General features: G+C 61.7%; 54 protein-coding genes (1 of these 54 cut by a window edge). 39 read left to right on the forward strand and 15 right to left on the reverse strand.

The genetic code is table 11. From position 1 onward, the window contains the following. The 3 genes from HOC_RS11080 to HOC_RS11090 form a co-directional block, all read right to left on the reverse strand. Positions 1-404, reverse strand: partial view of a bifunctional diaminohydroxyphosphoribosylaminopyrimidine deaminase/5-amino-6-(5-phosphoribosylamino)uracil reductase RibD gene (locus HOC_RS11080; RefSeq protein WP_035538496.1) — the 5' portion only. It extends 52 nt beyond the left edge of the window; only the first 404 of its 456 coding nucleotides appear in the window; it begins with the start codon at positions 402-404; the stop codon falls past the left edge of the window. Continuing rightward, positions 401-1,114, reverse strand: a complete 714-nt coding sequence (gene gpmA / locus HOC_RS11085) for a 2,3-diphosphoglycerate-dependent phosphoglycerate mutase (RefSeq protein WP_035538498.1) — start codon at positions 1,112-1,114, stop codon at positions 401-403. Before gpmA ends, HOC_RS11080 begins: the two co-directional genes overlap by 4 nt. Positions 1,115-1,184: 70 nt before the next feature. Then, entirely contained in the window at positions 1,185-2,327 is a 1,143-nt protein-coding gene (locus HOC_RS11090; RefSeq protein ID WP_051624782.1) for an AGE family epimerase/isomerase, read from the reverse strand. A gap of 131 nt (positions 2,328-2,458) precedes the next feature. On the opposite strand from HOC_RS11090, the gene HOC_RS11095 reads away from it, so the two are divergent. Further along, the gene (locus HOC_RS11095) at positions 2,459-3,055 is read left to right on the forward strand and encodes a hypothetical protein (RefSeq protein WP_035538500.1); all 597 of its coding nucleotides are present in this window, start codon (positions 2,459-2,461) and stop codon (positions 3,053-3,055) included. On the opposite strand, the gene HOC_RS11100 is transcribed toward HOC_RS11095, so the two are convergent. Then, positions 3,052-4,791 (reverse strand): amidase, encoded by a 1,740-nt coding sequence (locus tag HOC_RS11100; RefSeq protein WP_035538502.1) that lies wholly within the window; start codon positions 4,789-4,791, stop codon positions 3,052-3,054. The two genes, HOC_RS11095 and HOC_RS11100, sit on opposite strands and share 4 nt — an antisense overlap. A 106-nt stretch (positions 4,792-4,897) precedes the next feature. Between HOC_RS11100 and HOC_RS11105 the strand changes: the two genes are divergently transcribed. The 8 genes from HOC_RS11105 (at position 4,898) to HOC_RS11150 (ending at position 13,537) form a co-directional block, all read left to right on the forward strand. Further along, positions 4,898-7,060 carry a prolyl oligopeptidase family serine peptidase gene (locus HOC_RS11105; RefSeq protein ID WP_035538503.1) on the forward strand — a complete coding sequence of 721 codons (2,163 nt, stop codon included), beginning with the start codon at positions 4,898-4,900 and terminating at the stop codon, positions 7,058-7,060. A gap of 105 nt (positions 7,061-7,165) precedes the next feature. Then, positions 7,166-7,756, forward strand: coding sequence for a GNAT family N-acetyltransferase (locus HOC_RS21240; RefSeq protein WP_051624783.1), 591 nt, complete (start codon positions 7,166-7,168; stop codon positions 7,754-7,756). Between the two features lie 188 nt (positions 7,757-7,944). Next, a complete protein-coding gene (gene ffh / locus HOC_RS11120) occupies positions 7,945-9,423 on the forward strand; it encodes a signal recognition particle protein (RefSeq protein WP_035538508.1) in 1,479 nt (492 codons plus the stop codon). Next, a complete protein-coding gene (locus HOC_RS11125) occupies positions 9,424-9,738 on the forward strand; it encodes a chorismate mutase (protein ID WP_034737740.1) in 315 nt (104 codons plus the stop codon). A gap of 33 nt (positions 9,739-9,771) precedes the next feature. Further along, positions 9,772-10,242, forward strand: coding sequence for a 30S ribosomal protein S16 (gene rpsP, locus HOC_RS22875; RefSeq protein ID WP_035538511.1), 471 nt, complete (start codon positions 9,772-9,774; stop codon positions 10,240-10,242). A gap of 161 nt (positions 10,243-10,403) precedes the next feature. Beyond that, on the forward strand, positions 10,404-11,120 hold the full coding sequence (locus tag HOC_RS21245; RefSeq protein ID WP_051624784.1) for a beta/gamma crystallin-related protein: 717 nt from the start codon (positions 10,404-10,406) through the stop codon (positions 11,118-11,120). Positions 11,121-11,162: 42 nt separating this feature from the next. Beyond that, entirely contained in the window at positions 11,163-11,699 is a 537-nt protein-coding gene (gene rimM / locus HOC_RS11145) for a ribosome maturation factor RimM (protein ID WP_035538513.1), read from the forward strand. A 77-nt stretch (positions 11,700-11,776) separates the two neighbouring features. Beyond that, positions 11,777-13,537, forward strand: a complete 1,761-nt coding sequence (locus tag HOC_RS11150) for a beta/gamma crystallin-related protein (RefSeq protein ID WP_035538515.1) — start codon at positions 11,777-11,779, stop codon at positions 13,535-13,537. Between the two features lie 12 nt (positions 13,538-13,549). Here the strand turns inward: HOC_RS11150 and HOC_RS22695 are convergent, their stop codons facing one another. Both HOC_RS22695 and HOC_RS11155 read right to left on the reverse strand, forming a co-directional pair. Continuing rightward, positions 13,550-13,849, reverse strand: a complete 300-nt coding sequence (locus HOC_RS22695) for a hypothetical protein (RefSeq protein ID WP_241766985.1) — start codon at positions 13,847-13,849, stop codon at positions 13,550-13,552. Then, a complete protein-coding gene (locus HOC_RS11155) occupies positions 13,804-14,307 on the reverse strand; it encodes a glycosyltransferase family 2 protein (RefSeq protein ID WP_241766987.1) in 504 nt (167 codons plus the stop codon). The genes HOC_RS22695 and HOC_RS11155 overlap by 46 nt, the downstream gene beginning before the upstream one ends. A 328-nt stretch (positions 14,308-14,635) precedes the next feature. Between HOC_RS11155 and HOC_RS11160 the strand changes: the two genes are divergently transcribed. Further along, on the forward strand, positions 14,636-15,181 hold the full coding sequence (locus HOC_RS11160; protein ID WP_206741562.1) for a hypothetical protein: 546 nt from the start codon (positions 14,636-14,638) through the stop codon (positions 15,179-15,181). 56 nt (positions 15,182-15,237) lie between these two features. Here HOC_RS11160 and HOC_RS22580 read toward each other — a convergent pair whose 3' ends face one another. Next, on the reverse strand, positions 15,238-15,675 hold the full coding sequence (locus HOC_RS22580) for a hypothetical protein (RefSeq protein ID WP_051624785.1): 438 nt from the start codon (positions 15,673-15,675) through the stop codon (positions 15,238-15,240). 214 nt (positions 15,676-15,889) lie between these two features. On the opposite strand from HOC_RS22580, the gene HOC_RS11170 reads away from it, so the two are divergent. Then, entirely contained in the window at positions 15,890-16,648 is a 759-nt protein-coding gene (locus HOC_RS11170; RefSeq protein WP_051624786.1) for a GGDEF domain-containing protein, read from the forward strand. Here HOC_RS11170 and HOC_RS11175 read toward each other — a convergent pair. Continuing rightward, positions 16,645-17,139: a hypothetical protein gene (locus HOC_RS11175; RefSeq protein WP_035538519.1), complete on the reverse strand. Its 495-nt coding sequence runs from the start codon at positions 17,137-17,139 to the stop codon at positions 16,645-16,647. The two genes, HOC_RS11170 and HOC_RS11175, sit on opposite strands and share 4 nt — an antisense overlap. 104 nt (positions 17,140-17,243) lie before the next feature. On the opposite strand from HOC_RS11175, the gene trmD reads away from it, so the two are divergent. The 3 genes from trmD to HOC_RS22185 all read left to right on the forward strand — a co-directional run bounded on the left by trmD (position 17,244) and on the right by HOC_RS22185 (position 18,833). After that, entirely contained in the window at positions 17,244-17,969 is a 726-nt protein-coding gene (trmD, locus tag HOC_RS11180) for a tRNA (guanosine(37)-N1)-methyltransferase TrmD (RefSeq protein ID WP_035538616.1), read from the forward strand. Further along, on the forward strand, positions 17,956-18,543 hold the full coding sequence (gene rplS, locus HOC_RS22955; protein WP_035538521.1) for a 50S ribosomal protein L19: 588 nt from the start codon (positions 17,956-17,958) through the stop codon (positions 18,541-18,543). The genes trmD and rplS overlap by 14 nt, the downstream gene beginning before the upstream one ends. An 80-nt stretch (positions 18,544-18,623) precedes the next feature. After that, positions 18,624-18,833, forward strand: coding sequence for a hypothetical protein (locus HOC_RS22185; RefSeq protein WP_156950467.1), 210 nt, complete (start codon positions 18,624-18,626; stop codon positions 18,831-18,833). Positions 18,834-18,835: 2 nt separating this feature from the next. Here the strand turns inward: HOC_RS22185 and HOC_RS11190 are convergent, their stop codons facing one another. Then, positions 18,836-19,987 (reverse strand): ATP-grasp domain-containing protein, encoded by a 1,152-nt coding sequence (locus HOC_RS11190; RefSeq protein ID WP_035538524.1) that lies wholly within the window; start codon positions 19,985-19,987, stop codon positions 18,836-18,838. Between the two features lie 217 nt (positions 19,988-20,204). Here HOC_RS11190 and leuC point away from each other — a divergent pair, with 217 nt between their 5' ends. The 13 genes from leuC to HOC_RS11250 all read left to right on the forward strand — a co-directional run bounded on the left by leuC (position 20,205) and on the right by HOC_RS11250 (position 28,822). Next, on the forward strand, positions 20,205-21,602 hold the full coding sequence (gene leuC, locus HOC_RS11195) for a 3-isopropylmalate dehydratase large subunit (protein WP_035538526.1): 1,398 nt from the start codon (positions 20,205-20,207) through the stop codon (positions 21,600-21,602). Positions 21,603-21,605: 3 nt separating this feature from the next. Beyond that, positions 21,606-22,307 (forward strand): hypothetical protein, encoded by a 702-nt coding sequence (locus tag HOC_RS11200; protein ID WP_035538528.1) that lies wholly within the window; start codon positions 21,606-21,608, stop codon positions 22,305-22,307. Positions 22,308-22,352: 45 nt separating this feature from the next. After that, positions 22,353-22,988 (forward strand): glutathione S-transferase family protein, encoded by a 636-nt coding sequence (locus tag HOC_RS11205; RefSeq protein WP_051624787.1) that lies wholly within the window; start codon positions 22,353-22,355, stop codon positions 22,986-22,988. After that, entirely contained in the window at positions 22,985-23,833 is an 849-nt protein-coding gene (locus tag HOC_RS11210) for a VOC family protein (protein ID WP_035538530.1), read from the forward strand. Before HOC_RS11205 ends, HOC_RS11210 begins: the two co-directional genes overlap by 4 nt. Before the next feature lie 9 nt (positions 23,834-23,842). After that, on the forward strand, positions 23,843-24,472 hold the full coding sequence (leuD, locus tag HOC_RS11215; protein ID WP_035538533.1) for a 3-isopropylmalate dehydratase small subunit: 630 nt from the start codon (positions 23,843-23,845) through the stop codon (positions 24,470-24,472). 25 nt (positions 24,473-24,497) lie between these two features. Beyond that, positions 24,498-24,665, forward strand: coding sequence for a hypothetical protein (locus HOC_RS22190; RefSeq protein ID WP_156950468.1), 168 nt, complete (start codon positions 24,498-24,500; stop codon positions 24,663-24,665). A 2-nt stretch (positions 24,666-24,667) separates the two neighbouring features. Continuing rightward, positions 24,668-24,958, forward strand: coding sequence for a putative quinol monooxygenase (locus tag HOC_RS11220; protein ID WP_241766989.1), 291 nt, complete (start codon positions 24,668-24,670; stop codon positions 24,956-24,958). A gap of 130 nt (positions 24,959-25,088) precedes the next feature. After that, the gene (leuB, locus tag HOC_RS11225; protein ID WP_035538537.1) at positions 25,089-26,147 is read left to right on the forward strand and encodes a 3-isopropylmalate dehydrogenase; all 1,059 of its coding nucleotides are present in this window, start codon (positions 25,089-25,091) and stop codon (positions 26,145-26,147) included. A gap of 75 nt (positions 26,148-26,222) precedes the next feature. Then, the gene (locus tag HOC_RS11230) at positions 26,223-27,413 is read left to right on the forward strand and encodes an amidohydrolase family protein (RefSeq protein WP_035538540.1); all 1,191 of its coding nucleotides are present in this window, start codon (positions 26,223-26,225) and stop codon (positions 27,411-27,413) included. Positions 27,414-27,481: 68 nt separating this feature from the next. After that, positions 27,482-27,799, forward strand: a complete 318-nt coding sequence (locus HOC_RS11235) for an ArsR/SmtB family transcription factor (RefSeq protein ID WP_035538541.1) — start codon at positions 27,482-27,484, stop codon at positions 27,797-27,799. Next, a complete protein-coding gene (locus HOC_RS11240; RefSeq protein ID WP_035538544.1) occupies positions 27,796-28,203 on the forward strand; it encodes an SRPBCC family protein in 408 nt (135 codons plus the stop codon). The genes HOC_RS11235 and HOC_RS11240 overlap by 4 nt, the downstream gene beginning before the upstream one ends. Further along, on the forward strand, positions 28,200-28,418 hold the full coding sequence (locus HOC_RS11245) for a hypothetical protein (RefSeq protein ID WP_035538549.1): 219 nt from the start codon (positions 28,200-28,202) through the stop codon (positions 28,416-28,418). The genes HOC_RS11240 and HOC_RS11245 overlap by 4 nt, the downstream gene beginning before the upstream one ends. Beyond that, complete coding sequence (locus HOC_RS11250) at positions 28,415-28,822, forward strand: DUF1801 domain-containing protein (protein WP_051624788.1); 408 nt, start codon at positions 28,415-28,417, stop codon at positions 28,820-28,822. Before HOC_RS11245 ends, HOC_RS11250 begins: the two co-directional genes overlap by 4 nt. On the opposite strand, the gene HOC_RS11255 is transcribed toward HOC_RS11250, so the two are convergent. Then, on the reverse strand, positions 28,819-29,190 hold the full coding sequence (locus tag HOC_RS11255) for a nuclear transport factor 2 family protein (RefSeq protein ID WP_034737783.1): 372 nt from the start codon (positions 29,188-29,190) through the stop codon (positions 28,819-28,821). The two genes, HOC_RS11250 and HOC_RS11255, sit on opposite strands and share 4 nt — an antisense overlap. 128 nt (positions 29,191-29,318) lie before the next feature. On the opposite strand from HOC_RS11255, the gene HOC_RS11260 reads away from it, so the two are divergent. Next, positions 29,319-30,362 (forward strand): aspartate-semialdehyde dehydrogenase, encoded by a 1,044-nt coding sequence (locus HOC_RS11260; protein WP_035538553.1) that lies wholly within the window; start codon positions 29,319-29,321, stop codon positions 30,360-30,362. Positions 30,363-30,457: 95 nt separating this feature from the next. Beyond that, complete coding sequence (gene rarD, locus HOC_RS11265; protein WP_035538555.1) at positions 30,458-31,372, forward strand: EamA family transporter RarD; 915 nt, start codon at positions 30,458-30,460, stop codon at positions 31,370-31,372. A gap of 391 nt (positions 31,373-31,763) precedes the next feature. On the opposite strand, the gene HOC_RS11270 is transcribed toward rarD, so the two are convergent. Both HOC_RS11270 and HOC_RS11275 read right to left on the reverse strand, forming a co-directional pair. Beyond that, on the reverse strand, positions 31,764-32,378 hold the full coding sequence (locus HOC_RS11270; RefSeq protein WP_051624789.1) for a LysE family translocator: 615 nt from the start codon (positions 32,376-32,378) through the stop codon (positions 31,764-31,766). Between the two features lies 1 nt (position 32,379). Then, positions 32,380-33,504 carry a serine hydrolase domain-containing protein gene (locus HOC_RS11275; protein ID WP_035538557.1) on the reverse strand — a complete coding sequence of 375 codons (1,125 nt, stop codon included), beginning with the start codon at positions 33,502-33,504 and terminating at the stop codon, positions 32,380-32,382. A gap of 82 nt (positions 33,505-33,586) precedes the next feature. Here HOC_RS11275 and HOC_RS11280 point away from each other — a divergent pair, with 82 nt between their 5' ends. From HOC_RS11280 to ftsY, 8 genes are all read left to right on the forward strand, one after another. Beyond that, positions 33,587-34,474: an HpcH/HpaI aldolase/citrate lyase family protein gene (locus tag HOC_RS11280; protein WP_035538559.1), complete on the forward strand. Its 888-nt coding sequence runs from the start codon at positions 33,587-33,589 to the stop codon at positions 34,472-34,474. After that, complete coding sequence (locus HOC_RS11285) at positions 34,474-34,821, forward strand: ArsC/Spx/MgsR family protein (protein WP_035538560.1); 348 nt, start codon at positions 34,474-34,476, stop codon at positions 34,819-34,821. The genes HOC_RS11280 and HOC_RS11285 overlap by 1 nt, the downstream gene beginning before the upstream one ends. A gap of 72 nt (positions 34,822-34,893) precedes the next feature. Continuing rightward, on the forward strand, positions 34,894-35,175 hold the full coding sequence (locus HOC_RS11290; RefSeq protein ID WP_156950469.1) for a hypothetical protein: 282 nt from the start codon (positions 34,894-34,896) through the stop codon (positions 35,173-35,175). Between the two features lie 43 nt (positions 35,176-35,218). Further along, positions 35,219-36,268 carry a MaoC family dehydratase gene (locus tag HOC_RS11295; RefSeq protein ID WP_035538564.1) on the forward strand — a complete coding sequence of 350 codons (1,050 nt, stop codon included), beginning with the start codon at positions 35,219-35,221 and terminating at the stop codon, positions 36,266-36,268. 46 nt (positions 36,269-36,314) lie between these two features. After that, the gene (locus HOC_RS21250; protein WP_051624790.1) at positions 36,315-36,731 is read left to right on the forward strand and encodes a hypothetical protein; all 417 of its coding nucleotides are present in this window, start codon (positions 36,315-36,317) and stop codon (positions 36,729-36,731) included. A gap of 51 nt (positions 36,732-36,782) precedes the next feature. Beyond that, the gene (gene dapF, locus HOC_RS11305) at positions 36,783-37,592 is read left to right on the forward strand and encodes a diaminopimelate epimerase (protein ID WP_035538566.1); all 810 of its coding nucleotides are present in this window, start codon (positions 36,783-36,785) and stop codon (positions 37,590-37,592) included. Positions 37,593-37,658: 66 nt separating this feature from the next. Beyond that, positions 37,659-38,933 carry a tRNA (N(6)-L-threonylcarbamoyladenosine(37)-C(2))-methylthiotransferase MtaB gene (gene mtaB / locus HOC_RS11310; RefSeq protein ID WP_035538624.1) on the forward strand — a complete coding sequence of 425 codons (1,275 nt, stop codon included), beginning with the start codon at positions 37,659-37,661 and terminating at the stop codon, positions 38,931-38,933. Continuing rightward, a complete protein-coding gene (gene ftsY / locus HOC_RS11315; protein WP_084146271.1) occupies positions 38,930-40,318 on the forward strand; it encodes a signal recognition particle-docking protein FtsY in 1,389 nt (462 codons plus the stop codon). Before mtaB ends, ftsY begins: the two co-directional genes overlap by 4 nt. A 3-nt stretch (positions 40,319-40,321) precedes the next feature. On the opposite strand, the gene HOC_RS11320 is transcribed toward ftsY, so the two are convergent. From HOC_RS11320 to HOC_RS11330, 3 genes are all read right to left on the reverse strand, one after another. Continuing rightward, positions 40,322-40,537 carry a helix-turn-helix transcriptional regulator gene (locus HOC_RS11320; RefSeq protein WP_035538568.1) on the reverse strand — a complete coding sequence of 72 codons (216 nt, stop codon included), beginning with the start codon at positions 40,535-40,537 and terminating at the stop codon, positions 40,322-40,324. A gap of 3 nt (positions 40,538-40,540) precedes the next feature. Next, positions 40,541-40,945, reverse strand: a complete 405-nt coding sequence (locus tag HOC_RS11325) for a hypothetical protein (protein WP_035538569.1) — start codon at positions 40,943-40,945, stop codon at positions 40,541-40,543. Positions 40,946-41,019: 74 nt separating this feature from the next. After that, on the reverse strand, positions 41,020-42,759 hold the full coding sequence (locus HOC_RS11330; RefSeq protein WP_035538571.1) for an N-acyl-D-amino-acid deacylase family protein: 1,740 nt from the start codon (positions 42,757-42,759) through the stop codon (positions 41,020-41,022). A 109-nt stretch (positions 42,760-42,868) separates the two neighbouring features. Between HOC_RS11330 and HOC_RS11335 the strand changes: the two genes are divergently transcribed. Further along, on the forward strand, positions 42,869-43,729 hold the full coding sequence (locus HOC_RS11335) for a DMT family transporter (protein ID WP_035538573.1): 861 nt from the start codon (positions 42,869-42,871) through the stop codon (positions 43,727-43,729). Positions 43,730-43,809: 80 nt separating this feature from the next. Then, on the forward strand, positions 43,810-44,237 hold a 428-nt coding region (locus HOC_RS11340), incomplete at its 3' end, for an inner membrane-spanning protein YciB (protein ID WP_035538574.1).

The raw sequence follows: 44,237 nt of genomic DNA on the forward strand, positions 1-44,237 counted from the left end.
GCGACACGTTCGCCGAGGCCGATCTCGACGCGGATGCCAGCCTGGCGAAGGGCAGTGATTCCGCCTTCGGCGAGCGGGTGAGGATCGGTAATCGCGCAGACCACGCGGGCCACGCCGGCGTCTTTCAGTTTGGTGGAGCAGGACGGACTGCCGCTTGACCGCTCGCGGCAGGGTTCCAGTGTGACATAGGCCGTGCCGCCGAGGGCGCGCGGGCCGGCCTCGTCGAGCGCAATCTCTTCGGCATGGGGACGTCCGCCCAATCCGGTGACGCCATCGCCAATGATGTGGCCGTCGGCGTCAAGGATCACGCAGCCCACCGAAGGGTTCGGTCCGGTCAGGCCCTGGTTCAGGCGCGCGAGGCCGAGGGCCCGGCCCATCATGCGCCGGTCGCGGCGTTTGCTCATGGAAGCTCGGGCAGCGGCGTGGCCCGTGCAGCATCCAGATAGCGAACTGAAATGGGTTTCAGATTGGCGTCGAGATCGATGAGGAGCGGGTTGCCTGTCGGAATCTCGATCCCGGTAATGGACTCATCCGGCACATTGAACAGGTGTTTGACGAGGGCGCGCAGCGAATTGCCGTGGGCCGCGATCACCGTATCTGTTCCCGCGCTCAGGACGGGCGCGATTTCATTGTTCCAATAGGGCAGCACGCGCTCAAGCGTGGTCTTCAGGCTTTCCGTGGCCGGGACATCAATGCCCTTGTAGCGGGGGTCTTTCGCCGGATTGTACTGGCTGTCTTCGTCGATGGGGGGCGGTGGCACATCATAGGAGCGGCGCCATACGTGCACTTGTTCGTCGCCATGCTTGGCGGCGGTTTCGGCCTTGTCGAGACCTGTCAGTCCGCCGTAATGGCGCTCATTGAGCTGCCAGTTCTTCTCGACCGGTACCCAGACGCGGCCCATTTCGGTGAGCGCCATCCAGAGCGTGCGGATGGCGCGGGTCTGGACGCTGGTGAAAGCTGCGCGGAAGTCGGCATCGACGCCCTTGAGCAGTGTGCCGGAATGGCGGGCCTCGGCCTCGCCTTTTTCGGTGAGGTCTGCATCCCACCAGCCGGTGAAGCGGTTCTCAAGATTCCAGGCGGATTGTCCGTGGCGGACAAGGGCGAGTTTGGTCATCGGTCGGCTTTCCTCAAAACGGCATCACTTCAGGCGTCTGGCGCCCTTTTCGGGGTAAAACATCAAAGGTTCAAGCTTTCATGACCCGGATGAGCTCGGCGAAGGCAAGAACGACGTGGTAGGTCGTGGAGGCTGGCATGAATGTCGAGAGGATGTCGCCCTCGGCGCCATAGTGGTCGATCCAGCCGCCATCGGGCGTCAGGAATTCGTCCATGATGACGTCAAAACTGGTGCAGGCGGCTGCGGCGTGACGCTCGTCCCCGGTGGATTCCAGCATGCTGAGATGCGCCTTCAGGGCCTCGGTCTGGGACCATGTGCGACGGGAGCCATCGAAAGGCTGGCCCTCGCGGGTTACTTCCACGCAGGCCCTTCCATCATCATCAAGCGTGGCGCAGGCAAAATCGTAGAGCGTGGCCGCCGCCGGAAGGACCGGCGTATCGGTCGCTGCCGCATAGGCATGGAGCAGCCAGACCCATTCGAACTGGTGGCCCGGCTCGACAATATCGGCGTCGCGGCCTTCTGGCGTGGACCAGTCCGGCGCAAAGCGTTCGCCCAGCAAGCCGCCCGGCCCTGCCGTGAAGCGCGTTTCGAAAAGGGCGATCAGTTCGGCCGCGCGGGCGAGATGATCGCCGTCAGGATCGACCTTGTGAAGGGAAAGACAGGCCTCCAGCAGGTGCATGTGCGGGTTTTGCTCGCGGATGCCGGGGCGGGGCAGGATTTCGGCATATCCGCCATTCAGGCGGTCACGCATCTGCCGGTCGACGGCATCGAGCAGGGCGCCGGCACTCGCGCGGGTTTCGCCCGTGCCGCCAAGCGCATCGGCGGATTCGGCGATGGCAAAGAGTGTGAAGGCAATGTCATAGAGATCGGGCGTTTCATCCAGAACGCCGCTGCCATCAGGCTGGAGCGTGCGGCCGACAAGGCCGTCATCGCGGCGGGCGAGGCCCGTCAGGATACCGAGGCCGAGCTCAACCCGGTTGCATGACACGTCCGGGCGCCAACCGAGCCGCAGGGCTTCTGCGAAGACATAGGTCTGCCGGGCCTGGACGCGGACACGGTTCTCACGGGCATCGGTGATATTATGGTCAAGCTCAAGCCCCTCGCGGAACAAGCCGTAACTGTTCACGCCACGCTCGGCCCAGAGAGGAAAACAGGCATCCGCAAGCCATGTGCGGGCTTCCTTGGCCCGACGCTTCAAGGCTGACCTGGACATTGGGACGGGTCCTCGAAATGCATGTGAAGCCGAGCATACGGCTCGCCAAACCGATTGCGCACCTGCTATCAGCAGATGCTATGATTGGCCAGCGCCCTTGCGCGCATTGCCGGTAGCAAAGGACGCTTCGCATGCGAGACAGGTTATTCTTCCCGGCTGCGCTGGTTGTCGTGGGCCTGATGGTCTTCTTTGCCATCCGTCCGGCTATTGGCGCCTTGCCGACCGGCACGGTGACCGGCGACGGCGCGCATTATGACAAGATCGTCGTCGAGGGAGACTATCTTCACAAGATCTATGCGGGCGGAAATGCCAAGACGGAATTGATCGACGGCCCGGATGGGGAACGCCTGCTACTGATACAGGCGGATACAGGCGCGTTGCGCGATGAGCCGGAACTCGGCCCGCATTTTCGGCTCGCGGCCGATATTGAAATCCAGTTTGCGGGCCAGACCATCCGCACGATCGTGCGTGCGCGCCCGGCCGACGACAAGGGCGCCATGCAACTCGCAGTGAATTATTCAGCCGGACGCGTGGGGGAATCGGGCTGGAAAATATTCGATCTCAAACCCGGCTTCGAGGATTTCAGTTTCGACTATGACGTTCCCATGATCGAGGGCGATCAGGGTGTGGACTATCTGGGTCTTCGGCCCGTTGTTCCCGAGAAGAGCCGCGCAATCGTCATTGAGCGCGTGACATTCGAGCGGGTCGGAAGATGGAAGACTGACTAAAATACAGGTCGCTCGGTGGATACACCCAGCGCCTGTTCAAGCGCGCGCCCGAAAGCCAGCATCGGCCCTTCCCTGAAGAGGGGCGCCCAGAGCGAAATGGCGACCGGTGTGCGGGCCTGCAGTGCGTCGGGGTTCGCCTCTGTATCGAACAGTGTCCTTGGTTTGGTCATCTCAAAGCCGCAGCGCAGGACGAGGCAGGGATGCCCGGTAAAATTGGTTGGCGTGAGCATGCCGCTCGAATAGCTGGGGCCAATCACGACATCCACATCTGCGAAGGCCTCATGCATGGCCTGCATCCAGAGACGGCGCAGGCGGTCCGTCTGGATCAGGTCTACCGCGCTGATGAACCGGGCGCCGCGAAAGCTGTTCGGCCAGGCTTCCGGATCCTGCCACGTCAGTTCGTCATCGCGGCCTGACAGCGTGAGGCTTTCAAAGGCGGCTGCCGCCTCAGCCGTCAATTGCAGCGAGAGCGGTTCGGAGGGCAGGTTCGGCACTGTGAAGGGGACGAGTGTGGCGCCGAGACCTTTTGCCGTCTCGATCGCATTCTTCTCCGTCTCGGTGGCCTCCGTCAGCCAGGCAGGATCAAATCCGAGGCGCAGGCCGGTGATGGGCGTGCGAAAGTCATAGGTGAAGCCGGCGGCGATGGAGCCTGCATCGGCAGGATCGAAACCATTGATCGCCTCCAGAACCAGCGCGCAGTCTTCGACCGAGCGGGCAATCGGCCCGCATTTATCGAGTGACCAGCAAAGCGCCATGCCCCCTGCCCGGCTGACCCGGCCGAAGGTGGGCCGGAGCGCTGTCGTTCCGCAGCGCATCGACGGGGAGACAAGCGAGCCGAGGGTTTCCGTGCCGATCGCAAAGCCGCACAGGCCGGCCGCCGTCGCGCTGGCAGAACCGGCACTGGAGCCGGACGATCCCTCGCGGGTATCGAACGGGTTGCGCGTCACACCGCCAAACCAGACATCGCCATAGGCCAGCGCGCCACATGTCGTTTTTCCAAGCAGGATGGCGCCGGCCTCAGACAGTTTGCGTACGATGGCGCTGTCGCCCTCAGAGGCGCGTGTCTTGTAGGGCGCCGCGCCCCAGGTTGTGGGCGCGCCCTCGGCATCGAACAGGTCTTTCAGGGCGTAGGGAATGCCATGCAGGGGCCCGCGCACCTTGCCGGCCGCGCGCTCGGCATCCATGGCGTCCGCTTCACGCCGGGCCCGTTCAGCCATGACGGTCACAAAGCATTCAAGCCTGGGGGCGATGATCTCAATGCGCTTCAGATAGAGATCCGTCAGCTCCCGGCTGGAGATAGCACCGGCTGACAGCCATGTGCGCAGCTGGGTCAGCGAGGCAAAGGCGACATCTTCTTCGCCCGGCATGGCAGCGCTCACAAAAGGCATGACGCTGACGCTGGAGGTTTCGGTCAGGCCATAGTCCATGCCGGGCAGGCGGGGATCGAACACCGTTGCCGGGGCGAGGCTGTTTGGTTTGTCGACCTCCCGCAATTGCTGGAGGGCGCCGAGGCGCGCTTCGAGATCGGCCACCATCTGGGCGCGTTCGGCATCTGTGTAGGTTATGCCTGTGAGCGCCTCGGCGTCGCGGATCGTTGTGGCGGTGATCCCTTCCGGCACTGGCGCGGGCTCGGGTTTGCGGGAGCAGGCAGCGGCGGCCAGCCCGGCGAGGCCAGCGCCTGCGCCGAGGAGGAGGTTGCGCCGTGACGGTGCGTTCTTATCGAATATCCTGTCCATATGTCGTCCCCAGTTTGCCATCGCACAAGCGCCCTATTATGTCGTGCATTCCCGTCAGGCGACGAGTCAAAACTTGAACGAAGCCGAATTTCCGAGGAGCCGAGCCATGCTGCGCCGTTTTATTCCGCTGCTGACCCTGATGATCGCCGCCTGTACACATACGCCTGAAATGGAGACTGCCTTGCCAGACGCCCCCGCCGAAAGCCCGAAAGCCGCCGAGACCGATCCAAACCTCTGGCTGGAAAACGTCGAAGGCGAGAAGGCGCTGGCATGGGTGCGCGCCCAGAATAAGCGCAGCCTCGCGGAGCTGCAGGCAGACCCGCGCTATGCGAAATATGAAGCCGCAGCGCTGGATGTTCTGACCTCCGATGCACGCATCCCGTATGGCACGGTGCGCGATGGCATGGTGTACAATTTCTGGCAGGATGATGTGAACGTGCGCGGCCTGTGGCGGCGGACGACGCTTGAGAGCTACGCGACAGACGCGCCGGAGTGGGAGACGGTTGTCGATTTTGACAGGCTGGCCGCCGACGAGGATCGCAACTGGGTCTATATGGGCGCCAATTGCCTGCGCCAAAAGGGCAAGCCCGTGCGCCATTGCCTCGTGTCGCTGTCGGATGGCGGCAAGGATGCGGTGATCAATCGCGAGTTCGACCTTGAGACCAAGACGTTCGTCGAGGACGGTTTCGTTACGCCTGAGGCCAAGCAGGGCATCTCATGGGTCGATGCGGACACGCTACTGATCGCTTCGGACTGGGGCGAAGGTACGGTCACGGCATCGGGCTATCCATTTGTCGTAAAGCGCTGGAAGCGGGGAACGCCGCTGTCTGAGGCCGAGGAAGTGATCCGCGGAACGCGGGAGCATGTCGGCGTGTGGCCATCGGTAATGGAGCTTGAAGACGGGCGGGTTCTGCAGGGGGCGGTAAAGTCAGAGACTTTCTTCACCCATTCCTTCTGGTGGTTGCCGGAGGGCGAGGTGGCGCCTGTGCGCTGGCCCATTCCGCTGAAATCCTCGCCGGAAGGCATCTACAAGGGGCAGTTCCTGCTGTCGCTGGAGGAAGATTGGGCGCCGGAGGGACAGGACACGGCGTTCAAGACGGGCGACCTTGTGGCCTTTGACGTGAATGCGTTCCTCGAGACGCGCGCCTTGCCGGGGGTCAGCCTCGTGTTCCGGCCGAATGCGGCGCAGGCGGTGAATGGCGTTGCTGTGGCCAAGGGCGCGGCGCTGCTGTCGATCAATGATAATGTGGCGAGCCGTGTGCTGCGTCTGGAGCCCGGCGCAGATGGCTGGACGACGAACGCGCTGGAGCTGCCGGGTACGGGCCAGGCGGGAATCGTGTTCGCGAGTGAGCATGAAGAGACCGTGTTTCTGACCTATCAGGACTTCCTGACGCCGGATTCCCTGCTCGGCTATGATATTGCCAGCGGCGAGGTCTCGACCGTGAAGAGCCTGCCGGGCAAGTTCGATGCGTCGGGGCTTGAAGTGGAGCAGTTCTTTGCCGTGTCGAAGGACGGAACGAAGGTGCCCTATTTCATCGTGCACAAGGCCGGGATGACGCTGGATGGCAGTACGCCGACCCTGCTTTATGGCTATGGCGGGTTTCAGGTGTCGATGAACCCGTCCTACAGCCCGGTTACGGGCCGGCTCTGGCTGGAACAGGGCGGCGCCTATGTGCTGGCGAATATCAGGGGCGGCGGCGAGTTTGGCCCGGCCTGGCACCAGGCGGGCCTGAAGCTGCAACGCCAGCGCGTCTTTGACGACTTCATCGCGGTCGGTGAGGACCTGATTTCCCGCAAGGTGACCAGCCCGGAGCATCTCGGCATCATGGGCGGCTCCAATGGCGGCCTCTTGATGGGCGTGATGCTGAACCAGCGGCCGGACCTCTGGAATGCTGTGGTGGTTCAGGTGCCGCTGCTCGACATGATGCGCTATCACCTGCTGCTGGCGGGGGCATCCTGGGTCGATGAATATGGCTCGCCGGATGTGCCTGAGGAGCGCGCCTTCCTGGAGACGATCTCGCCCTACCAGAATTTCGATGCGTCCAAGCCCTATCCGGAACCCTTCTTCGTCACCTCGACCAAGGATGACCGGGTGCATCCCGGCCATGCACGCAAGATGGCGAAACTGTTCGAGGAGGCAGGCCTGCCCTTCCTCTATTACGAGAACATTGATGGGGGCCATTCGGCGGCGGCGAACCAGACGGAACGGGCCAAGCGTACCGCTTTGGAATTCACCTATTTGTCGGAGCGTCTGTTTGAGACGAAATAAGTCTTGTTTCGGAACTAATTGACGTGTCGAGTTCCAAATCAGAACGTATAACCATTCTTTCGCCGAGGGGCTTGCCAGTTTCTCAATCCGTGAGACCTTTGGGGCATGCGCCTCGACGAAAAGGACTTTCACAACGACGTGGTCCGGCTGGATCTGCTGGAGGAGAGCGACCGTGCGCGGCTCGAAGCGTCCGGTGCGGTGAAATCCATGTGGGACTGGATGCCCGTTATACCCACGGGCACGAGCTTCCACGCCTATTTCGATTTCATGCTGGCGCTGAAGCAACAGGGAACCATTATTCCCTTTTCTGTTACCCGGCAGTCTGACGGCGCGTTTGCTGGGGTCATTGCGTATCTCGACGTATCGCGCACACATCGACGTGTCGGTGTAGGCTATATATGGCACCCGCCGGATATGCGGGGCACGGTCGTGCCTGTGGCGACACAAATGGCGATGATTGGCCGGGCGTTCGGTGCCCGTATGCGCCGGATTGAGCTCCCGATTGCGGCGGCCAATGAACGCGCGATCAGGGCGCTTGAGCGGCTGGGGGCTCGTAAGGAAGGCGTATTGCGCCGGTATGTGCGCCTCGCGGACGGATCCTGGGGCGATCTGGCGGTGCTTTCCCTCGTGGATGCCGAGATCCGCGGGGCCATCGACCTCCTGAAGGACCGGGTCGCAGAGATGCAGCTGGCTTGACCTAGCGGGCCCCTCATGCTTTAGGCGCCGCTACATCCGCGCAAAATACAGAAGCGCGCTTTGACTGATCCATGAGGTCAGCGAGGCCCCCCGCCCGGCGAAGGTTCGCTCAGCGGGGCTTCATGCTTTGTGCGTTCGGTTTGAGCGCCTATGTCTGTTCCCGCAGACAAATGGTAAAGGAGTGGCACATGTTCGACGCATTGAGCGATCGTCTTGGCGGAATTTTCGACGGTCTGACCGGCCGCGGCGCGCTGTCCGAAAAGGACGTGAATGCTGCGCTGCGCGAAATCCGTGTGGCCCTGCTCGAAGCTGACGTCGCCCTGCCCGTGGTCAAGGACTTCATCGACAGCGTGCGCACCCGCGCCGTTGGCGAAGAAGTCGTCCGCTCGGTGAAGCCTGGCCAGCAAGTGGTCAAGATCGTCTATGACGGTCTGGTCGAAATGCTGGGTGGGACGGAGGCTGAAACCGGCTTGCGCGTCGACAATCCGCCCGCGACAATCATGATGGCTGGTCTTCAGGGCTCGGGTAAGACGACCACGACGGCCAAGATCGCGAAACGCCTGTCGGAAAAACAGCGCAAGCGCGTGTTGCTCGCCTCGCTCGACGTGCGCCGCCCCGCAGCCATGCAGCAGCTGGCGATCCTTGCCGACCAGTGTGGCGAGAATGTTTCCTCCCTGCCGATCATCGAAGGCCAGCTGCCGGCGGATATTGCCCGCCGCGCCGTCCAGGCCGCGAAGATCGGCGGCTATGATGTCCTGATCCTCGATACTGCTGGCCGCACAACGATCGACGAGCAGATGATGAGCGAAGCGGCCGAGATTGCCGACATCGCCAAGCCGTCCGAGACGCTTCTGGTCGCTGACGCCCTGACGGGTCAGGATGCCGTGGAAACCGCACGTCGTTTCCATGAGCGCCTGCCGCTGACCGGCCTTGTGCTGACACGGATGGACGGCGACGGTCGTGGCGGCGCGGCGCTTTCCATGCGCGCGGTTACCGGCCTGCCGATCAAGTTCCTCGGTGTGGGCGAAAAGCTCGACGGGCTCGATGCATTCGATGCGAGCCGCGTGGCAGGCCGCATCCTCGGTCAGGGCGACATTGTCAGCCTTGTCGAAAAAGCCTCCGAGCAGATGGACGCCGAAAAAGCCGAGCGCATGGCCGCGAAGCTCAAGAAAGGCGAATTCGACCTCGAAGACATGGCCGACCAGCTGCGCCAGATGCAGCGTATGGGCGGCCTTGGCGGCATCATGGGCATGATGCCCGGTGCGCGCAAAGCCAAGGAAGCAATGGCCGGGGCCAATCTCGATGACAATGTCCTGAAGCGCCAGGAAGCGATCATTCTGTCGATGACCAAGCAGGAACGCCGCAAGCCGGCGGTTCTCAATGCGTCGCGCCGCAAGCGGATCGCCGCAGGCTCGGGCACATCGGTTCAGGAAGTGAACAAGCTGCTGAAGATGCACCAGCAGATGGCCGGCATGATGAAGAAGATGCGCACCAAAGGCGGCATGAAAGCGATGATGGGCGCGGCCTCTCAGGCTGGCATGTCACCGGCTGATCTTGCGCGCATGGGCGGTGGGCAATTGCCGCCGGGCATGGGCTCAGGCGGCATGCCGGGCGGACTGCCCGGTCTTGGCGGCGGCCTTCCGGGCCTAGGGGGAAAGAAGAAATAGATGACGAACGCAGATAATACGCTTGCCCTGTTCCAGCTGAACCAGCTGCGCGCCAGTATCGACAATATGGACGCGATCCTCGTCCACACGCTGGCCGAGCGTTTCAAGGCGACGAAAGAAGTCGGCAAGCTGAAGGCGCTTCATAATATGCCGCCGGCCGACAAGAGCCGTGAGGCCCAGCAGATCGAGCGCCTTCGGCGCCTCGCCAATGACGCAGGCCTCGACCCGGCCTTCGCCGAGAAATTCCTATCCTTCATCGTGGCGGAAGTGATCCGCCACCATGAGCAAATCCGCAGCGACGAAGCTGAACTTTAATTCCAGAGACGACACTTTACAGGAGTAACCCCAATGTCCCTCAAGATCCGACTCGCCCGTGGCGGGTCCAAGAAACGCCCTTTCTATTCGGTTGTCATCGCTGACGCCCGCGCACCACGCGACGGTCGCTTCATCGAGAAAATCGGCGTCTATGACCCGCGTCTTGCGAAAGATTCCGGTGAGCGCGTCAAGATTGACGGCGTGAAAGCTGCCGAATGGCTCAAGAAGGGCGCCCAGCCGACTGACCGTGTTGGCCGCTTCCTGTCGCAGATCACGCTCGAAGGCGAATCCGCACCGATCTACACATGGACCGCTGGCAGCAACCCGAAAAAAGGCGAGCCAGGCAAGAAAGCCCAGGACCGCGTGAAAGAGCGCGCCGACAAGGCGACGGCTGCGTCTGAAGCGGCTGCTGCCGCTGCTGAAGCCGCTGCGGCTGCGGCTGCAGCGCCTGCTGAGGAAGCACCGGCTGAAGAAGCTGCTGCTGAAGAGACAGCTTCGGAATAGGCTTTCCGCCTGTATCGTATCTGAAGGGGCCAGTGCAGATCGCACTGGCCTTTTCTGTTTGGGCCGGCGCACGTTTGCGGCCTGAACGAGGGGCAACAGGGAACCTTGTCCCGGTTCAGTTCGCTTAGCCTAGACATGAGGCTGACCGAAAGGAGACCGCTATGAACAGGTTGACCCACTACCGAAATGGCGCGCTCGTCGCCGCAACAATTGCTGCCCTTGCCATGCCGGCGCAGGCCTCGCCGCATCGTGACGCTTATCGGGGCGGACACGGCGGCGCAGTTCTTCACGCCGACGGAAACTTCCGGGGCGACGCCATGGAAGTGAATGGCGCTGTGCCAGACCTCTCCCGCGTGCGCTTCAATGACCGTGTCTCGTCGATCAGCATCGGCTCAGGTGTCTGGGAAATCTGCTCTGACGCGAACTTCAAGGGCCGCTGCGCTACAGTCGATACAAGTGTTTCGAGGCTCGCTGACCTGCGCCTGAACGACAATATCTCGTCCATCCGCCCGGCCGGTTATGACCGTGGACGCGGTGATCATGGCCGCCGATGGAATGGAAATTATGGTCGGGGCTCGGCAGATGTTGTTCTGTTCTCGAGCGGCGGCCTGCGCGGCGACCCGGTGGAAATTAACCGGGACGTGGCTGACCTGTCGGCCTATCGCTTCAATGACAAGGCGAGTTCAATCCTTGTGACCCGCGGAACGTGGCTCGCGTGCGAACATGCCAATTACAGGGGCCGTTGCGAAGTGATCTCCCAAGGGTCGGGCGATTTGCGACCGATTGGTCTCAACGACAATATCTCGTCGATCCGTCGCTATGATACCCGCTACGACGCGCGGAACGATTATGGCCATCATGACGGCTGGCGGCGGTAAACAGCTGTTCTCTCCAGCGCAGAGTGCGGCTAGAGAGGCGGCATGACGTCGAAATCTCAAGACAAGCTGATCGTTGTGGGCGCCCTGAAGGGCGCCCATGGCGTGCGCGGTGAAGTGCGCGTGAAGAGTTTCACGGCCGAGCCGGAAGACCTGTTCACCTATGGGCCGCTGACTGACGCCGCAGGCCGCGTCCTGCTGACGCCGCTGTCGGCGCGGCCCGGCAATGACCATTTCATCGTCGCCACACGCGAGCAGAAGCAGAAGGAAGAATGGGACGCGCTTAAAGGCGCCCTCCTGCATGTCGCCCGCGCGCAGCTGCCCGAAGCGGAAGAGGACGAGTTCTATATTGAAGATCTCGTCGGGCTTGATGTTGTCTCTGAGGGAGATGCCGTCGCTGGGCGCGTGAAATCGGTGCAGAATTTCGGCGCGGATGACCTTCTGGAAGTGCAGCTGCTGACGGGTGGGCACAGTGTCTTCGTGCCGTTCACGCTGGCGGATGTGCCTGAAATCGATTTTGAGACGCGGCGCGTAAGCATCCCCGATCTGGCCAGCTGGAGCGAGCCGGAACCTGATCAATAGCAGCCCGCGCGGCGCATGTTGTGAATGGTTCAGGTGTCATGCCCCATGTTACGATCTGTAACTGAGAGGTTTTGGCCATGCTTGCCACGCTCCTGCGCTTTGGCGCCCTGATCGCCCTTCCCTTCGCCATCACTGGTGTGGCGGCGGCGCAGTATGGCGACGATGTCCAGGACGAGGCGGCGCTCATCCTCTTCGGAGGCGAGAATTACACCGGACCCGCCGTCAACGTTTTTGACCCGATCTATTCCCTGCCGGATATCCAGTTCAATGACCGCGCCCGCTCAGTGGCCGTGCTGTCGGGCGCCTGGGAGCTTTGCGAACATAGCGATTTTACCGGGCGCTGCGTGTTCCTGCGCGAGGACGTGCCGGACCTTCGCTATTTCGGCCTTGATGGCGAAGTGTCGTCGGTGAGGCCTATTTATGAGTATACTGATGCCGAGAACGGGCTGATGTTCGTGCGGGATGAGAGTGGGTATATCCGGTACGCAGACGACGCACAGTATGGGTATGATAACTATTCCCAGGGTTATGGCGCGACGACGCGGGTGCAGGTCTACCATTACGGCTATTCACCGGCTTACAGGTCTTACGGATATTATGACCCGCTGGCCGGTTTCGGGCCATATGGCTTTGGCTATTCGCGCGGTGGCTACAACACCTATCGCCCCCATCACCGGAAGCCCAGGCCCCTGCGGGGACACTATGGTGCGCGCGATGCGGACGCGACGCTGTATGTCGATTCCAAAGGCCGGGGCGCGTCCCTTGGCATCAATCACGGCGTCAGCGATCTCAGCCGCTACCGGTTCAATGACAATGTCTCGTCGCTGAACATCAAGTCCGGCAAATGGGAAGTCTGCGAGCACGCAAATTTCAAGGGCCGCTGCGAAGTCATCGATGCCTCGACCGGCAAGCTGAACGGCATCCGCCTCAACGACAATATTTCATCGATCCGCCCCGTCGGTGGTGACCGGGACAATCGCGGCGACGGACGTGATCGCGGACACCGCGGCGACAATGATCATCGCGGGGGCAATGATTCCGCCGGGCGTGACAGGGGTGGCCGCGGCGACCAGCCACGGGCTGACAGGGGCGAACGCGGTGATCGCGGCCAAGGCGGGCCGGGCCGCCCGGGCGGCGGTCGTGCTTCTGACACGCTTGCCGGCGCACCCGGCGTTGTCCCTTCCCTGCCTGACACGACATTGGGAAATCGTCAGCCGCGTGAACAGCGTGGTTTCGTGCCGCCAGATCCAATCAGCAAGACGGTACAGCCCCCACGGCAGGAGCGCCCGCGCGGCGATGCGACCCGGCGTGACGTGCCGCGCATCCGTGACGCAGGCGACCGGCGCGGCAGTGATCAACAACGGGCCCGGCCTGACCGGCAGGTTGAGCGCAGACCCCAGCCGCAAAGCCAGGAACGCCCGCGCGTATTGCCACAAACGCCCGCCATGCAATCCCGCCAGCCCGTGAGGGCACCGGTGCAGGCTGCCCCGCAAGTGAGAACGCCGTCGCCGCAAGCCCGTGCGCCTGTCCGCCCCGCACCCCAGCCGCAGCGCCAGGAGCGCCAGCGTGTACTGCCGCAAACGCCCGCGATGCAGTCCCGCCAGCCCGTGAGGGAACCGGTGAAGGTTGCCCCGCAAGTCAGGACGCCTACGCCGCAAGTTCGGGCCCCTGCCCGCGCCGCCCCTGTGCAGACACCTGTCAGGGCGGCGCCCCAGCCGCGACCGCAGGTTCAGGCCGCGCCGGTCCAGCGGCAGCAGCGGTCACAGCCACGGGCCGATCCGCGTTCGCCAGCTGGAATCAAGGCGCGCGACAAGGCCCTGCGCGGTGACAAGCGCTAAGGCGTTGATGGGCTAGTTGGCGCGCGGGTCGTTCCATTCGGCGGGGATGCCGTAGCCACCGCGCCGCGTCAGCCAGAACATGCCGATCAGGTCGAACACGCCGGCGCCGAGACGGCCGAGAAATCCGTATTTCGATACGCCAGCCAGGCGCTCGCGGTCATTGACCAGTTCTTCACGGACATCCCATCCGGCGCGCTTGATGAGGGCCGGCAGGAAACGGTGCATGGAGGCAAAAAACGGCAGGTCGCGGAAGGCCCGCGTGCGGATCAGCTTCCAGCCACAGCCTGTGTCTGTCGCATCGTCGCGCAGCACGAAACGGCGCACGCCATTGGCCACACGCGACTGTAGCCACTTGAAGCCTGAATCGTTGCGGCTGTTACGCTTGCCGGCAATGATGCCGAGCCGCGCCGGGGCGCCGGGGCGCCGGGCGCGATAATCTCGGCCCAGAGGCGGGCCGTGTCGTGCGGGTCGTTCTGACCGTCGCCATCCAGCAGCTGGACCCATTCGCCGCGTGCCGATCTCAGGCCGCTGAAGAGGGCGGCAGACTTGCCGCGCCGGGCGACATGATTGAGCACCACGACCGTATGCGGGTGGCGGGCTTTGGCTTCGGCGAGTTCCATGCTGGTTGCGTCAGCGGAACAGTCATTGACGCAGATGATCTCGAAATCGATTCCGGCCAGCGCAGCGTGAATCTCGTCGATCACGGGGTGCACGTTGCCTTCCTCATTGAAGAAGGGAATCAGGACAGAAAGTGCCGGAGTGTTTGCCATCTCTCCTCACGTATAGAACATGTTCTGTCAGCGCAATTTACGCCCTCAGAATGCACGGATAAAAGTCCGGAAAATGCCCGTAAACACCCCGGTGACACTACGTAGCCAACCCGAACAGCCCGAAAGGCGAGACGACCACACTGCACTTCAGGGGGAATGCGATGGTGACGAATGGGAAGTTGGGCCTGTTTCGCGACTGGCCGCATTCGAATGCGCCAAGCCTGTGCTTGTCAGTATCGCGGGATGAGCGCAACGAAGTGGGCATGACAAACCGATAGAGCAGATCTCCGCGAAACTTCACGCGCTCGAAATCGAGCTGGAAGCCGAAATGGCCAAGAAACGGGCGGGGCTGCAGTACGGCCTTGAGCGCGGGAAGGTCTTGTTCGAACAGGAAGTGGTGCGGCGCCATCGCGAGATGCGCACGCATGTGGCGCGCTACCTGTTCAGTGCGCGGCCGCTGGTCTGGCTGTCGGCGCCGGTGATCTATTCCCTGATCGTGCCGTTTGCGATCGTCGACCTCTGGGTGTCGATCTACCAGGCCATCTGCTTTCGTATTTACGGCATCCCGCAGGTTAGGCGCCACCGCTACCTCGTGTTCGACCGAAGCGGCCTCGCCTACCTGAACATGATCGAAAAGCTGAACTGCGCTTATTGTTCCTATGTGAACGGCGTCATCGCCTATGTCCGCGAGGTCGGATCCCGCACGGAACAATACTGGTGCCCGATCAAGCAGGCGCGGCGCGTGATCGGCGCGCATGCACGCTATGCCGGGTTCGAGGAATTCGGGGAAGGCGAGCACTATCACGAGCGGCTCAAGGCCTTGCAGGCCGACATCCGCAAGGCGCAGGAACCCGGCGAGCCCCTGGGCGACTGAGCGGATGGCTGGGGGGCGGCGGAAGCTGCAGACGAATCCGCAGCTTCCTGACCAGATCAGATGCGCGCGAAATCGTTGCGGGCGAGGCTGGCGACCGTGTCGAGGGTCATCGACTTGTCGCTGAGGCGGCGGCGCTGAAGCTCGGACAGCTCGAAGGGCGCGGCGTGGCCATAGGTTTCGGTCCAGATGCGGTCGACTTCCGGCTTGGTCAGCGCGGCGGTCACTTTCACTTCCGAGAGATCATCGGCCTTTTCGGCGCGGCGACCACCCGGCAGGTAGATCGTGCCGTTCGAGAAGTCGACGGCGAAAGCGATCAGGCCCGGGATGAGGAAGAGGAGCAGGCCGACGCCGTCCAGGATGGCCACGGCAGGGTCGATCCGACCGCCGCTCTGTCCCTTGCGTTCCGGGTAAAGAAGGGTGCCGCAGCCGCTGAGCGCGGTTGCGAGGATGGCGGCAGAGCCACCCATCAGCAAGTGTCGCTTCGTCGTATCCATTTCGTATTCTCCTGAAAGCCAGCCCGACAAAGAATATGCGGCGGCTGGACGCGTAAGCCCTCAACCCGCATCAGGTTCCCCCGATTTCCGTTGAGCGATCAAGATCGCGCGCCAAAGATTTCCAGATGGTAAACGCCGCAGCGGCAAATCCGGGGCCCGGATTCGCGGGATGTTCGCTTGTAACATGTAGAAGCATGCAAACGAGGAGGTCAGTATGCCCATCTCAAATCGTTCACGCGACGTCTTTGATTCATTGCTGTTTTTTGCGTTCGTCGCAATTACGGCCCTGTGTCTGTCGTTCACGTTCTCGATGCTTATGTACCAGTTGGGCGTGCCGACCAATCCACGTGCGTTCGTTTTAACCAACCTTCTCATCTCGGCCTGCGTGGCGCTTCCAACCGGCGTCATCGCCTCTCAGCATGAGTTTCGCCTGAAGCATTATCAGCGGCGGCTTGAGGCGCTGGCGGCCACCGATCCGCTGACCGGCCTGTATAATCGGCGTTTCTTCAAGCAGGCGTTGGAAGACGAGATCCAGCGCATGCGGCGTACACATGAGACGGCCGGCCTGGTCCTGTTCGATCTCGACCACTTCAAGCGCGTCAATGACAGGTTCGGCCACAAGTCGGGCGATCTGGTCCTGCAGGAAGTTGCGGCGGCGGCTTTCGCTGAACTGCGCGGGCCTTTCGACCGGCTGGGGCGCTGGGGCGGGGAGGAATTCGTGATCCTGCTCAGCAATGTGACACTGGAACAGTCCGCTCTTGTGTGTGAGCGCATCCGCGAGCGTATCGCGTCGCTCCACCTGGAGTGCAAGGGCGAAGCCTTCTCGATCACGGCGAGCTTCGGGACCTGCCTGATGAAGCCCGGCGCGCAGATCGACATGGTGCTTGAAACCGCCGATGCGGCGCTCTTCCAGTCAAAGAATGGCGGTCGCAACAAGGTGACGTCCCGCCGCGCGGTGGAGCTGGCGGCCTAGTCCTGGCCCATTGTGGACATGGCCTGCGCGACCTCGAGTTCGGCGGCGAGCCTGTCGACATATTTCACGAAACTGCGGGCATAAACGATACGGCTTTCGGCCCACCACGCGCGGATGCCTGCATCGCTTAGCGATTCCCTGAGGCGGGCCTCCGAGCCTTCCCACAATTCATCCTCGAAGACGCCGAAGCGGCGATGGGTGTGGAGGACTTCGAAATGGCGGAAGGAAATGCTGAGGAAGTTGGATACGCGCAGGAATTCCGGGCGGCTCCAGCTTTCCGGGGTATCCTCGCGCGTGAGCAGTTCAGCAAGGTCGGCGCTTTCGGTGACGCGGCCCATATTGGCTGACAGGAGCTGGGCGGAGGTCTGCGCTGCGGCCATGCGCGTCAGATGTGCGTTCTGGTTCAGCTGCAGGCCGATGAATACCAGTGTCAGGACCACGGCGCAGGAGGCCATGATGTTGGCAATGGTGGCGATGGTGTCGAGTGTCATCTGTATCCCCCCGCTATTTGAGTGGCATCAAGCGCCGGGCGGGGGCGTGCGTCAACGGGCGATGCGGGGTGACTTGGGTGACGGGAGTGGGCTAGATGCGCCGCATGTTCAAAGCCACGCTCATCACGCTTGTACCGGATGCCTTTCCCGGGCCGCTCGGCGTCTCCATTCTGGGGCGCGCGGAGGAGAAGGGCCTGTGGGCGCACGAGACGGTAGACCTGCGCAGTTTTGGCGTCGGCAAGCACCGGAATGTGGATGATACGCCGGCGGGCGGCGGGGCCGGCATGGTGCTCCGGCCGGATGTCGCCGCCGCAGCGATCGATAGCGTAGCGCTGGAGGGGCGGCCGCTGGTTTATCTCTCGCCGCGCGGCAAGCCGTTTGATCAGACAAAGGCGCATGAATGGGCGAGCGGGCCCGGCGTCGTGTTTTTCTGCGGACGGTTTGAAGGCCTGGATGAGCGCGTGATTGAAGCGCGCGGCATGGAAGAAGTGTCGCTCGGCGATTTTGTCCTGGCCGGGGGCGAGGTTGCGGCCATGGCTTTCATCGAGGCGACGGTGCGTTTGCTGCCCGGTGTGGCCGGGAATGAAGCGTCGCTGACGGAGGAATCCTTCGAGCACGGCCTGCTGGAACACCCGCATTATACAATGCCGCGCGAGTGGGAAGGGCGTCCCACACCGGAAGTTCTCCTGTCTGGCGATCATAAACGTATAGAAGAATGGCGTCGCAACAGCGCAAAGGCGTTGACAAAGCAGCGCCGTCCCGATTTATACGCCGCTTACTCCAAGACCCCCGAATTCCAACCGCCGGAGAATGGCGATGAACATGATTGAGCAGCTTGAGGCGGAAGAACGCGTCCGCGTCCTCGGCGACAAAAAAATCCCGGCTTTCTCGCCAGGCGACACGCTTGCCGTGAACGTGAAGATCAAGGAAGGCGACCGCGAGCGCGTCCAGCGCTTCGAAGGCGTCTGCATTGCCCGTTCGGGCGGCAGCCTGAGCGAAAGCTTCACGGTTCGCAAGATTTCCTTCGGTGAAGGCGTCGAGCGGGTTTTCCCGCTGGTCTCGCCACTGATCGAGTCGATCGAAGTGAAGCGCAAGGGCCGCGTGCGCCGTGCGAAACTTTACTACCTGCGCGACCGTCGCGGTAAATCGGCCCGTATTGCCGAGCGTACGACCGGCCACGGCATCGAGGCTGTCGAGATCGCTGTCTCGAAAACCGAGCGCCGCCGTCAGAAGGACGCAGAAAAGGTTGCCCGCAAGGAAGCCGCTGCTGCCGAGCGCGAAGCCACTGCCAAGGCAAAGCTTGAGGCCGAAAAGGCCGCCGCTGCTGCCGCAGAAGCCGAAGCCAAGGCCGCTGAAGAAGCTGCCGCTGCTGCTGAAGCTCCAGAGGCCGCTCCGGAAGAATAGGCTTCTCGCCTTTTCACGATTTCAAAAACGCCCTTGCCCTCCGGCAGGGGCGTTTTTCGTTCAGGCCCCCGGTGCTGCATTTGCTGAAGCCATTCGTGTCACTGTTCCGGGAAATGGCCGAGATGCAGTATCTCTGGACTGTCCCGGTCCGGCTCGACAATTCAAAGCTGGTCAGCCGGCTTGGCAGCGAACCTCACACGCCTCTGGATGAGGCGCTGCGGGAGACGTTGCGGGGCTTGAAATGTCTGCATGCCGCCCCCTCGCAGGCTGTGAGCCTGGCCGCGGGTTGATGTTAGTTGGCGGCGCTGAGCAGGACCATCTCAGGCTCCGCATAGGATTTGTCGCCTGCGCTGAGGGCACCTTCGAATTCGGCTTTCAGGCGGGCGGCCATCCAGTCGAACGTCTCATCGACGCGTCGCACGGCCTGGCGTTCGGCGGAAAAGACACTTTGCTGACCTGAGGGGAGGTAGAAATAGGGGTTTGCCTCCCAGATGACGGGCTGACCATCCGGCATGATGCTGTAATCGACGGCCGCAAAATCGAGGCCCAGTGCGGCGACGGCTTTGACAAGCTGGTCGGCGTGGGCGACTGGCGCGTCGAAATGCACGAGGTCTGCATCGATCATTTCACTGACGACGCGGGCGCCGAGACCGAAACGGCGGGCGAAATTGCGGCGCGGTGTATCCTCGCGGGCAAAGACCGAGTTCGAGAGGCCGACAATGCGGTCAGTCGAGAAGAAGAGATGGCTCGCTTTGACCTCACCGCCAAAAACGATGGCGCGGGCCTTGTGATGGTAGCGGCTGAACAGGCTGGTTTCATCGCCTGTCGCGCGCCAGCTGGCTTGCACGTCAATAAAAGCGATCACGGCGGCCGGGAATGAGATTGTGGCGGCGACGCGGGCGACATCTTCCGCGCAATGGGCGATCGCGACGCTGCGCTGGCAATGGACATCGTCTGACCGGATGATGCACGGAAACCCGACTTTGCTGGCTGTGGCAGGCAAGTCTTCGGCGCAGTCGGCCCGCTCTGCCTTGGCGCTGGGCAAGCCGGCGGGGTTCCAGATCCGGGCCTGGTCGGCTTTGGATGTGTTGCTGAGCCCGAAGGGCGAGTTGATGACGCGGATGCCGTAAATGCTGGCGGTCGCTTCGATCTGGACAGCTTCGGCATAGCATTGCGGGTATTTCTGGCGCAGCGGGTCACCCAGCCAGAACACGATCAGGCCGACGTCCCGGAAGTCAAAAGGGCCGCTGCCTGTCCGGTGGGTGCGGATCTGGCTGACCATTTCGGGGTCGTTCTCGCGCAGGCGGTCCATGAAGGCCTTGTCTGTCGCAACGATGCGCCCGCGCCCTTCGCCATGTGTGACAAAAACGATCTTGCACGGTGATGCAGGGGCCTTCGCACGAAGGGACAGGACGTTGCTGGCGGGCGTGTGGGTAGACGGCATGCTTTGGCCTCGGGATCAGACTGAATTTGCTTAGGTCCAATTCGAGACAAAGGACAAAGCGCTCCCGGCTGTATCTACAAACTGCGTGCCAATACTACAGATTCGGCGAATTTTTCGCGTTTGGGGATATATCAGGCTCAGCCCGGCAGTAGACCGGGCTTCCATCGTACATATCTATCGCTATGGTGCGCCGCGAACACGAGGATAGGCAGGATCAATGGCCGGCAAGACACTTTATGACAAGATTTGGGACGCGCATGTCGTCCACACGGATGCAGCGTCGGGCGAGAGCATGCTCTATATCGACCTGCACCTTATTCATGAAGTGACCACCCCGCAGGCTTTTGACGGCCTGAAGCTGGCTGGCCGCAAGGTGCGCCGGACTGACCTGACTCTGGCCGTGGCCGACCACAATACGCCGACCGAGAACCAGGCGGCGGGTCTTGCCGGTGTGAAAGACCCCGAAGCGCGCAACCAGCTGGAGACGCTGACGCGGAACGTGGCCGAATATGGCATCGAATATTTTCCCATGGGCGATATCCGCAATGGCATTGTCCACGTTGTGGGCCCTGAGCAGGGCCGTACGCAGCCCGGCATGACGATCGTGTGCGGTGACAGCCATACATCGACGCACGGTGCCTTTGGCGCGCTGGCGCATGGCATCGGCACGTCCGAAGTGGAGCACGTGCTGGCGACGCAGACTTTGCGGGCGCGCAAGATGCAGAACATGGCCGTGGAAGTGACGGGCAAGCTGCGCGATGGCGTAACGGCGAAGGATCTCGCGCTGCACATTATTGCGCAGACCGGTACAGCCGGTGGCACGGGCTATGTGATCGAATATCGCGGCGAGGCGATCAAGGCCCTGTCGATGGAAGCGCGGATGACGCTGTGCAACCTGGCCATTGAAGGCGGTGCCCGCGCCGGCCTGATCGCGCCGGATGAAAAGACATTCGACTACATGAAGGGCCGCCCGGCGAGCCCGAAAGCTGGCGCTTGGGACGTGGCCGAAAGCTACTGGAAGACGCTCCATTCCGATGATGATGCGACCTGGGACACAGTGATCCGGATTGATGGCGCGTCGGTTGAGCCCACGATTACCTGGGGCACGAGCCCGGAACAGGCGATTCCTCTGTCAGGCAAGACACCTGTGCCAGAAGAGATTGCCGATCCTGTGAAACGCGCGGCTGCAGAGCGGGCGCTGGATTATATGGGCCTTGAGGCGGGCGTGCCGATTGCGGGGACGCCGGTGCAGCGAGTCTTCATCGGCTCGTGCACGAATAGCCGGATCGAGGACCTGCGCGCTGCAGCCGATGTCGCCAAGGGTCATCATGTGGCCGAGGGCGTGCGCGCCATGGTCGTGCCAGGCTCTGGTCTCGTGCGGGCACAGGCCGAAGCCGAAGGGCTTGATATTATCCTGATGGAAGCCGGATTTGAATGGCGTGAGCCGGGTTGTTCCATGTGCCTCGGCATGAACCCGGATATCCTGTCGCCGGGCGAGCGCTGCGCATCGACGTCGAACCGCAATTTCGAAGGCCGTCAGGGCCGGGGTGGTCGGACGCATTTGATGAGTCCGGCGCTGGCGGCGCGGGCTGCGATCAATGGCGTCATCGGCTAACCAATGGAGCCCGATCCGGACCCCCGCTGGAGCTACTGGATAATAGGGGCGATCGCCGTTTCAATTGTCTGGGTTATAGCGTGGCTAGGTGTAGCCGCGCTGTCAGAGCCGACATTGTGGGATATGAAACTAAACGAGGCGGCTGACTTTTGGGCCGGAATGGCTGCTCCACTGGCGTTCTTTTGGCTTGTGTTGGGCTTTTTTCAACAAGGCCGTGAGTTGAATGAATCCGTTAAGCAGTTCGAGCGGCAGTCCAACATAATGCAAAGCCAGTTTGATGTTCTCATTTCGGATAGATCACAGGAAAGCATTTTTCGACAGCTGGAAGCACTGAAGTTCGATTTAATAGACATCATTGCTCCAATTGTATCTCGCACCTCGACCGTTATTGGCGGCATAAAAATATCCGAGCCAATAATTAGGACGGAGGAGTTTCAGAACTTAGATTTTGCGTCTGTATCTAAGCTAATTGTCTCGCGCCTCGGGCCACTGGAAAGACGAGGATTGATCATAAGAAGCAATATTAGCAGAGAAGTCATTGTGCGGGCTGCTAACCGCCTCGATCCAATTATCGCAGAGCTCGATTCTATCGGAGAAGAGGCGAGTTCAAAAAACCTTGAAAAAATGGTTCTAGAATTTAAGAGCGCAGATTTTGATGGCCTGAAGGCCACTCTCACAAAGCATTTCGACTTAAAGCGGGTTTAGCCCCAGTCAATGCTACATTTCTTGGCGTCACATAGGAAACGCGACATGACCCGATACACATTGCACGGCATCTTCGCCTCCGGCCCGACCTATAAAGTCGGCCTGATGCTGAACCTGACGGGCACGCCCTATGATTACGAGCATGTCGACCTGCGCTCCGGCGCCCACAAGGCCGACGCTTTTCTTGCGAAGAATCGCTACGGTCAGGTGCCGGTTCTGGAGGATCACGAGAAGGATATGTGCCTTTGCCAGTCATCCGTCATTCTTGACTATCTGGCCGACGAAACGGGCCAGTTCGGTGGCAAGGACCGGGCGGAGCGCCTGCGCGCCCGCGAGTGGCAGCTTTGGGGCGCAGGCCAGCTGACGACCGGCATCTACCGCACGCGCGCCATGAAGCTCGGCTTCTTCACCTTCCCCGAGCAGGTCGCCGAAGCGAATCTCAACGCGGCCAATGGTGCGCTGAAGGAATTGAATGGCCTGCTGGACGGACGCGATTGGCTGGTTGGCGGCGGCGTGACCATCGCGGACCTCGATATCTACGGCATTGTCGCCTATGCACCGCAGGCGCAAATCGATCTCGGCGCCTATCCGCACGTGCGCCGCTGGATGTCGCGCGTTGAGGCCCTGCCCCGTTTCAAGAGCGTTGACGCGGCCCTGCCGAAGGAAAGCGCCAAGGCATGATCACGGGGCTGGACCATATTGTTCTGGTCTGCCCGGAGATTGCGTCGGGCACCGCCGTCTATACGGCGCTGCTTGGCCGCGCGCCGGATTGGGAGGCGGTCTCTGCAGATGGGGCGGCGACCGCAATCTTCCGCGTAAACAATACGGCGCTGGAATTGATGGCGCCGCATGGCGACGGGCCACTGGCGCAGCGGCTCGGTGAAATCATTTCCGACGACGGGCCGGGCCTGAAGAGCCTTGCCTTCCGCACCGGCGATATCGAGCATGCCCATCACCGCCTGACCCGGCGCGGACTGAAGCCGCACGAGATCATGCCGGGCGACAGCACAAGCGACATTGCAGGCAAAACGCGCAACTTGCGGCGGTTTCGGTGTTCCGATGATGAGACAGGCGGCATACGCACGTTCCTGATCGAGCATCAGACGGGTGAGCTGGAGCCCATGGATGCGCCGGATGATGCCGTGTCAGGGCTCGACCATATCGTCATCAACACGCCCAATCCCGACCGGGCGGCAGCGCTCTATGGCGCGCGGCTGGGGCTCGACCTGGCGCTTGATCGCACGGCGCCCGAATGGAAGACGCGCTTCCTGTTCTTCCGCACTGGCGGGCTGACCTTTGAAGTGATCAACCGGCTTGGCGAGACACCAGACCCTGCCGGTCCGGATTCCATCTGGGGCCTGACATGGGAAGTGGCTGATCTCGCCGCCGCCCATGAGCGCCTGCTGGACGCGGGCTTTGACGTGTCCGAACAGCGCAAGGGCCGCAAGCCGGGTAGCACTGTCTTCACCATTCGCAATGGCACGCTGAATGTGCCGACCCTGTTCATCGCGCATGACCCGCATTAGGATATCAAGATGAAAGCCTTCCAGACCCTCACCGGAACTGCCGCTCCTCTTATGGAGAAGGGCAAGCTGATGTCGAATGTCGACACCGACATGATCATCCCGAAACAGTTCCTGAAGACCACGACCCGCACCGGCCTGTCGAAAGGCCTGTTCCACGAGTTGAAAACCAAGGCGGATGGGTCGGAAAACCCGGATTTCGTGCTCAACAAGCCGCAATATGCCAAGGCGAACATCCTGATTACGGGCGAGAATTTCGGCTGCGGCTCGTCACGTGAGCATGCGCCTTGGGCGCTGCTGGACCAAGGCATCACCTGTGTCATCGCGCCGAGCTTTGCCGATATCTTCCACAATAATTGCTATAAGAACGGCATCCTGCCCGTCCGCCTGCCGGTGGACGTATGTGCGCAACTTGCGGCGCAGGCCGGCGGGGCAAACCATGTGTTCACGGTGGACCTTGAGACGCAGACCGTGACGACGCCGGACGGCGTCGTGCATGAATTTGATGTCGATCCGGGCCGGAAGTCGAACCTCATGGCGGGTCTCGACGAGATTGGCGCGTCGCTGACATCAGCGGCTGAGATTGATGCGTTTGAGGCCAGGCGGCGTCACATGACGCCCTGGCTCGAACGGGCCGGCTGAAACGAAACAAACAGGAGAAAAGAATATGGCACGCTGGAAATTGGCTCTTTTGTCTGCAGCGTGCCTGATGGCGCTCGGCGGCTGTCACAATGACCCGTTCAGCATGAAGCCGGAGACCAACGCGACGCTGCCCAAGAAGGCGCCGCCTGTTGAACCTGTTGATGACACGCAGGATTCCGAGGCGCCCCGGTGATCGTGATCGAGGGGACTGTGCGCATGCCGCCGGCCAATCTGGCCAAGGCGCAGGCCGTGATGGAGCAGATGATCCGGGCGAGCCGGGCCGAGGCAGGATGTCTTGATTATGCCTATAGTGTCGATGTGCTGGATCCGGGCTTGATCCGCGTGGCTGAGCGCTGGGAGAGCCGCGATGCGCTGGTGGCGCATTTCAAGACGGCGCACATGGCAACATGGCGCGCCTTCTTCCCGGAGCTGGGCATTACGGACCGTTCCTTGCGTCTTTACGAGGCCGATGCCGAACCCATCTGAGACCATTCACGGCCCATTCCCGGACCACTCATGGGCATTCTGCTGATTGCGTGACCGGGTCCGGGGCGTTAGAGGCGTGTCTTCTGCTGCGCCCGCGCGGCAAAGACGCATATCCAGGAGACCCGCGCCCATGTCATCGCAAACAGTCTTGCTTCTGCCCGGAGACGGTATTGGCCCCGAAGTGATGGCGCAGGCGCGCCGCGTGGCCGAGATTCTCGTCCCCGATCTCAAGTTCGAGACGGGCCTTGTCGGCGGCGCTTCCTTTGACATGCACGGCACGCCGATGGCCGACGAAACGCTTGAGAGAGCGCGGCATGTTGATGCCGTCCTGCTCGGCGCGGTTGGCGGACCGAAGTGGAACAATGTTGCGCGCGACAAGCGGCCCGAGGCGGGATTGCTGGCCATTCGCAAGGGGCTCGACGTGTTTGCGAACCTGCGCCCGGCCTATTGCTTCCCGGCGCTGGTCGATGCCTCCAGCCTGAAGCGCGAGATCATTGAGGGCCTCGACCTGATGATCGTTCGCGAGCTGACCGGCGACGTGTATTTCGGTGAGCCGCGCGGCATTGATACCGACGCGAACGGCTATCGTCGCGGCTATGACACGGCGCTCTATACGCATCCGGAAATCGAGCGCGTCACGCGCGTGGCGTTTGACATTGCGCGCGGCCGCAAGGGGCAGGTCTGTTCGGTCGAGAAATCGAACGTGATGGAATCCGGCCTGTTCTGGCGTCAGGAAGTGACGCTCGCGCATGCCGAATTTGGCGCGGGAATTGAGCTCACACACATGTACGCCGACGCCTGCGCGATGGAACTGGTGCGCGCGCCGAAACAGTTCGACGTCATCCTCGCGGGCAACCTGTTCGGCGACATTCTCTCGGACGAGGCCTCGATGCTGACGGGCTCGATCGGCATGCTGCCATCTGCCTCGCTGGGCGGCCCCGGCACGCCGGGGCTTTACGAGCCTGTTCATGGGTCCGCGCCGGATATTGCCGGTCAGGGCATTGCCAACCCGTGCGCCATGATCCTGTCGCTGGAAATGGCGCTGCGCTGGTCGCTGGACCGGGAGAAGGCGGCAGACGCGCTGTTCGCGGCGGTTGGCAAGGCGCTGGAAAATGGCGCGCGAACCAAGGACCTTGGCGGCAATCTCAGCACTGAAGGCATGGCCGACGCGATCATCGCGGCGCTCTAAGGGCCTGCCATCGCAATTGCCGCTGACCTGCGGCTGTGACATCTTCCTCCAAAAAGAAGACTTGGAGGAAACACGATGACCTATGCAGGCAGCCGCCTTGTACATGATGCTGACAGCCATTTGATGGAGCCGAGCAACTGTCTCGATCCCTATTTTGATCGCAAGCTGCTGGCGCGCTATCACGACCTTCCGGTCTACAAAGCGAAGAAATCCTTCGACAAGTTCGTCAATGGCCAGCTGGCCGCGCATGATGATGCTGCCTTTCGCGCCGGTGTTGCGGAGAACATTCTCCTGCGGAAGAATTATGAGGCGCACGGCGCCTTTCGCCGGGAAGACCGCCCCGATGTGCTCGATCTTCTCGGCTTTGCCAGCCAGCTTGTATTCACCACATTCTGCCTCGGCAATTTCGGGCTGGATGAGGGCGACGATATGGAGCTCTGCTATGCGGCCGCCGAGGCGCACAACCGGATGATGACCGATTTCTGTTCGGTCGACCGGCGCCTGCTGGCGACGGCCTATGTGCCGCTCGAGGATATCGAGCGGGCGGTTCAGACGGCGCGCAATGCCATCGAGATGGGGGCGAAGGCCTTGATGGTTCCGTCAAAATGCCCGCAGCATCATGCGCCGAGCCATGTCGGGCTCGATCCGGTCTGGGCGATGGCGGAGGAGGCGGGCCTGCCGATCCTTTTCCATGTTGGCGGTGAGGACAAGCTGAACCCGGTCTATAAGGAGAACGGCCTGCCGCCGGTGCCGGACTTCCATGGCGGCGATGATAATTTCACATCCGTGAGCTACATGCCGATCCCGTCGGCCGTGATGCAGACACTCGCCACGATGATCTTTGACGGTGTGTTCGACCGTTTCCCGAACCTGAAATTTGGCGCGATCGAGCTTGGCGCCGCCTGGGTGCCGGGGTGGATGCGGTCGATGGATTCGGCGGCCCACGCCTTTATGCGAAACGAAACGCGGCTGCAGAACCTGTCGGCGAAACCGTCGGAGATTGTACGCAGGCAATTCCGTGTAACGCCCTATCCGCATGAGGATGCTGGCTGGATCATTGCGAATGCGGGCGAGGAGGTTTGTCTCTTCTCGTCGGACTATCCGCATGTTGAAGGGGGCCGCAATCCGATGAAGCGTTTTGACGAGAGCCTGAAGGGCGCCTCCACACGCGCTGTCGAGGCCTTCTATTCCGGCAATTTCATCGACCTGATGGGAGAAGGCCTCGCGCCGGACCTGCGCCGGGAGACCTACCAGCAAGCCGGCTGACAAACGCCTGCTTGACGTATTCATAACTACTCGGTTATGTAAAATACATAGCCGAGTAGTTATCAATCATGACGTCCCAAGTTCTATTCAAAACCCTGGCGGATCCGACACGAAGGGCCCTCTTCGAGCGCCTCTGCCGTGAAGGCGACCTGACCGTCGCTGTGCTGACGGAAGGGGCAGGTGTGTCGCAACCCGCTGTATCCAAGCATCTCGGCATCCTTAAACGCGCCGGACTGGTGCATGACCGCCATGAAGGCCGCCAAACCCATTATGGCGCCCAGCCCGAAGCCCTGTCGCCCCTGATCGACTGGACAAGGGAGATGACCGAGTTCTGGCAGCTGCGATTTGATGCGCTTGAAGATCTTCTGAAACGGATGGACCAATGACCGAAGACGCCCGCAAGATTATCCTTGAGCGCACTCTTCCGCACCCGCCGGAAAAGATTTGGCGCGCGCTGACCCAGCCGCACTTGCTGGAAGAGTGGCTGATGAAAACGGACTTCCGTCCCGATGTGGGGAAAGGGTTCAGCTTTTCTGCCGAATGGGGGGCTGTTCACGGCAAAGTGCTGGAGGCAGAGCCGCACCGCTCGCTTTCCTACACATGGGGCGACGATCACCTGAAGAGCGTGGTCACCTGGACGCTGACCGAGACTGAAACCGGCACGCACCTGCGTCTTGAACAGGTCGGCTTCCCGAAAGACCAGCCGCGTTACTTCATGGGTGCAAAGGCCGGTTGGCCGCGCTTCCTCGACAATCTGGAACAGGTGCTTGGACGGGAGGAAAGCAAATGAACGGGAACAGACTGATCCGCCAGTTTCACCGCTGGGTATCAATCCTCTTCACCCTCGCGGTGATTGCAAACTTTGTCCTGATGGGGCTCGGCCTGCCGCCCGGATGGGTGACCTATGCGCCGCTGCCGCCGCTTTTCCTTTTATTGTGCAGCGGTCTCTACATGTTCGTGCTGCCCTATACGGCGGGCAGGCGGAAGGCGCGTCAGGCCTCATGACGAAAACCGAAAATACGGGCGATCCCTCAGCGCTGATCGATGCGCGGATTGCGGAACTGGGCGACTGGCGCGGGAAGATGCTGGCCCGCGTGCGTGCCTTAATCCATGCGGCCGATCCTGAGGTCGAGGAGACATGGAAATGGCGTGGCGTGCCGGTATGGGAGCATGACGGCATCCTCTGCACGGGCGAGACCTACAAGCTGGTCGTGAAACTGACCTTTGCCAGGGGCGCCTCGCTGGAGGATCCGGCTGGCCTCTTCAATTCCAGTCTGGAGGGCAATGTCCGCCGCGCCATAGACATCCGCGAAGGCGAGCCCATCAATGAGAAGGCCCTGAAAGGGCTGATTCTGGCCGCTGTGGCGCTCAACCAGTCGAAGGCAAAACCCAAGCGTAGGAAAGCTTAGCTATAGTCGGCGATGCGGCAGAGCAGGTTGCCGCGGAATTCGAAGAAGCTGGCGCCGCGGATCTTGACCGTCTCACCGGCGCGCACGCCATTGGGCAGGTCGACGGCGGCCTTGCCTTCGAACTCGATCTCGGCGGCGGCCTTGCCAGCGCCGGTGACAACATTGACCAGACGCTGGCGGCGATAGGAAAAGGCATTGCCCGACAGGTCTGCCACCTGACGCATCATGTCCTTTCCATCGAGCCGCATGGACTGGCCCGAGTTCGAAATGTTCTCGAACACGACATCATCGGTCACGCAGTCGATCATGCCGTCAATGTCGCGGGCGTTGTAGCTGGCAATGTAGCGGGCGATTATGTCGTCAAGCACGCATGGGTCTCCTTGGGCCTGGGGCAGGGATAAAGTGCTGCATAACACATAACACGATGGCAACAGGCTTTGCACATGGGACAAGAATGCGTCATAAGCCTGCGGCTTACACAACGGAGTTTAATATCATGGCCACGCGGATTGCAGTTGTCGGTGCAACAGGGAATGTCGGACGCGAACTTCTGAACATTCTGGATGAGCGCCTCTTCCCCGCAGATGAAGTCTTTGCTGTCGCGTCCCGGCGCTCGATTGGCAAGGAAGTCAGCTATGGCGACAAGACTCTGAAGTGCCACGACCTTGAATCCTTTGACTTTAAGCGCGTTGACCTCGTGCTCATGTCGGCCGGCGGCACGATCTCGAAACTATGGGCGCCGAAAATTGCGGCGGCCGGTGCCATCGTGATCGATAACTCGTCGGCCTGGCGCATGGACAAGGACGTGCCGCTGGTCGTGCCGGAAGTGAACGCCGATGCGGTCATGGGCTATGCCAAGAAAAACATCATCGCCAACCCGAATTGCTCAACGGCGCAGCTGGTTGTGGCGCTGAAGCCCATCCATGATGCAGTTGGCATCACGCGTGTCGTGGTTGCGACCTATCAGTCGGTGTCCGGCGCCGGCAAGGATGGCATGGACGAGCTTTGGAACCAGACCAAGGGCATCTTCGTCAATGACGAGCCGACGCCGCAGGTCTTCCAGAAGGATATCGCCTTCAACGTGATCCCGCAGATCGACGTCTTCATGGATGACGGTTTCACCAAGGAAGAGTGGAAGATGCGCGAGGAGACGAAAAAGATCCTCGATCCTGCCATTGAACTCGTTGCGACCTGCGTGCGCGTGCCTGTCTTTGTGGGCCATTCCGAAGCGGTTCATATCGAGATGGCTGGCCCGATGAGCGCCGCCGAGGCCAAGCGCCTGCTCCGCGAAAGCCCCGGCATCATGCTGGTCGATGATCCGAAGGAAGAGCTCTACATCACGCCGAAGGAATGCGTCGGTGACTGGGCGACCTTCATCAGCCGCGTGCGCAAGGACCCGACCGTCGAAAACGGTCTCGCCTTCTGGTGCGTCTCGGACAATCTTCGCAAGGGCGCAGCACTGAACGCTGTCCAGATTGCGGAAGAGCTGCTGAACCGCGGCGTGTTGAAGGCCGAGAAACAGGCCGTTACGACGGGCTGAACTGCGGCTGGCCTTTCGGGGTGAAGCAAAACTAAGCGCTCGGCGCAGCAAGAATTGGGTGGCGCAGCATCTCGGCTGCGCCTACATCGCGGCGCATGAGCACTTCGTCCTCCCTTCGCCTCGGATTTCCGGCCGCCCTTGGTGCCTATGTCATCTGGGGGTCGCTGCCGCTTTATATCCGCGCGATGAGCCATGTCGGCGCGGTGGAGCTGCTGGCGCACCGGATCATCTGGTCGATCCCGACAGCGATCCTGTTGATCGCGGTTGCCGCCAATTGGCGTGACATTCGCACGGCGTTCAAATGGCAGAACCTGAAATGGCTGGCCCTGTCGGGCATCCTGATCGGTGTGAACTGGCTGATCTATATCTGGGCGGTGAACCAGGGCCGGACGATGGAAGCCTCGCTCGGCTATTACATCAACCCGCTGGTCAATGTTCTGTTCGGCATGCTGATTTTCTCTGAGCGCCTGCGGCCCGCGCAGTGGGTGGCCGTCGTGATCGCGGCGATTGGGGTTGGCGTGATGGCCATCGCTTTTGGTCATATTCCTTGGGTCGCGCTGGGCCTGTGCTTCTCGTTCGCCTTCTATTCGGTGATCCGCAAGAAGGTGGCGATCGACAGCCGGGCGGGATTTCTCGTCGAGGTCGTGGTGCTCGCGCCGCTCGCGCTCGCCTGGTTCGCATGGTTCCTGCAACAGCCTGAAGGCCGGTTGATGGGTGAAGGCGGCTGGGACAATTTGCTTCTGGTTCTCGCCGGGCCGATCACGGCGACGCCGCTGATCCTGTTCGGGCTCGCGGCAAAGCGCCTGAAGCTCTCCACCATCGGCATGATGCAATATATCGGGCCGACGCTTCAGTTCCTGATTGCCACGCTGGTCTTCCGCGAGGCGTTCGGCTGGACGCATGCGGTGGCCTTCGGATTTATCTGGGCAGCGCTGGCCATTTTCACGACGGATAGCGTTCTCGGTGAGGCCAAGGCGCGTCGGCTGGCACGTACGGCGCGGCCCGCCTGAAAAAACCCCGACAGCCAAAGGCTGCCGGGGAAGTGGTATTGTTCACTAGGAGGTGCAAAAGCACCTGGCACAGATTATGCAACTTCCGTGCCGTTTGCCTGCGAATTAACTCGCCTGTGTGGGGTAATTTGAAAAGCCGTTATAATTCAGTGAGATATATGGTGCTGGTTCAGGGCGGAGGCCGTAGCGCCTGTCTCATACTGTGTCAGTGACAGACATAGCGACCGTAAATGCGCCGCTCAGGGTCAAAATGAAATTGGAATGAGTGCCTCAAAGCGGCACAGACAAAAAAGCCCCGAGCGCCAAACAGGCGCCGGGGCAGGATTTGCATGTGGGAGCACGCGAGTGCCCCACCTGCATCCTGCAATGCTTGTGCCAGATGGCGGCCTGTTCACCGATGCGTGGATACGCCAATCCAGACCGCGATTGCGGCGAGTGTCAGGGCAAACCCGATTCTGGCCAGAAGCGACGTGCGCCACCGTTCCAGAGCGGCGCCGAGACTTGCGCCAAGAAAGACGATCCCGACATGGACGAGTATGGCGACAGTCAGATGAATGAGGCCGAGCAGGACGATCTGGCTCCAGATGGCGCCGGAGGTCGGATCGACGAACTGGCCGACGACAATGATGTAAAACAGCAGGGCCTTGGGGTTCAGGATGTTCGCGATGAGGCCCCGGCGAAAGCCTTCCTTGCCTCCACCCCTCACGGCTGACGCTGATCCGGTATCGGCAAAGGCTTCCCACGCGAGATAGAGCATGAAGGCAACGCCGGCCCACCGCAGGGATTCATAGAGAAGAGGCGATTCCTCCAGAAGCGCGGAGGCGCCTGTGGCCGCCGCAATCAGCTGGATGAGCAGGCCCAGTGTTACGCCAGCGACGGCCATCAATCCTGCCCGCCAGCCGAGCCGGGCGGATAGCGCCGCAAGCCAGCCCATATTGGGACCGGGTGTCAGTTCGACAGCCGCCATGGCGATGAGGAAAGCGGGCCAGTTAACGTGCCCGAGCATGTCAGAGGCAACCGTAGACGGCGTTGACCAGTTGCGCTGCGCGCGGGTCGCCAACAAGCACATTGGACTGCTTGTTCATGACATAGGCACAGGTGAGGCGCCGGTCGGGGTCACCGATAGCCATGGAGCCACCCCAACCGCAATGACCGATAGTGTCCGGGTTTGGCCCGAAGAATCCATGCGTGTTGCGCATGATGCCGGCGCCGAAACTGGTCGACATGTTGAGAACAAGGTCAGGGCCGTCGACCCGCGAGCGAATGAGACTGGCAAAGGCATCGTCGGACATCAGCGCCTTGCCGGCCACGGCGCCGCGATGGGCATAGGCGTCATAGAGCGCAGCGACGCTGGCAGCGGTTCCGTGGCCGTTGGCCGAGGGAATCTCGATCTCGCGCCAGATGGCGCCGCCGCGATTGGGCGAGGACCATTTGGTACCGAAGGCGGCTTTCTTGGGGTCTGTCATCTCACCGATCGCGGGAAGCGCTGTTGGCCGTTTTATATCGGCGCAGCGATCATGTTCACTGGCCGGCAAGCCGATATGGAAATCAATGTTGGCAGGTGAGCACACGTTTTCGCGCAGCCATGTGCCGAGCGTTACGCCGCTGATGCGCCGGAACATTTCGCCGACTACATAGCCCCAGGTCGTCGGGTGGTAGCCATGGGCGGTTCCGGGGGGCCACATGGGCGGCAGGGCGGCCAATGCGGCGGCGCAGGCGGGCGGATCGAGCCAGATTTCCGGGTCGATTTCGTTGATGAAGCCGGGCAGGCCCGCCTGGTGGCTGACAAACTGGCCGATCGTGACGGCGCCTTTGCTTTCGGCGGCGAATTCCGGCCAGAATTCGGAGATCGGTGTTTCATATCCGTCATCGAGACCTGCAATGACAGCAGCAAGCACGAGCGCGGAAATGCCTTTTGTCGTCGAGTAGACCGGCACCAGCGTGCGCTCATCCCAGCGTTTCTCCATCTTCCGGTCAGCCCAGCCGCCGAGCAGGTCAACAATCGTTTCGCCATCCAGAAGCACAGCGAAACCGGCGCCAAGCTCGCCATCACCGTCGAAATTCGCTTCGAAAGCGTCGCGAACCGGCTCGAAACCGGTGGCAACATGTCCTGATAGCGGAAACTCTGTCATGGCGGCCCTTTGGTCATCTTGATCTTTTGGAACAATGAGGCCACCCCTTCCCCAATCGCAAGTCAACCGTCAAGGACCGCCCATGTCAGCCCAAGCCCATCGTCCGCGCCGCTCATGCCTCTACATGCCGGGCGCAAATACCCGCGCGCTGGAAAAGGCCAAGGGCCTGGCCGCCGATACGCTGATCTTCGATCTGGAAGATGCTGTTGCCCCTGAGGCCAAGGCCGAGGCACGCGACGCCATCCTCAGCGCCGTGCAGGGTGGCGGCTATGGGCCGCGAGAGATCGTCGTGCGGATCAATGGGCTGGACACGGAATGGGGCGCGGATGACCTGAAAATGGCGGCAAAGTCTGGTGCAAATGCCATTCTCGCGCCGAAAGTGGTCTCCGGCGCGGATATTGACCGTCTGGACAAGGCGCTGACGGCGGCCGGTGCGTCCGATGATTTCGGCCTTTGGGTGATGATCGAAATGCCGCTCGCGATTCTCAACATTCAGGAAATTGCCGAGGCGGCCCATCGCACGCGGCTCACGACATTCGTCATGGGCACGAATGACCTGGCCAAGGAATATCGCGCGCGCCCAACGCCAGATCGCCTGGCCTTCCAGACAGCGCTGGGCCTCAGCATGGCGGCGGCACGAGCCTACGGCCTGATCGCAATTGATGGCGTCTATAATGATATCAAGAACGAGCATGGCCTGATCGATGAGTGCGAACAGGGCCGCACGCTGGGATTTGACGGCAAGACGCTGATCCATCCCTCGCAACTTGAATCCACCAATCGCATCTTCGCGCCCAGCCCGCATGAGGTTGAACAGGCACAAGCCGTGATCGAGGCGTTCGCTGATCCTGAAAATGCCGGAAAAGGCGTGCTCAAGGTGAATGGCAAGATGACCGAGCTGCTGCATCTGGATGAAGCGCGCCGCACAGTCGCCATGCATGATGCGATCAGGGCATTCGAGGCCGCGTGATGACCTATACCTATCTTCATAATCCGGGCTGCAGCACATCGCGGAAAGGACTCGAGCTGCTTGAGTCCAAGGGCATCAAGCCTGACGTGCGCAAGTATATGAATGCTTCCGAACAGCTCAGCGTGGCGGAGTTGAAGGATATTGCGAAGAAGATGGGCGGTGTCAGCCCGCGCGCCTTCCTGCGGGAGAAGAATGCGGCTGAGGCGGGCCTCGCCGAGGATGCCGGGGATGAGGCCGTCTATGCCGCCATGGCGGAGAACCCGAAGATCATCCAGCGCCCAATCCTCATCAAGGGGAGCAAGGCTGTGTTAGGCCGTCCCATAGACCTGATGCTTGCTCTGGCCTGAACACTGAAATCAGCGCCAAACGCGCCGATTCGATTGAATTTCATCGATTCAGGCGACGGAATATCAGCCTTGATGGGTGATAAGCGGATCATGATTTTGATCCTGTTCACCCTCGCGGCCCTGTTTCTGGCTTTTGCCACCTTCTGCATGTTTGGCCTGCCCTACATGCTGATGGGGCCGCGCGTGTTTGACCAGCTGGCTGAACGACGGGAACAGCAGCTTATGGCGGGCCTCTTGCTGGCTGCGGCGATTTCGCTCGTTCTGGCGCCTTTTTTCGCTACTGGCTTGATTTCGGATGCAGGCCGCGTGCAGGTGATGGCCGAAACCCTGACTGGCTTCATCGACCGCGCCTGATACCTCTGCGCCGCCGCTGGAGCCTCATTGAGCGAGGCGGCAAATGGCGAGCGTACAGAAATCCAATCCCGGAAATTATTTCGAAGACTTCCACGTCGGCATGGAAATCATCCACGCAACGCCGCAAACGCTGACCGAGGGCGATATTGCGCTCTACCGCGCGATGACGGGCAACCGGTTCGCTCAATATTCCTCGTCGGAGTTTGCAAAGGCAGCGGGCTTTCCGGGCCTCTGCATTGATCCGGTGCACGCGTTCCATGTCGTGTTCGGCAAATCGGTGCCCGACATCTCCCTCAATGCCGTGGCCAACCTTGGCTATGCCGATGGTCGCTTCTTCCTGCCGGTCATGCCGGGCGATACGCTGAGCACGGTATCTGAAGTGATCGGCGTCAAAGAGAACTCGAACGGCAAGACGGGCGTCGTATGGGTGCGCACGACCGGCTTCAACCAGCGCGGCGAGACGGTGATGTCCTTCGTGCGCTGGGTCATGGTCAACAAATACGAGATGGACAATCCGGCGCCCGAGCCCGTCGTGCCGGACTTGCCCGAGGCCGTGCCAGCCGCCGAACTGGTCGGCTATCCCGACATGAAGGCTTGGGACATGGCGCTGGCGGGCGGCCCCTATACGTTTGACGACTATGCCATTGGCGAGAAGATCAACCATGTCGACGGGATGACCGTTGAAGAGGCCGAGCATCAGATTGCCACACGCCTCTACCAGAACACAGCCAAGGTACACTTCGATGCACACGGCCAGAAGGACAGCCGGTTCGGCAAGCGCCTGATCTATGGCGGTGTCGTGATCTCGATTGCCCGGTCTCTGGCTTTTAACGGCCTCGCCAATGCAGGCCAGATGCTCGCGATCAATGCCGGCACGCATGCCAGCCCGCTGTTCGCAGGCGACACGATCTATGCCTGGAGCGAAGTGCTGGACAAGGCCGAGCTGTCTGACACGTGCGGGGCATTGCGCTTGCGCCTTGTCGCCGTGAAGGACCAGGACCCCGGCGCCTTCGCCTACAAGGACGATGCAGGCAAATATGCTGCTGGGGTGTTGCTGGACTTCGACTATTGGGCCGCCATCCCCAAGCGCTGAGACGATCGCCGCTTCCGTCCGCGCGCGCCATGCTTATATAGGCGGTATGAGCGGATATGGCCCCTTTGACGGTTTCACGATTGCGGCCATTTCGGTGGCCGTCATCTTGTCAGCATTGGTGAGCCTGATCGGCACATCCGCGCGCAAGCGCACAGTCGCGCTCGGCGAGGCGAGGGCCGAGGATCTGGCCGAAATGACCGGCATTATCGACCCCAAACAATTGCTGGCTGCCTTTGGTCCGCCCGACATGGGGCGCGTCTGGCGCACGGTCACGCTGCTGGACGTGCGCAAGGCCCGCCAGCCGCAGGGGTGGCTGATGTCGAGCGATCTTGTGGATTACGGCTGCGCCGGGGTTGCCGTGCTCGCGTTTTTCGTGTCGCACCCGCTTGTGTACGGGGCATTGCTGTTTGCGCTGTGCGTGCAGATCGGTGGCTGGGTCGTCTCCACACGCCTGCCGAAATAGGCTTTCAATCGCCAGCTTTGCCGCCGGCCAAAAACGGAATACACACGCGCGATGAGAGTCTGGAAGATGAATGGCGCCGGCAATGCGTTTGCCGTGTTTGATGCCCGCTCGACGCCCTTTGCGCCGACGGCAGACCAGGTGCGCCAGATCGCGGCGGACCTGCAGGCCGACCAGGTGATCGCGCTGGAGCGCGATGCCACCAAGGACGTGTTCATGCGGATCTGGAATTCCGATGGCGGGGAAGTGGCCGCGTGCGGCAATGGCGCCCGCGCGGTGGCGCATCTCATCCTTGAGGAAACCGGCAAGCCGATGGTCACGATCCAGACCGAGGCTGACATGCTGAAGGGCTATAAGGCCGAGGGCGGCCTCGTCACCGTCGACATGGGCTCACCCCTGATGGGCTGGGAAGACATTCCGCTGGCCGAGAAAATGGATGTGCGCGGTGTGGATGTGAAAGTCGGCCCGATGGACAATCCGACCCTGTCCCGCCCGGCCGTTGTCTCCATGGGCAACCCGCACGCGGTTTTCTTCGTGAAGGATGTCGATGCCTATGACATTCCGGCGCTGGGCCCGCTCGTGGAATGGCATCCGCTATTTCCGGAAGGCACCAATGTCGGCTTTGCGCAGGTAATCGACACCGAAACCATCCGGCTGCGTGTGTGGGAACGCGGCGCTGGCCTGACCAAGGCCTGCGGCACCGGGGCCTGCGCGGCGCTTGTGTGCGCGGCGCGGGCAAAGCTCACCGGGCGCAAGGCGCGGCTTGTGCTCGATGGCGGCACGCTGATCATCGACTGGCGCGAAAGCGACGACCATGTGTACATGACCGGACCAGTCGAGATGGAATTCGAGACCGTTATCTGACCGTTCACTGGCCCATTGGGCTTGATTCTGTGTCCAGACGGCGCGATGTGGCCCATCGAACCTGCCATGACTGACGCAACCACGCCTCCCAGCCCGACGCTGATAACGCTCGGATGCCGCCTCAACACCTATGAATCGGAGGTGATGCGCAGCCATGCCTCAGAGGCGGGGCTGAACGATGCTGTCATCATCAATACGTGCGCTGTGACGTCAGAAGCCGTTCGCTCGGCGCGCCAGGCCATCCGGCGTGCGGCGAAGGACCATCCGGGCGCGCCGATCCTTGTGACGGGGTGTGCCGCGCAGGTGGACCCGGCCATGTTTGCGGCCATGCCGGAAGTGACTCGCGTGATCGGCAATCACGAGAAGATGCAGGCCGAGACGTGGAAACCGGCGACGCTGCTGGGTGGTCACGAAAAGGTTCGCGTCAACGATATCATGTCGGTGCGAGAGACGGCGGCTCATCTGATTGACGGGATGGAGGGGCGGGCCCGCGCCTATGTTCAGGTGCAGAACGGGTGCGATCATCGCTGCACATTCTGCATCATTCCCTATGGCCGGGGGAATTCGCGCTCGGTACCCGCTGGCGAGGTCGTGGCGCAGGTGCGCCGGCTCGTGGAGACGGGCCATCATGAGGTCGTGCTGACCGGTGTCGACCTGACGAGCTGGGGCGCAGACCTGCCGGGCGCGCCGCAATTGGGCAATCTGGTGCAGCGTATCCTGAAACTGGTGCCGGATCTGGCGCAGCTGCGCATTTCCTCCATCGACGCGATCGAGATTGACGACGCGCTTGTCGAGGCGCTGTCGGATGTGCGTCTGGCACCCTACATGCACCTGTCGCTGCAGCATGGGGACGACCTGATCCTCAAGCGCATGAAGCGGCGTCATTCGCGCGATCAGGCGATTGCGCTGACGCAGCGCCTGCGAGACGCGCGGCCTGACATGGCCTTCGGCGCGGACCTGATTGCCGGTTTCCCGACCGAGACTGAAGCGCATTTCGAGAATTCGCTGCGCCTTGTGGAAGAGTGCGGCATCAGTTTCCTGCATGCCTTTCCCTATAGCCCACGGCCTGGAACGCCCGCTGCGCGCATGCCACAGGTGGCGAAGGCTGAAATCAAGGTACGTGCCGCGCGCTTACGTGCGGCGGGTGACGAGGCGCTCGCGGTCCATCTCGCCCGCCATGTCGGGACAGTCGCAGACGCATTGGTAGAGCGCGGCGCGACCGCCCGCCTGCCCGACTTTACGCCATTGCAGATCGAGGGCGACTTGCCGCCTGCTGGACGCGTCGCGCGTACCCATATAACCGGTCACAACAACACGCATCTGGTTGGGACTTTGGCATGATCCTGTGGTTCGGGAAAAAGAAGAAGCAGGACGAGGCGAAGGCGGCTGGCGCGGCGATGGACGCGCCGGAACTCTCAGCTGACGAAATGGCCGCCCGCGATGCTGAAATCGCGGCGAAAGAGGCTGAAAAGGCTGAAATCGAGCGTGTTGTTGCCGAAGCGAACAAGGCCTGGGAAGATCGTCAGGCGCGTGAAGCGAGTGAAGCCGCTTCTGAATCTGCCCGCCTTGAGGAAGAAGCCCGGAAGGCGGATGCCGCGCGGGCCGAGGCGCTTGCCCGCGCTGATGCCGAAGAGGCCAAGCGTCTTGAAGCTGAGGCGGACGCGGCACGGCGTGCCCGCGAAGAGCGGGAGATTGCTCGCGCCAAGGCGGCTGCCGAACTTAAAATTCTGGAAGACCGGCGCGAAGCGGTCCGTCTGCGCGAAGAACGCGAAGCGGCTGCGCGCGCTGCGCTGGAGGCGGAAGCCAATGATCCGGGTTTTGTGGCCAAGCTTGGCTCCGGTCTTGCGCGTTCCTCGTCGCGGCTCGGTTCGGGCCTTGCGGCGTTCAACAAGCGCAAGCTTGATGATGAAACGCTTGAAGATCTCGAAGACCTGTTGATCACGTCAGACCTCGGCGCCGCCGTAGCGCGCCGGGTGACGAAGAACCTGTCGAAAGAGCGGTTCGACAGGGAAATCACCGAAAACGAGATCAAACAGGCCCTAGCGACCGAAATTGAGGACGTTCTGGCCCCGCGCGAGAAGATCGTCGACTTCTCGGATGGGCCTCGTCCGCGTGTTGTTCTGTTTGTCGGCGTTAACGGGTCCGGCAAGACGACGACCATTGGCAAGATTGCCTCGAAGCTGAAGGATCAGGGCGCGAAGGCGCTGCTCGTGGCGGGGGACACGTTTCGCGCGGCCGCGATTGAGCAACTGACCGTCTGGGGCGATCGGGCGGGTATTCCGGTCATGTCCAAGCCGACAGGCGCTGATGCGGCGGGTCTTGTCTATGAGGCAATCGAACGGGCGCGTGAGGAAGACCTCGATCTTGTCCTCGTCGATACGGCCGGGCGCCTTCAGAACAAGGCCGAACTGATGGCGGAACTGGCCAAAGTGGTGCGTGTCATCCGCAAGATGGATCCCGAGGCGCCGCACGACGTGATCCTCGTGCTCGATGCGACGGTTGGCCAAAATGCGCTTAGCCAGGTCGAGGCCTTCCGGCACACGGCCGGTGTGACGGGCCTTGTGATGACCAAGCTCGACGGGACCGCCAAAGGCGGGGTGCTTGTTGCCATCGCCGAAGCGCATGACCTGCCGATCCATTTTATCGGTGTTGGCGAAGGCGCCGATGACCTGCGCCCTTTCAGCGCCCACGCGTTTTCGCAGGCGCTGGTCGGAGCGATTGACTAGGACCTATTCAGCCGCTGCCGCGGCATCGAGCCCATCATCGAAAATGTCTTCAATACCTCGCCCGAACAGGCGGGCGATGGCGAAAGCGAGTGGCAGGGACGGATCATATTTGCCTGTCTCGATAGCGTTGACGGACTGGCGGGAAACGTCCAGCCGGTCAGCCAGTTCTGCCTGACTCCAGCCGCGTTCGGTTCTTAGGGCGCGTAGGATGTTCTTCATTGCCTAGACCGTCGGTCCCATGCAGTTGCGATAGTAGGACAGGCCAAAGGCAATAAAGTATGCCGGCCCGAACCAGAAAACTTCAATTGTGCCGATCACGGCAAAGATCTGAAGGAATCCGACGAGGAAAGTGCCACAGGCGACGATTGCGCCTGCTTCAGCAAGGGCACGCATCTGCCGGGCGCGGGTATATTCATCGGTTTCTCTGGCTTGGCGAAGGATGGCCCAGATCGCGGCAACGAGCGGGGCCGTCGTTGCGACGGCAAAGCCGGCGCGAATCCAAAGGGGAGTCGTGTCTTCATCGACCAGCCATTTCGCCGCGAGGATAAGCGCGACGTAAAGCGCCATCATGGGCCAGAACAGTCTTTTGTAACGTTTGTTGGCCGTGCGAAATCCGAGCGTTGCCATGAGTACCTCCTTGTCTAGTGTGCTTTACACTTAGACAAGCAAACTTGACACGTCAAGCAGGCTTTACAACTGGTCTATTCCGCCGCCATTGCTCGTGTCGGCGCTGCCTGTGCGCCCCGCACGAGCCGTCCAGGCTTGGCGCCGGTTGGATCGCCATCGCGGTGGGTTACCTGCCCTGCAAGGATTGTCGCGGTATAGCCGCTGGCCCTTTGCATCAGGCGGCGCCCGCCCGCCGGGAGATCGTGGATGACCTCCGGCAGGTGGAGCTTCATGTTGCTGGCATCGATGACATTGAGGTCAGCGCGATACCCGGGTGCAATAAGGCCGCGATCATTGAAGCCCATCCAGCGGGCCGTTTTCTGAGTCTGGCGGTGAATCAGGTATTCCAGTGGCAGTTTCGGCCCGCGTGACCGGTCACGCGCCCAATGGGTCAGCATGGTCGTGGTGAAGCTGCCATCGCAGATCATGCCGACATGCGCGCCGCCATCAGAGAGGCCGGGAAGCGTCGCTGTGCTCTCCATCATGGCGCGGATCGGCTCGAGGCTGCCCTGCGCATAATTGAGAAAGGGCAGGTAGAGCATGCCGTGGCCGTCGCGTTCCAGCATCAGGTCGAGGGCGGCCTCTTCATTACTGACGCCGCGCTGCGCCGCGATAGCCTCAATCGTGCGCTCCGGACCTGGCTCGTAATCGACCGGGTCGCTGAGTTGGAAGATCTTGCCGAAGCTGCGCAGCATGACCTGCAGGAACGGATTGTCGGTGTCGGGCTTGTCGGCGAGCAGGCGTTTGCGGAAGTCCGCATCATTCAGGCGGCGCACTTTTTCTTCAAAGGGCAGGTTTGCAACTTCCCTGAATACGGGATGCGCACTGAATGTATTGAGTGTCAATTCAAGACCCAGCAACACGCCCACCGGGCGGGGGGCGACCTGTGCGGCCATTGGCAGTCCATCATCGACTGCCTCTTCAATGGCGCCTAGCAAGGCGCGCCAGCCTTCCGGTGCAACATCGGCCTGCGCGAGGGAGACCGAGAGGGGCCGTCCCGACGCCTCGACGATCCGGCGCAGCATGGCCGCTTCCTTTCGCGGATCGTTGAAGTCCGAGACGAACTGCAACACGCCGCGCTTTGCTTCGGCGAGGCCCATGGCAATTCCGGTGAGTTCTGCCTCGCTGGCTGTCAGGGTCGGTGTTGGCTGGCCGTCGGAGGTGCGGTGGTTCAGCGTGCGCGATGTGGAGAAGCCAATGGCGCCGGCCATGACGGCCTCTTTGGCGAGGCGCGCCATTTCCTTGATCTCGGCTGGCGTCGCATCCTCGCGATTGGCGCCCCGGTCGCCCATGACATAGACGCGCAGGGCCGCGTGGGGGAGCTGGGCGGCAAGGTCCACATCGAATTCGCGCTCGCCTAAAAAGTCGAGATAGTCCGGGAAGCTTTCCCAAGCCCAGGGCAGGCCCTCGGTGAGGACCGGGAAGGGGATATCCTCCACGCCTTCCATCAGACGGATCAGCCGGTCATGATCCTCGGTGCGGCAGGGCGCAAAGCCGACACCGCAATTGCCCATAACGGCGGTCGTGATGCCATGGAGGGATGAGGGGCTGATCTCGCTGCCCCATGTGGCCTGACCATCATAATGTGTATGCACGTCGACAAAGCCCGGCGTCACGATCTGGCCGCGGGCGTCGATTTCTTCTCGCCCCTTTCCGTTTACCTTGCCCATGCCTGTAATGACGCCGCCATCGACGGCAACGTCCATCTCGCGGGGAGCAGCGCCGCTACCATCGAATACGAGCCCGCCGCGCAGGATAATGTCGTGAGTGGCCATGCGTTTCTTCCTCTTTTGGATTCAGAATGAAGGCGGGCTGTGAATAGTCAAACCCTGACGCCGCGTCGGGCTTCCCCGGCGCGCCAAACCCGCGCATACACCGGCCGCCATGACCAGCACGCTCCTTCCCGTCGCGATTTGCCTGATGTCTGCCGTGTCGCTGGCAGCGTCGAACGTTCTGGTGAAGCGCGGTGGTGATATCCTGACGGCCCGCATGGTGCTGTCCATCGTGATGGCACTGAGCGTTCTGCCATTCGCGTTTTTCGTACCCTTCCCGCCACGCGAGACCTTGCCCTTTTTTGTCATCTCTATGGTGGTGCACTGGTTCTATCAGTTCAGCGCTATTCGCGCGCTACATCGCGGTGACCTCTCGCTGGTCTTCCCGGTCATGCGCGGGCTCGGACCATTGGCGACGGCGTTGATCGCGAGCCTTGTTCTGCACGAGAGCTTGTCGGCTTGGCAGATCGTTGGTCTCGTCGCTGCCAGCGCATCCATCATCGTCTTTGCCATGCCAACCGGCGCCACACTGGATGCCCGCCGGCTCGACCGGGCGGCGCTATTCTGGTCAGTGATGACGGCGGCGGGGGTCGGCCTCTACGCCGTCGCAGATGCACGTGCGGTGAGAGAGATACCGACACCGATGACCTTCATCGTGTGGCTTTTTCTCATCGATTGGATTGGCGTCACGACCGTAACGCTCTGGCAGCGCAAGGGCGCCATCATGAAGGCGGTCCGTCCTCAAATACGGGGAGGAATTGTCGCGGGCGTGCTGGGCACTTTCTCCTACGGCCTCGCCATCTTCGCCTACACGCTGACCGACACGGCGATTGTGACGGCGTTACGGGAGACATCGGTCGTGTTCGCGGCGGCGTTCGGTGCTTTTCTTCTCCACGAAGGATTCGGGCGAAGGCGTACGATTGCCGCGGCTGTTCTGGCGTGCGGGCTCCTGCTGATGCAGGCGGGTGCCTGAACGCAGGTCTGGCCCCGGGGCGCGGTGTATGCCAGAGAATTAGAAACATCCGGGAGCGGCCACGCCGCGTATAGATATTCATGACTGACACGCCTGAACAGAAGACCGCGCCAGCGGCAACCCGCAAGGCCGGCAATGTCTGGGCCGAGCTCGGCCCGACGCTCGTCTTTGTCCTGATCTACAATGTGCTGCTGCGCTTCCCGGAAGGCGACGGCCTGCTCACGAAAGACACGGCGCTCTATTGGGCGACTGGGGCGCTGATTGTCATGACGATCGGCGTGATCGCGCAGAAGCTGGTCAAGAAGGAACGTATCCCGCCTTTCCTGATTGTTTCGTCTGTCCTGATCGGAACATTCGGCACGATCGGCATCGTGCTGCAGTCGAAAACATTCCTCTTCATCAAGCCGACAATCATAAACCTTCTCTTCGCCGGGGTGATATTCGGCGGCCTCGCGGTCGGCCGGAACGTCTGGAAGATGTTTAATGGGATGGTCCGCCCCGTCTCCTC

Origin of the sequence: Hyphomonas oceanitis SCH89 (genome assembly GCF_000685295.1) — a bacterium.
GTDB classification, from domain to species: domain Bacteria; phylum Pseudomonadota; class Alphaproteobacteria; order Caulobacterales; family Hyphomonadaceae; genus Hyphomonas; species Hyphomonas oceanitis.

Excerpts from the sequence above, each read along its gene's own strand:
- gpmA (WP_035538498.1), bottom strand. The coding sequence starts at position 1,114 with ATGACCAAACTCGCCCTTGTCCGCCACGGACAATCCGCCTGGAATCTT.
- HOC_RS11090 (WP_051624782.1), bottom strand. The coding sequence starts at position 2,327 with ATGTCCAGGTCAGCCTTGAAGCGTCGGGCCAAGGAAGCCCGCACATGG.
- HOC_RS11095 (WP_035538500.1), top strand. The coding sequence starts at position 2,459 with ATGCGAGACAGGTTATTCTTCCCGGCTGCGCTGGTTGTCGTGGGCCTG.
- HOC_RS11100 (WP_035538502.1), bottom strand. The coding sequence starts at position 4,791 with ATGGACAGGATATTCGATAAGAACGCACCGTCACGGCGCAACCTCCTC.
- HOC_RS11105 (WP_035538503.1), top strand. The coding sequence starts at position 4,898 with ATGCTGCGCCGTTTTATTCCGCTGCTGACCCTGATGATCGCCGCCTGT.
- HOC_RS21240 (WP_051624783.1), top strand. The coding sequence starts at position 7,166 with ATGCGCCTCGACGAAAAGGACTTTCACAACGACGTGGTCCGGCTGGAT.
- ffh (WP_035538508.1), top strand. The coding sequence starts at position 7,945 with ATGTTCGACGCATTGAGCGATCGTCTTGGCGGAATTTTCGACGGTCTG.
- HOC_RS11125 (WP_034737740.1), top strand. The coding sequence starts at position 9,424 with ATGACGAACGCAGATAATACGCTTGCCCTGTTCCAGCTGAACCAGCTG.
- rpsP (WP_035538511.1), top strand. The coding sequence starts at position 9,772 with ATGTCCCTCAAGATCCGACTCGCCCGTGGCGGGTCCAAGAAACGCCCT.
- HOC_RS21245 (WP_051624784.1), top strand. The coding sequence starts at position 10,404 with ATGAACAGGTTGACCCACTACCGAAATGGCGCGCTCGTCGCCGCAACA.
- rimM (WP_035538513.1), top strand. The coding sequence starts at position 11,163 with ATGACGTCGAAATCTCAAGACAAGCTGATCGTTGTGGGCGCCCTGAAG.
- HOC_RS11150 (WP_035538515.1), top strand. The coding sequence starts at position 11,777 with ATGCTTGCCACGCTCCTGCGCTTTGGCGCCCTGATCGCCCTTCCCTTC.
- HOC_RS11155 (WP_241766987.1), bottom strand. The coding sequence starts at position 14,307 with ATGGCAAACACTCCGGCACTTTCTGTCCTGATTCCCTTCTTCAATGAG.
- HOC_RS11160 (WP_206741562.1), top strand. The coding sequence starts at position 14,636 with ATGGCCAAGAAACGGGCGGGGCTGCAGTACGGCCTTGAGCGCGGGAAG.
- HOC_RS22580 (WP_051624785.1), bottom strand. The coding sequence starts at position 15,675 with ATGGATACGACGAAGCGACACTTGCTGATGGGTGGCTCTGCCGCCATC.
- HOC_RS11170 (WP_051624786.1), top strand. The coding sequence starts at position 15,890 with ATGCCCATCTCAAATCGTTCACGCGACGTCTTTGATTCATTGCTGTTT.
- HOC_RS11175 (WP_035538519.1), bottom strand. The coding sequence starts at position 17,139 with ATGACACTCGACACCATCGCCACCATTGCCAACATCATGGCCTCCTGC.
- trmD (WP_035538616.1), top strand. The coding sequence starts at position 17,244 with ATGTTCAAAGCCACGCTCATCACGCTTGTACCGGATGCCTTTCCCGGG.
- rplS (WP_035538521.1), top strand. The coding sequence starts at position 17,956 with ATGAACATGATTGAGCAGCTTGAGGCGGAAGAACGCGTCCGCGTCCTC.
- HOC_RS11190 (WP_035538524.1), bottom strand. The coding sequence starts at position 19,987 with ATGCCGTCTACCCACACGCCCGCCAGCAACGTCCTGTCCCTTCGTGCG.
- leuC (WP_035538526.1), top strand. The coding sequence starts at position 20,205 with ATGGCCGGCAAGACACTTTATGACAAGATTTGGGACGCGCATGTCGTC.
- HOC_RS11200 (WP_035538528.1), top strand. The coding sequence starts at position 21,606 with ATGGAGCCCGATCCGGACCCCCGCTGGAGCTACTGGATAATAGGGGCG.
- HOC_RS11205 (WP_051624787.1), top strand. The coding sequence starts at position 22,353 with ATGACCCGATACACATTGCACGGCATCTTCGCCTCCGGCCCGACCTAT.
- HOC_RS11210 (WP_035538530.1), top strand. The coding sequence starts at position 22,985 with ATGATCACGGGGCTGGACCATATTGTTCTGGTCTGCCCGGAGATTGCG.
- leuD (WP_035538533.1), top strand. The coding sequence starts at position 23,843 with ATGAAAGCCTTCCAGACCCTCACCGGAACTGCCGCTCCTCTTATGGAG.
- HOC_RS22190 (WP_156950468.1), top strand. The coding sequence starts at position 24,498 with ATGGCACGCTGGAAATTGGCTCTTTTGTCTGCAGCGTGCCTGATGGCG.
- leuB (WP_035538537.1), top strand. The coding sequence starts at position 25,089 with ATGTCATCGCAAACAGTCTTGCTTCTGCCCGGAGACGGTATTGGCCCC.
- HOC_RS11230 (WP_035538540.1), top strand. The coding sequence starts at position 26,223 with ATGACCTATGCAGGCAGCCGCCTTGTACATGATGCTGACAGCCATTTG.
- HOC_RS11235 (WP_035538541.1), top strand. The coding sequence starts at position 27,482 with ATGACGTCCCAAGTTCTATTCAAAACCCTGGCGGATCCGACACGAAGG.
- HOC_RS11240 (WP_035538544.1), top strand. The coding sequence starts at position 27,796 with ATGACCGAAGACGCCCGCAAGATTATCCTTGAGCGCACTCTTCCGCAC.
- HOC_RS11245 (WP_035538549.1), top strand. The coding sequence starts at position 28,200 with ATGAACGGGAACAGACTGATCCGCCAGTTTCACCGCTGGGTATCAATC.
- HOC_RS11250 (WP_051624788.1), top strand. The coding sequence starts at position 28,415 with ATGACGAAAACCGAAAATACGGGCGATCCCTCAGCGCTGATCGATGCG.
- HOC_RS11260 (WP_035538553.1), top strand. The coding sequence starts at position 29,319 with ATGGCCACGCGGATTGCAGTTGTCGGTGCAACAGGGAATGTCGGACGC.
- rarD (WP_035538555.1), top strand. The coding sequence starts at position 30,458 with ATGAGCACTTCGTCCTCCCTTCGCCTCGGATTTCCGGCCGCCCTTGGT.
- HOC_RS11270 (WP_051624789.1), bottom strand. The coding sequence starts at position 32,378 with ATGCTCGGGCACGTTAACTGGCCCGCTTTCCTCATCGCCATGGCGGCT.
- HOC_RS11275 (WP_035538557.1), bottom strand. The coding sequence starts at position 33,504 with ATGACAGAGTTTCCGCTATCAGGACATGTTGCCACCGGTTTCGAGCCG.
- HOC_RS11280 (WP_035538559.1), top strand. The coding sequence starts at position 33,587 with ATGTCAGCCCAAGCCCATCGTCCGCGCCGCTCATGCCTCTACATGCCG.
- HOC_RS11285 (WP_035538560.1), top strand. The coding sequence starts at position 34,474 with ATGACCTATACCTATCTTCATAATCCGGGCTGCAGCACATCGCGGAAA.
- HOC_RS11290 (WP_156950469.1), top strand. The coding sequence starts at position 34,894 with ATGGGTGATAAGCGGATCATGATTTTGATCCTGTTCACCCTCGCGGCC.
- HOC_RS11295 (WP_035538564.1), top strand. The coding sequence starts at position 35,219 with ATGGCGAGCGTACAGAAATCCAATCCCGGAAATTATTTCGAAGACTTC.
- HOC_RS21250 (WP_051624790.1), top strand. The coding sequence starts at position 36,315 with ATGAGCGGATATGGCCCCTTTGACGGTTTCACGATTGCGGCCATTTCG.
- dapF (WP_035538566.1), top strand. The coding sequence starts at position 36,783 with ATGAGAGTCTGGAAGATGAATGGCGCCGGCAATGCGTTTGCCGTGTTT.
- mtaB (WP_035538624.1), top strand. The coding sequence starts at position 37,659 with ATGACTGACGCAACCACGCCTCCCAGCCCGACGCTGATAACGCTCGGA.
- ftsY (WP_084146271.1), top strand. The coding sequence starts at position 38,930 with ATGATCCTGTGGTTCGGGAAAAAGAAGAAGCAGGACGAGGCGAAGGCG.
- HOC_RS11320 (WP_035538568.1), bottom strand. The coding sequence starts at position 40,537 with ATGAAGAACATCCTACGCGCCCTAAGAACCGAACGCGGCTGGAGTCAG.
- HOC_RS11325 (WP_035538569.1), bottom strand. The coding sequence starts at position 40,945 with ATGGCAACGCTCGGATTTCGCACGGCCAACAAACGTTACAAAAGACTG.
- HOC_RS11330 (WP_035538571.1), bottom strand. The coding sequence starts at position 42,759 with ATGGCCACTCACGACATTATCCTGCGCGGCGGGCTCGTATTCGATGGT.
- HOC_RS11335 (WP_035538573.1), top strand. The coding sequence starts at position 42,869 with ATGACCAGCACGCTCCTTCCCGTCGCGATTTGCCTGATGTCTGCCGTG.